Here is a 43,034-nt window from a genome sequence, read left to right on the forward strand (position 1 = left end):
CAAGTCCATCACGTGACCGGCATGTTCGACATCGAGTCGACGCAAGACTTCTAATTGTTGTTCAAGCTCAAGTTCCTCAATGACATCTGCTAAACGCTCGTGATCGAGATAACGAAGCAGCCGTTCTTGCTCGACTGGCTCTAATTCGACATACAGCTTTGCTAAGTCATAGGGATAGACTTCCTCAATCGCTTGTTGTGCTTGTTCACGACGCTCTTTTAACAGCGCGTCTAGCAACAATAACTTCCACTGTTGTTCATTCGACTGACTCACGTTACCACCCCCCACGTTTTCTCCTTCTATATCTTAGCATGAGATGTTCGAAAGCTCCCCCTTTGAATCCAGTTGACATTTGCAGACAAACCCGTTAAAGTTTGCCCTAAGGAAACATTTATAGTTAAGAGAACGATAACTGACTTTGCGCAATCTATTTTTTTTAGTTCTTTTTTTTGCCCTAAGGAAACTTTTTATACCTCTACTAAAATTTGAAAGGAGCATGTACGATGTACGCCATAGAAGTAGAACAATTATCTGTCTCCTATTTTGAGACAACGGCACTTGAAGATGTATCGTTAAACATTTTATCCGGTCAGCTCGTCGGCATCATCGGTCCGAACGGGGCCGGAAAATCGACGTTCATTAAAGCCTTGATGGAGTTGATTCCTGCGCAAGCTAAAAAAATCACCCTGCTCGGACAAACGATTGATGCGACGCGAACTCAAATCGCCTATGTCCCACAACGGAGTGCCATCGATTGGGATTTTCCGATTCGTGTCCTCGATGCCGTACTGATCGGTTGTTATCCGAAGCTCGGGTTGTTCAAACGACCGAACAAACACCACCGCGCTTTTGCGAGTGCTTGTCTCGAACGCGTCGGCATGAGCGAGTTCGCCGACCGCCAAATCGGTGAACTGTCTGGCGGACAGCAACAACGGGTCTTCTTAGCTCGTGCGCTTGCCCAGGAAGCTGAACTTTTATTACTCGACGAACCGTTCGTCGGTGTCGATATCGTCAGTGAACGTGTCATCATCGATCTCCTGCGCACGTTGCGTGACGAAGGGAAAACGATCATCGTCGTCCATCACGATTTGAGTAAGGCAGCGGATTATTTTGACGAATTATTACTCCTTAACAAGACAACAATCGCGTACGGTCGACCGGAAAAGGTCTTGCAAGCAGATACGATTGAAGGGGCTTACGGGAATCCACTTGCCTTCTTGAAGAAAGCGGAGGTCTCCTCATGAATTTCATCGAAGCGATTTTTCAATATGATTTTTTACAAAAAGCACTCATCACGTCCATCATGGTCGGTGTGATTTGCGGCGTGATCGGATGTTTCATCATTTTGCGCGGCATGTCTTTGATGGGCGACGCAATTTCGCACGCCGTCTTACCCGGTGTCGCGATTTCCTACTTGCTCGGAATCAACTTCTTCATCGGAGCGGTCGCGACAGGTCTCTTGACGGCGCTCGGGATTGGATTCGTCAGCCAAAACAGTCGTATCAAGAATGATACGGCAATCGGGATTCTCTTTACGTCCGCCTTCGCGCTCGGGATTATCCTGATTTCATTTTTACGCAGTAGCAGCGACCTGTACCACATCCTGTTCGGTAACGTGCTCGCCGTCCGTCCGAGTGATATGTGGATGACCCTCATCATCGGAATCATCGTCCTCGGCGGCATTTATCTCTTTTACAAGGAGTTACTCGTGACCTCGTTCGATCCGACGATGGCAGCTGCCTACGGTCTTTCGACACGATTCATCCATTATTTATTGATGATGATGTTGACGCTCGTGACGGTCGCTTCTCTGCAGACCGTCGGCATCATTCTCGTCGTCGCGATGCTGATTACGCCTGCTGCGACAGCCTACCTGTTGACGAACCGGCTCTCACGGATGATTTTCCTGTCGGCCAGCTTCGGAACGATTTCCGCCATCATCGGTCTTTACTTGAGCTTCACGTATAATTTATCTTCTGGTGCGTCGATTGTTCTCGTCGCAACCGCATTGTTTGCGCTCGTCTTCATTTTTTCCCCGCGCCACGGCTTGATGCGGAAATGGAAAACATCAACAAAGGAGGTTGCTTCATGAAATTAAAAACGCTCATTCCAATCGTCGGTCTCAGCGCGCTACTCGCTGGATGTTCAAGTGAATCTACAGACAACGATAAACTTCAGGTCGTCACGACCTATTCGATTTTAGAGGACATGGCCCGCGTCGTCGGCGGCGAACACGTCGAGGTTCATAGTATGGTCAAAATCGGAGCAAACCCGCATGAGTATGACCCGCTTCCGACGGATGTTCGAAAAATGGCAGATGCCGATGTCGTCTTTTACAACGGACTCAACCTTGAAGCTGGAGGTTCCTGGTTCAACAAATTACGTTCAAGTACGAACAAAGACGATAAAGATGCTCCTGTCTATGAACTGAGTCAAGGTGTCCCCCCTCAATACCTGACATCTAAAGGGAAAGAGCAGGAAACCGATCCCCATGCGTGGCTCGATCTTCAAAACGGAATTCAGTATGTCGAAAATGTCAAAGACGGTCTCATTAAAGAAGACCCGGAACATAAAGCTGATTATGAAAAAAATGCATCGTCCTATATTCAAGAACTTGAAACACTCGATACGCGAGCAAAAGAACGCTTTGCCCGGATACCGGAAGAACAACGTCATCTGATTACGAGCGAAGGTGCGTTTAAATACTTTAGTGATGCTTACGATTTTAAAGCCGATTACATTTGGGAAATCAATTCAGATAATCAAGGGACGCCGGATCAAGTTCGCCGCATCGTCGACTTGATTAAACAACAAGAGATTCCCGTCCTGTTCGTCGAAACGAGCGTCGATCGTCGGAGCATGGAAACTGTCTCGCGTGAAACCGGCGTCCCGATCGGTGGTACGCTCTACACCGATTCACTCGGTGCCGAAGGAAAAGACGGATCGACCTATTTGACGATGATGGAAGCGAACTTCGATACGATTGAACAACAATTGAAATGAGCTAGTCATCGAATCGTCATCATCCCCCTCTCAAATCGATTAAACGACACGGTATACTGACTGATAGAGGAAATCGATTTGGAGGGAAGTTCATGAAACGACAAGTACGTTGGTTTACACTAACGTTGACGGCAAGTCTAGCGCTCGGCGCTTGTGCCCCAGCGGAACAACAGACAGACAAGCAGATGAGCACAGAACATGCAGAGCACGAGACGCACGGTGCAGGGGATCAACTCGAAAAAACGAGTGCCAAGACGATTGCACCCGCTTTCTTAAAAGAAACCGATGAATCGATCCAAACGATTTATCTTGCTGTCGCCAAGCATCAAGACTTACTTGAAAAAATGCCGTGTTACTGTGGATGCGGCGAAACGGCCGGTCATACGAGTAACTATGACTGTTTCATCGCCGATCAGACAGCAGCAGGTGAAACGACGTGGACGACACACGGCATCACATGCGGGACATGTCTCGATATCGCCGCTCAATCGATCGTCGCCTACCAACAAGGAACACCGATCAAAAAAATCCGCCAAGACATCGATGCAACTTACGCAACTACTGGAGTCGCCCCGACAAAAACACCTGCATTATAATACTCGTTCAAAAAGCCCCTTACTCACACGGATACGTATCTTTACTCGCGTTGTCTGAGATGGGGGCTTTTTAGTTGATGTAGCATTAGCACTCAAAGCGTTAGCGTTTCCTTCTTTCTGTAGACGTTTCATTTCAGCTACACGGTGGAACATTTTGAAGAGATACGTGAAACAGGAAAGGATGACGACAGATGACACAGATGAAAGCCATTGGATTTCACCAACACTTGCCGATTACAGAAGAGAATAGTTTGATTGATCTCGAACTGCCACGACCGGAAGCGACTGGTCATGATGTACTCGTCGAAGTCAAAGCCGTTTCCGTCAATCCGGTCGATACGAAAGTCCGGGCACACGGTCAAGATGAAACGGAACCGAAAGTCATCGGGTATGATGCTGCCGGAATCGTCGTCGAAGTCGGGAGTGACGTCGGACGGTTCGAAGTCGGTGACGAAGTGTATTATGCCGGTGCCATCGATCGTCCGGGATCAAACAGTACGTTCCAACTCGTCGACGAGCGAATTATCGCAAAAAAACCAGCACGGTTGACGTTCGCCGAAGCAGCAGCCTTACCGTTGACGACACTGACGGCATACGAAGCGTTAACTGACCGCCTCCATCTATCGTTTGACGCCAAGTCAAACCTCGACAAGACGATTTTGATCATCGGGGCAGCCGGAGGTGTCGGTTCAATCGCGACGCAACTCGCGAACAAAGCCGGACTGACTGTCATCGGTACGGCTTCGCGCAGTGAAACGATTGACTGGGCGAAAGCACATGGCGCGCACCATACGATCAATCACCATGAGGACTTCCGCCCGCAACTGGAAGCACTCGGCTATTCGTACGTCGACTACATCTTTTGTTTGAATGCGACCGATCAGCATTTTGAAGCGATGGTCGATGTCATTGCACCGCAAGGAAGTATTTGCAGTATCGTCGAGACAGACAAATTGCTGAATTTAAGTGCCTTGCAACAAAAAAGTGCGACGTTCGTCTGGGAGTTCATGTTCACCCGGTCCCTGTTCCAAACGCCTGACATGATGCGCCAACATGATATCTTGACGCAAGTCGCGGCGTGGCTTGATGCAAAAGAACTCGAAACAACCGTCACGAAGACATTGACGGGGCTGAACGCAACGAGCTTAAAAGAAGCCCATCGTCTCGTCGAAAGTGGGAAGACGATTGGGAAGGTCGTCGTCGCAGAAGTATGATATGTCTGCCTCACTCGAGACATCCAAATGAAGTACTACATGTTATCTCAAATGAAATATTATCTGGTTTAAACTCAGGCATACTGTCAATCAGTATGTCTTTTCTAATGTTAATTTCTCACATTGAAGATATTTTAACTTTTCTTCTATATTTTTAAGTCTAAAAAATGTACGATTATGATAAGAAAATATGTACGATAGTTACATCTAATACGCATACATGCTGACGTAAAGGAGTATTTAAAAATTATATGAAAAAATGGTTAAACCAAAAAATAAGCCGGCAAATCATGCTTTCTTTTTACCTGATTTTAATCGTGCTTTCCGTTACTTCAATTGCTGCTTATTTTTATACAAATCAGCAAGTCTCTAATGCCGAACGTAAAATCGACGACATTAGCACCCGGGAAGAACGGGCAACAAAACTGTGGGATACATGGCAATCGCTCCAATATGAGGTGAGAGGTTATGTCGTCTTCGGAGATGATGCCATCATGGATGTGATCGATTCGAAACAAGCATCACTCGAACGGCAGACGACATGGTTTGAACAAAATCGGATTTATGAAGCCGATCAAATTTATGCGACTGACATCCGATCGCTCTATACGTCGTATACGAAATTTGTCATGCCAAGCCTCATCCGTTACGTCCAGGCAAAACAGTCAGGCGTAATCGACGAGACGTTTCTCGAAATGCCGAGTTTAAAAGCGATGATGCCCGATATTCCAACAGATCCTGACCGAAAATTTAAAATGAACGCGGCGGATAGTGAAACGATGCGGAAAAGTGTCAACACGATGGAAACGGTCTTTACGAATTATCGAAACAGCTTGAAGGAAAAGGAAGCAGCCGCAAAAGATCAACTCGTTCAACAAACGAAGTATGCTGGATGGATTTGGTTAATCAATTTGGCGGTCTTGTTCCTCGTCGTGTTGCTCCTCGTCCGTCCTTTCATCGAACGGACGACACGTCAAATTCAACTGCTCAGTAAAGAAAGTAAATTGCTCGCGCAAGGACAACATACGACACCGTTGATTCCGATCGAACGGTCTGATGAGATTGGTGAACTCAGTAAGTCGTTCCACCAAATGGCATCCGCCTTGATTGATAACAAGCATCGCCTGATGTCGACGAACGACAACTTGGAACAAGCACTCAAAATAACACTCCGAAACGAAGCCCTATTGAAAACACGAAATCAATTGACAGAAACACTCGCTTCCCGCGACTCCTTGACGGCCTATCCTGCCGTCATCGAAAAGATGATTGAAATTACAGACTCAACCCAGGGGTCCATCATCTTTAAAGAGGGAACGACTGTGACGAACATCATCTCGCACGCGATGACAGATCAAGAACAGGACACTTTAATCGCGACGATTGAACCATTAATCCGTCAAGCGCGTCGTGACAAGTTGCCGCATAGGTCACAACATGATGAACGCGCCTTAGCTGTTACCCCGGTTCTCGATCCGAGTACGGGTGAAATCATCGCCTATATCTACTTAATGCGTTTAGGTGCCGCCTTTAATAATCAAGAACAAGAAGAACATGCGACCTTTTCACGTCAACTCGCCCTCTCGCTGCTTCGGATGCGAACGTTTGATGAGATCGACCGTGAACGTGAGAAGACATCCCGTCTCCTCAACTCGATTCGAGAATCCGTCGTCTACATCGAACTGGACGGCTCTAATCAATTAATTAACCGGCCGTTGCTTGATCTATTCAACCATTCAATCGAACAAGATTCGGAAGTCGACTGGTTGCTTGATATTGACGAATCAATCGTCAATTTAAAATACCGGGTGGACCAACTGCCTGAGTTCGAGCGTTATTTGCATCAAACCTTTATTGAGCATGAAACCGGTGAAGGCATCCTGTTTTCGATCGATCAAGAAAAACGTTTTATCAAAACCTATTCTGAAAAAATCCATTATGGCGGTCAGTTCCGCGGTATCATGCTCGTTATGCGTGACGTCACGAACGAAGTTGAAATCGATCGCTTAAAAAATGAACTCGTTTCGACGATTTCGCACGAATTGCGGACACCCCTGTCATCGATTTACGGATTTACTGAATTGATGATTGAACGTGAGCTGTCACCGAAGCGGCAAAAGACTTATCTCGAAGCCGTTCATTCGGAGACAAAACGTTTATCTCTACTGATTAACGACTTCTTGGATTTGCAACGAATGGAAGCGGACCGGCAAGAATATGAATTTGAAGCATTCGATTTAGTCGCGTTACTCGAAGATCTTAAGCAATTTCATGGCCTTTCCTCGACAACACACAAGATTACAGTTACACATGATGTAACGCATCTCTCAGTCGAAGCCGATGCGAAAAAAATTCGTCAACTGTTCGGAAACTTAATCAACAATGCCATCAAGTATTCACCGACCGGTGGGACGATCGAGATCGACTTAGCGGTTCGCGATACGCGGTTTTCCGTCGCGATTCGTGACCACGGAATTGGAATCCCAACTTCTGCGATGGGTGAATTGTTCCAAAAATTCTACCGGGTCGATAATTCGGATACACGCAAAATCGGCGGGACCGGACTCGGTCTATCGATTTGTCGCGAAATCGCCCGTGCTCATGACGGAGAAATTCACGTCGAATCCATCGAAGGTGAAGGTTCGACTTTCACCGTCGACTTGCCACTTCAACAATTTCAGGCATAACAAAACGCGCCCTTTCCAAAACGGAGAGGACGCGTTTTTTAATTATCCTTGTTTTAGACGACTTGCGACTTCGACCGTCCGTTTTGCCTGGTGGCGGACTGCCGGTTCAACTGATTCAACCATCTTCCCTTCTTGGTCGACGGTAACGGTCGTTCCATATGGATTTCCGCCTGCTGCGAACAGCACAGGATCCGAATAACCAGGTGCTGCGACAATCGCACCCCAGTGGAACATCGTCGCATAGACGGCGAGGACGGTCGTTTCCTGACCACCGTGCGGGTTTTGTGCGGATGACATCGCACTGACAACTTTATCGACAAGCTTCCCTTGTCCCCAGAGCCCGCCCGTCGTATCAAGGAATTGTTGGAACTGACCCGGGACATGTCCGTACCGCGTCGGCACACTAAAGATGATCGCGTCGGCCCAGTCGAGTAAATCGACGGTTGCCTCTTCGACGTCACGTGTCGCATCCGTATGTTTTTGCCAAAGTGGGTTCGACGCAATCGCTTCTGCCGGTGCTGTCTCTTTGATTTTTGCAAGACGGACTTCCGCACCGGCAGCTTCGCCCGCTTCTTTCGCCCATGTTGCGAGTTGATGATTCGTACCGGTCGAACTGTAGTAAATGACTGCTAATTTCACGTTAGACATGGAATCGCTCCTTTTTTAACGACAGTGACGGACAATGGATGTACACGTTATCTTTTCCCATTTCCGCCAGATAAAAACGCGATTCCCTTGAATTCAAGATTTTATTTAAGTGTTTCTGAATTTCTTAAGCGCAAGAACATTGATCAGATAAAGCACAACGATGTATCCGACAAGGCCTAACAGATAACCCCAAATTTCCTCAAAACCATTTCCATACACCATGATTTCCTTAATCGCACTTGCCCCGTAGAAGATTGGCATTACGTAACTTAAATTACCGAGGTGGTACGGAATCAAGTCGAGCGCAATCAAACCGGAGAAAAAAACTTGTGGGATGATTGTAAACGGAATCAACTGAACAACTTGTAGCGCCGAACTCGCGAACACTGAAATCGTCGCTCCGAATAAAACAGCTGTCGTCGCGAGTAACAATAAGACAAGTAAAACAAGAAAGACGTTACCGTTAGACGCCATTTGTAAGACATAGACCGTGTACAGGACAATCAGGATGGCTTGCATGACGGCAAACACGCTGTACCCCATCGTATACCCCAGGATGACTTCACTCCGCTTGATTGGCGTCATCAACAAACGCTCAAGCGTCCCATCACTCCGTTCCTTGACGAATGCCATCGCAGAAATGACAAAGACCATAAAGAACGAGAACAAGGACAAAAACACATACCCGAGTGAATCAAACGTCGACTGGTCGGTCGAACCATGGACGTAACCCGTTTCTATTGCTGCCGCTGGATTGAGCGAAGTAAGACCCGCTTGAATTTCTTTGACAGCGATTGAAGATTTCGTTGATGGTTCCTGGAGCGTGATGTTCGTCGCTTCCCGGTCAGCACGGAATACCGCATCGACGTCAGGATGACTGGTGAGATAAGTTTTAGCCGAATCTACGTCTTTAGGCAACGCAATCACTTCAAGCTCCTGCTTTTCTAACATTGTCGTGACTTGCGGGGGTGTCACCCCATCGACCGCAACGACGGGGACATAATCCGTATCACCGAGCAGCAGATAGATCAGTGTCAAAATCAGTAACGGCGCAATCAAAATCATCATCACACTCCGCTTATCGTTTAACGTTTGACGGACAACACGTTTCGCTAACTGCATCATCGCGGGTCGCCTCCTTTTTGCTGGTCTGCCGCTAAAATAAACAGTTCTTCGACACGACCCGTCTCTGTTTTCGCAAGTAACTTATCGACCGTATCGTATTCAATCAATGCACCGTTGTAAATCAAGGCAGCCCGGTCACATTCGACGACTTCATCCATGACGTGTGTCGAGACGACGATTGTCGTTCCGTCCTGTTTAATCTGATGGAACTGCCGCCAAATTTCCCGCCGTAAGATGGGGTCGATTCCGACAGTCGGCTCGTCTAAAAACAAAACTTTCGGTTTGTGTAAAATCGAAATCGCTAACGATAACCGTTTTTTCATCCCACCTGAAAAGGCGTGGACCCGTTTGTTCCGATGTGCCGTCAACTCGACAATCTTCAACACCTCCTCAATCCGTTGTTTAAGAACCTGCCGTTCCAACTTATACAGTGAACCAAAAAACTTTAAGTTGTCTTCTGCTGTCAAGTCTTCGTACAAGGCATTGTTTTGCGGCATAAATCCGATATCATTCAGCAGTTTCATGTTCGGCATCAACGTCTCTCCGATATGAACCGTTCCTTTGCTTGGGGCAATCGCGCCGATCATCAAGCGAATTAAGGTCGTTTTCCCTGAACCCGACGGTCCTAACAGACAACAAATTTCACCGGACATAATTGTCAAGTCGACGTGGCGAATCACCTCTAGCTGATCAAACGATTTACTCGTTTCCTTTACTTGAATGTTCATAAAAATCGCTCCTTTTCCGTATCTACCAGTCGAACAAAAAAATAGAGATATTAGACACCGTGTTGTTTATAATCAAAGTATAACGACTCCGTCCGGAAGGCGACAATAAGCAATTAATCGGATTGTGTTGCTTTGACGACACATCCGTTGAATGTGTTGAAAAGGAGTGAGGACATGAGTAAGGAACAACAAGATTTACGGGTGATCCGCACTAAAAAATTGATTAGAGAGGCCATGTTGACCTTGATTGAAAAGCAGGGCTTTGACAGCATCACTGTCAAAGATATCGCGAAACAGGCGGAAATCAACCGGGGGACGTTCTATAGTCATTACGAAGATAAGTATGATTTGATGAATACGTACATCGACGAGATCTTTCAAGAAGTGGAAGAGAAGCTGATCAAGAACCTGCAACGTCTGTTCCATCAGGAAAATCCAACCGGCTTTCCACCGGACGCTTACCGGGTGCTGGTTCCCTTTTCCGAGTTTCTTCAACGCAACCGTGTCATCATGAAGTCACTGTTAGGTCCGACGGGGGACTTGCACTTTCAATCCCGCCTGAAGCAGTTCATGCATGACGCACTCTTTAAGCGGGCATCCAGTTCGTTGTTTCTGAAACAAAAAGCACTTGTTCCAAGCGACTATCTCATTTCTTATATCGCTTCCGCCCACATCGGTGTCATGCAGGAATGGCTCATCCAAGACCGCGATGAATCCCCGGAAGAAATCGCAAAAATCATTTTCACAATCACGACGCAGGGACCACTTCGGGCCGGCGGTTTGATCTAATTCCATCACACAACATGCTGTAGCGCACAATTGGCGGTGTAAAGAAAACGAGAAAAAGGGACGGTCATCTATCAGCGATAGGCCGTCCCTTCTTTCTCGTGTCTTATTCAACTTCAACCAACTACTCCCGGGTGTTCCTTAATTCGACAGAACGGAAGCATTCGGTAATAACCATTTGAACCAACGCCCGTGTCCGTCCGTTTCAGCAATCATCTGTTCATGAAGTGCACCGTCCCGGTACAGGTCGAGGTGTAAATAACGGTCCTGGACGTTATTATACAGGTGATAGACGTCACGCGTCTGTCCGATTTGCTCGACGACATGGAGCAGTTCTTTTTTCAACGCAAGCGGTAACTGATTCGCGACATGGGTGTGGAAAATACACAGAATATGCGCTGTCGGAATCCTTTCGGCACATGGTTTAAGGAGTTGAATCCCGTCCCCTTCAATCAGCTCGAGCGGATGCTCGGCGACGTAACGGGCCGCCTGTTCAAACAGTTCGAGCCGCTCATGGTGCTCCGTCCAAATCAAGGCCTTTAACCATAACCGTTCGTCGTCATCCGTCAAGTCGACGGTGTTTAAGTCAAGTCCGATTCGCTCGGCGATCGGCGGTGCTGTCCGTGCAAGCGGCGGAACATGCTCGCCCTCAATCGTCGACGTCAAGCGAAGACGTGACGCCGGATTTCCGAACGTCTCACCCGTTCCGTAGTCATACGCATACTGGTCGAACAGCAATTGCAGACCGGCACTCGTACCAATCTCAAGTAAGGCGAGCGGACGCTGTTCGGCTTGATGAATCATCCCGAAGACCGGATAGAGATAGGTGCAGCGCCGGACTTCATTCGTTTGGACGAGACGCGTTGTCAGCAACCCAATCAATTCCGGTTCGTAGACTTGACAGAAATCCTGAAAATCTGGGAATGATTCATCGAACGGTGCGGCGTCCGTCGTCACACTCGGATAATACCGGGCTAACGGATGCTCGACTCCTTTTAGTAACAGATAATGGACGGCACCAAACAACAAGTTCGGTACCGGTTGTCCGTCCCGTGCCTGTTGGCATATTGTCAAAATCGCTGTGTCACGCGCGACGTGACGCGATAAGTAATCGTAAAACGGACTTGAGTCCTTACACTCGCGTTCCGCGAACGTCTGAAACCGTACCGCTAATTCTTCATGTCTCATCCATCTTCCCCCTTGTTTCATTCTTTTATTAGAAATTCACCAATTCCTTCCAAAAACCTTTTTTTAAGCAGGGCAAAAAAAACGAGCGATGCACGCTTCCTTAAGAAGAATAACATCACTCGTTTCTACGATTTTAAGCCAGTGGTGTCCACCGTTTTGCTTCGCTGCCATCGGGATAATCGATACCGTCCGGATATGCGATTAATTCAATCAAGCTGCTCCATGGCGTAACACCATAGACGCCACGGTTACGCGGACCGTCCTCGACACCGGCTAACGGATGCGGTGCCGAAAGAAGTGTTCCCCCCGCGTCTTTAAACCGCTGCGTCGCTTCCTGCATGTCATCGACATAAATGGCGAAGTGATGTAGACCGAGGTCAGAAATCCGTGCCGGTTCCTGATCCGTCGGCGTACCGAGCTGGAACAGTTCGAGCGTCGGTCCCTTCGCGATTTGCAGTAATCGCATGTGGATGATTGTTTTCCCGGACGGTAATCCGAGTTGCTGTTCGACTTCCTCCCCTTGCATCGGTTCTTGCTCAGGGCGTTGCACATCATAACAAACCTCCGCGTCAAAGGCCTGCTTGAAAAATGTCGTCGCCTCTTCCATATCGGGTACAGTCATCCCGACATGATCGATTCCTCTCATCATCGTACTCGCTCCTTTCGCATGATTCCGTTTAATTATTCAAAAGCATAGGATACGTCCCATTGTTGGCGTGCCTCATCCATCAAGCTCATCACTTGACGTGAGAGTGGTAACGTCCAGTTTTCTCGTCCGTTCATCACCATCTCATTCATCGCTTCGACTTCATATACGAGGGCTTTACCCGTATCTCCGGCTTCGATCGTCTCGACGGTCCCATCCGCCGTATAGGTGATGGTCGCCTTGTCTGCCCGTGGAAAATCATCGACCGTGATAAAGCCCTTTTCTCCAGCGACGATTCCCCGCTTCGGCATCTTCGCCCGCATCGCCAGTGACACGACGGCCAGCTCCTCTTGATTGTTTTTCATCACGATGCCCGACTGTTCATCGACACCTGTCTTGTATTTTTTAAGTGTCGTATGCAATTCGGTCGGCTGACTCGATAAGAACAAGCGGGTGAACGAGAGTGCATACGTTCCGATATCGAGCATCGCCCCGCCGGCAAGATCCGGATTGAAGAATCGATTCGTCGGATCATCTTCCTTGCTACTACCGAACGTGACATTGACCATGCTGATTTTGCCGATTTTCCCTTGATCAATCACTTCATGGAGCTTTCGATACAGCGGCATATGATAAATCGTCATTGCTTCAGCGAGGATTAAATCTTTTGCCTGCGCAAGCTGAATCACTTCTTGAAGTTGCGTACTGTTCATCGTGATTGCCTTTTCACATAACACATGTTTTCCGGCGTTTAAGGCATCGACGATGTACGAATAGTGGACGCTATGTGGTGTCGCGATATAGACGACATCAATTCGCCCGTCCTGGAACATCGTCTCCGTATCGGCATACACCTGCTCAATCCCGAACTGTTCAGCAAATCGGTTTGTTTTGTCCGTGTTTCTTCCCCACACGCCGAATACCCGTCCGTTCACTTCTTTGATTGCTGCGGCAAATTCCGCTGCGATGCCGCCTGGTCCAACGATTCCCCAATTCACTTGTTCCATCTTCAATCGCTCCCTTATAATCCGTACTCATTCTGCCAACAATTCGTATGCCGTCTCTTCCGTCGTGACGAGGACGTTCAGGTATCCTGCCGTCAACGCTGCCCGGATTGCACTCACTTTCGCTGTCGATTCAGCGACTCCAATCGCATAGTTTGCTTGCTTCAATTGTGCCAAATCAATTGAAATCGTCCGCCCCGTCAGCTCGGTTTCGACGAGTTTCCCTGACGCGTCAAAAAAGTTCGAGCAAATATCTCCGACGACTTGTCCGTCTTGCATCGACCGGTCGAGCCGTTCCCCGTAAAACCCAAGCCAGTTCGGACCGTCATTGATCAATGGCGAACCGATTCCGACGACTGCAACCTGTAATCGACCCCATAAACCTTCGACTTCACGAAAATGTCCTGAATCCGTCAGCGCTGTTTTTAAATCCGATGTCTGGACGATTGCCGGAAAATCGATCAGCTTGGACTGACCGTTTGTTTTTCGTGCCACTTCATAGACAATCGTATTTGCATAATAGCGACTGGCTAGTTTTCCGTCCGGTCCCCCAATTAACGGTACACATGTAATGTCGAGTCCTTTTGTCGGATGCCATGCTTCCGCGACGGCGGCCAACGAGCTGCCCCAAGAAAAGCCAACGACATCCTGTTCATTGATGATTTCGTTCAAATAACTCGCACAGGCCTGTCCCATCGCCATCAATCTATGCGGCTTTGACTCCGCTCGTTTCGTCGGTACGAGAATGACTTCCTTCAAGTTATAGCGTGCTTTTAGTTTTTCTGCGACTGCGACATCACGAAAGGCATCATAGTTGATTCGAATCTGAACGATTCCCTGTTCACGAATTTTTTTCAACATCCGACTGATGCTCGTTCGGTTAACACTTAACTCTTTTGCGATTTCGCTTTGCGTCATATCCTGTTCGTAATACATACGTGCTACTCGGTACAACACGTTTATTTCTTGTAGATCGCTCATTACGCACCCCCTTTTGCACAAATGTACATCACAATGCACGTTTGTGCAAATGTTTTCCAAATTAAAGAAAAACAAATGACACTTAGTTTCTTTTACATCTTCTCTAGGCTTAGCACATCCTGACGTTCCCCAGCCTCGACTTTAGGGTACATACCATTAGACAACGATGATACAGACAAGGAGGTTGGCTTTGATGATCGGATTCGGTTATGCATTTTATTTACTACTAGGCATGCTCAAGTTCTTGCTCTTCAGCTTTTATACGAACACAGAAGTTTCATTTAAGCTCATCCTGTTGAACCTGGCCGGGATGTTGCTGTTATCGAGCTGGACGCTGCTCATCCAGTGGAAGAAACGGCGGTGGATTTGGCTTGGTCTGTTAGTGCTACATAGTTTTCTGTTAGTCTCGGACCTTTGGTATTACCGCTACTTTGACGATTTACTGTCCGTTTCCTTGATGTCGCAAATGTTGCAGATGAGTGATGTCGGCAGTGGTTTTATGGCATTGATTGTTCCGACCGACTTTTTCCTGTTCGCGGATAGCATCATCTTCGGACTCGTTTTAATCTTCTTACGGAAGAAACCGTTTACTGTTGCGAAGCGACAACAACGTCGTTCGGCGGTTGCTGCTTTTCTTGCCGGCATCGTGCTTTTCGCAGCACCACTCACCTATGCCGTCGTCAAACAAGACCAGCGGCTTGACCAGTCGATCTCCGACATGCGTGACTATTACCAGCTCGGGTTTTGGGGATATCACGGCGTCGATCTCGCTCGGGGAATCACGCGAGCAATCAGCTCAGACGAATCGTTAACGGAAGCGGAGCGGCAACGGCTCAAGCAATCCGCACCGGATGAAACGGCTGGTGCTGTCAGCACACCGAACATCATCATGGTCCAGTTGGAATCATTCCAAGGGTCCGTCATCGGACAGACGGTAAATGGGCAAGAACTGACACCACACCTGAATGAACTCAAACAGGAGTCGCTCTACTTCGAGTCGTTTTATCACCAAACGCATGAGGGACGGACGTCGGATGCGGAATTCATTACGAATACGTCGCTGTACCCATTGAAGTCGGGCTCCGTCTACACCCGTTTTCCGGACAATGAGTTCGGCGCCTTACCGCAACTGTTAAAAGACAACGGCTATGACACAGCGGCGATGCATGCCTACGACAAAGGGTTTTGGAATCGGGACAAAGTTTATGACAACCTCGGGTTCAAACACTTTTTCAGCAATAAAGATTATCCGGACAACAAAGAAATCGGAATGGCATTAAATGATCAACAGTTTTTGACGAAATCGATTGAACATATGGAGACGCTACAAGAGCCGTTCTTCTCGTTCCTCGTCGCCTTGACGAGTCATACGCCGTATGAGATTCCAAAAGACGAACGTGAACTCGACTTAACGGGATACGACGATCCGATGCTGAAACGGTATTACCAGACCGTCCATTATGTCGATCAAGGTGTCGGACTGATGATTGACGAATTAAAAGCAAAAAATATGTGGGATGACGCGCTCGTAATCTTTTACGGCGACCACGACAGTGGCTTGACGAACGAAGGCAGCGAGCTCAGGGAAAAAGCCGGAATCGACAACCCGGTCGATCTGTTCGAACTCGACCGCCAAGTTCCGCTGTTCATCAAAAAACCGAAGCAACAGGACGGAAAGATCATCAAAGAAAATGGCGGACAAATCGATATCGCTCCGACGATCGTCGACTTGCTCAACCTCGAATCACCGTACATGATGGGGAACTCACTTTTAGATGACGAACCGAACGTGACGGCGTTCCGTGATGGTTCGTTCCGCTACAAGGATTATTATTATGAAGCGGATTTGACGAAAAAAGCCGGTAACGGCACGTGTTATGACGTCTCGACTACTAAAGAAGTCGACCTTGATTTATGTAAAAAACAAGCGGACGTCCGGAAGGATTTACGCTTGTCGGATGCCATCATCGAGAAGAACGGTTTGGAACAATAGGCGAATCAAAAAATCATTTTTTTCCACGCGCTTTCCTCAGGCGAGACACAAGCCAGTTTTCCTGTCCTCTCTGGACAGGAAAGCGGGTCTTATTTGTCTCTGACAGCGCAAGTCACCTTGCGCTTTTTCCTGTAGGAGTCGCGTGAATCAAATGATTTCTATCAAACGAACAGAGGGAGCCGGATGTTAATTCCGGCTCCCTCTGTTCTGTTCATATGAGTGTGTATGTCATTACCGTTTAAAAAAGTTTATACCAGTACAACGTGATATCAATTTCCGGATTAGCCGACTGTTTCAGCGTATCCACCCCACCAAGAACAAATCCTTCTTTTACGTAAAAACGACAGGCAATCAGATTATCATTTTGTGCTTCAAGCGATAAGCCGATCAACGATTGTTCCTTCGCCCAGGTTTCAGCTGCTTCGAGCAACAAATGACCGACGCCACTTTTCCGAAAACTGCTTCGGACAGCGATATTTTCAATGTAGGCAAAACGATTCCAGTCTTTGAAGAGACGAATCTGTCCAATGCATTCGTTCTCATGAAAAGCTAACAAAACAATTTTTTCACTGCTATCGATATAAGTAGACCAATCCAGTTTGTCATCCGGGAAACGGATTTCTGATGGAGTATCGTATAACTGTTCTTCGTAAGACCAAATGCCGTCACAAAAACGAGGAAGGACTTTACCAATGATAGGGAACGATTCATTTGTGTCGTTGATGATTGTTATAAATTGATCTTTTAAAGGCCGAATCACGATTTTTTTAGATTGATTCATTAATTTCACCCTTCACTATGTATTTTCCAAGTTAATTCTTCAGTTAAATATCGAAAGTTTCTTCTCAATTTAGAGTTAATTTTAATATGACTTACTCAAGTACCCCTTAACCATCGCCACACATTCTTCAACCGAGTAATCACCTTCAATTCTTAATATCGGGCAAGATAATTCATTCATCCACTGCTCATGTAGAACTTTGCTTCTAACTTCTGGACCAGCATGATCATATAGTGAAGCCCACTCCAAAAAAATTTGCGATTGTTCATGCTTATCCCCATCCGGTAATACTTCTTTCCCATATCTTTCGATTTCTCGCTTCTGCAATCTTTCGAGTCTAATTTCCGATGGAACCCACAAGAAAATAACGAGATCGAAATAAGACTTGAAATAATCTCCCCAGTTTACCGTGGCTCCCGATAAAATCCACTGTTCGGATTGTGATAAATCATTCTTCAGCATTTCTATTCTGTCAGGTATAGGTCGTTGTTCGGTAAATTTAGATATCCAAAAGTAATCATCTGTATCAAAAATTTTGTGGGGAAGAACTTCTGCTAAAGCTTTACCCAGTGTTGACGTTCCAGATCCCGAAGCTCCCATGATATGAATTTTATTTTTCATTTTTCTTCTCCTTTATAGATTCTTTGTTTATCCGGTTTCTAATTATATAATTTTCCTGTTCCCAGATTATATTTTAACAAAAAAATTTTAATCTAATCCCCAAAACCATCAGAAGTAGACGCATACAATTCAATTGAAACCCTGATATTTAAAGCAGTTCTCAATAAAATTCTATATTAACGAAACAAAAAAGAGACCCTCTATAAGTTCAGTGAACTTACAAAGGGTCTTCCCAAAAATCAAAAGTAGAATAGCAATCCTTCGATCTAATTCTACCAATCAACGGGTTGAATGCTTATATTTTACATCATTCCGCCCATTCCACCCATGCCGCCCATATCAGGCATTGCAGGAGCAGATCCGGCTGGTTCCGGTTTGTCGGCGATGACGGCTTCTGTCGTCAGGAACATCGCTGAAACAGACGCTGCGTTTTGAAGTGCTGAACGCGTCACTTTCGCCGGGTCGACGATTCCCGCTTCAATCATGTCGACGTACTCGTCTGTCGCGGCGTTGTAGCCCATGCCTTGTGCTTCATGCTTGAGACGTTCGACGATGACTGAACCTTCTTGACCGGCGTTTTCCGCGATTTGACGGAGTGGTGCTTCGAGTGCACGGAGAACGATGTTGACGCCTGTCGCTTCGTCACCTGTTGAGACAGCAAGAATCGATTCGACGGCTTTCGTCACATGGATAAAGGCTGTTCCCCCACCGGCAACGATTCCTTCTTCGACGGCTGCACGTGTCGCATTTAGTGCATCTTCAATCCGGAGTTTGCGTTCTTTCAATTCTGTTTCCGTTGCTGCCCCGACTTTGACGACAGCTACGCCGCCCGCGAGTTTCGCGAGACGCTCTTGCAGTTTTTCACGGTCGAAGTCGCTTGACGTTTCTTCGATTTGCGCACGGATGGCGCCGACACGTGCTTCGATTGAATCACTGTGTCCGTGTCCTTCGACGATTGTCGTGTTGTCTTTTGAGACGACGACTTTCGACGCACGACCGAGTTGCATGATTTGTGTTTCTTTTAAATCAAGACCAAGCTCTTCAGTGATCAACTCTGCGCCTGTGACGATTGAGATGTCTTCGAGCATCGCTTTACGACGGTCACCGAAGCCTGGTGCTTTGACCGCAACCGCGTTGAACGTACCACGGAGTTTGTTGACGACGAGTGTCGCGAGTGCTTCGCCTTCAACATCTTCCGCGATGATCAAGAGCGGTTTGTTTTGTTGGACGACTTGCTCAAGGACCGGCAAGATTTCCTGGATGTTCGAGATTTTTTTATCTGTGACTAAGATGTACGGGTTCTCAAGGACCGCTTCCATCTTATCTGAATCTGTAATCATGTATGGTGATGCATATCCACGGTCGAATTGCATTCCTTCAACAACGTCGAGTTCTGTCGTGAAGCCGCGTGATTCTTCGATTGTGATGACACCATCCTGACCGACACGTTCCATTGCTTCCGCAATCAGTTGACCGACTTCTTCGTCAGCAGCAGAAATCGCCGCAACTTGTGCGATTGCTTCTTTGCCTTCGATTGGTTTTGCGATTTCGTGGAGCTCTTCAACGGCACGACGGACTGCTTTTTCGATTCCTTTACGGATAACCATCGGGTTTGCGCCCGCTGTGACGTTTTTGAGTCCTTCACGGATCATCGCTTGTGCGAGGACTGTCGCTGTTGTCGTACCATCCCCTGCGATTTCGTTCGTTTTCGACGCGACTTCCGCGACGAGTTTCGCACCCATGTTTTCAAAGTGGTCTTCGAGTTCGATTTCTTTTGCGATCGTCACACCATCGTTCGTGATGAGTGGTGAACCGAATTTACGTTCGAGGACGACGTTGCGTCCTTTTGGTCCGATCGTCACTTTGACTGCGTCTGCTAATGCGTCGACACCGCGGAGCATCGCGCGGCGTGCTTCTTCACTGAATAAGATATCTTTTGCCATGACTGAAATCCCCCTTTTATTATTGTGCTACTGCTAAAATATCGCTTTCGCGTAAGATTAAGTATTCATTGCCGTCGACTTTGACTTCTGACCCGGCATACTGTGCGTAGATGACATGGTCGCCGACGTTCACTTCAAGTGGTACACGTACACCCTGCTCTGTCACACGGCCTGTACCGACAGCGATGACTTTACCCTCTTGTGGCTTTTCTTTCGCTGACCCAGGAAGAACGATTCCTCCGAGTGTTGTTTCTTCTTTTTTAACGACTTCGATCACGATGCGATCACCAAGTGGTTTTAACATGCGAAACATCCTCCTTGAAAATGACTGTTTTTTAGCACTCACTTTAATGGAGTGCTAACATATTTTTATCTTAAACGGTTTTCGATTGGAATTCAACCCTGAACCCTTATCCGTTTTCCCGAAATCGCCATCTTTGAACCATCACCATTCGTGCGCCCGGCCAGTTTGTTTGTTACAATCGGGACAGTACCTTCAATACAAAGGAGTTGTGTCCCGACCGATGAAAAATTCCGTCAATCTGCCATTCAACATGGCTGATAAGTGGCAAATCCGTCACGTCATTCCGATTGTGATTTATTTGATCGTCCAGCTTGTTCCAGGTACGTTCAGATACTTCATCCCTGAAAATCAAATTCCGAGTGTCGTCGGCTGGTGGCTTGCGATTGGCTTTACCGTCGCTGTCATCGTCTCGTTCTTCTGTCTTCGTCCTGACTGGCAGAAGTGGAAAGCAGAGGGCAACCAGACGGATCCGATCGACACATTAAAGTGGATCGGGATCGGCATCGTGTTGCTTTACGCCTTACTGATTAGTATCAATCTGCTTGACGCCTGGATGGCTGGCGGGATTGAGAACGTCGCGAAATCACAAAACACCGATCAAATCTTTAAAGCGATGCGTGTCATTCCCTTATTACAGGTGATGGTCGTCTTACTCGGACCGATTATGGAAGAATTTTTATTCCGCCACATCATGTTCGGGAACTTGTCGACAAAACTGAACTTCGTCTTCAGCTTTGTTCTCAGTGGGCTCATCTTCGGTCTTATCCACAATGACAACAAGTTTTTGATTTACGTCGCGATGAGTTTTGTTTTCTCACTCGTCTTCGTCAAAACACGCCGCATCATAGCACCGATTGCGCTTCATGTCTTCAATAACGGAATCGTCGTGCTTGCACTTTACGCCACGACTTAACTTACGAAAGGTAGTGTTTTCATGCGCCAAGGCTCAAACTTCATGGCATTATTTTATGCCCTGTTCGGTATTCTGTTCATGTACCTCGCGTACAGCAACTCGATCGAGGCAGGAACCGTCTTTAACTTTTGGACGATTCTGTTGACGCTGTTCGCAGCGATCGACTTTTACCGTCTTTACTTGATTTTCCGCTTCCGGATGGCCGCGAAGAAGATGATTGAGAAAGAACAAAACAAAAAAAATGATAAAGAATAAGTAACCTGTCCGCCTCTTGACCGATTCAGTTCGTGAAAGGGCGGATTTTTTTGTCTCTTGCTCACTGTATCCTCATGGAAAATCAGGCGAACAGTTTTTTAGACGCACTATCGTCAGCTTGTTCCCGTTTCGAAATAATCGAAGTGACAAAAAAGAGTTACTTCTCGTGACTCCTACGGGAAAAAGCGCAAGACTCCTTGCGCTGTCAGAGGCAAGTAAGACCCTGCTTCTTGTTCGCTAGAATCAAGAAGCAACGGCTTACGCCTCGCCCGAGGAAAGCACGAGAAGAAAAATCTTTTCGCATGCATCTCTTTCATGAATTAACCTTCGTACAAAACATATATTTTACTGACTCATGATCGAAAACCCTCCCATATCTATAGAAACGAAGTCAGAGCACTATCACGTTGAAGAAGACGAGCATGAAGATTAATCCTTAAACAAAAAAACACCTGCTTTAAAGACGACCGACGTCCATGTGACGAGGGGCAATCTTTAAGACAGGTGTTTTTTACTTTTCTTTGACCATTTCTTGAATCAATTCACGGTTCCGTTTTTTGAAAACTTCATTGTGGGATGAGACCATCGCGACTTTGGCAGCATCCGGTTCGATGAACTGCTTCGCCCGGTTGACCGCATTCGCCGCGTCCTGGAATGTCCCCGAAATCAAGTTCACCTTGCCTTCATGCGTCAAAATATCTCCTGCTGCGTACAATCCCGGTACACTTGATTCGCTCGACGCGTTACCGGCGATATAAAAGTCGTCGACTTGTTTGATGTCGAGTTCCGAGTTCGCGAGCAACTCTGCTTCCCGTTCGTAGCCATGGTTGATGATGACTTCATCGACGTCAACGATGTTGGTCACTTCCGTCGCACAATCAATCAATTCGACGGACGCAATCCGGTGGTGATCGTCGCTTGCGATCAACTTATGAATCGTCGTGTTGAGGAGACAGACGGCTGAGCTTCGGACGAGTTGGTCGACTTGTGCCTCGTGACCTGTGAAACAGTCTTTCCGGTATGTGACGTAAACTTTTTTCGCAATCGGTTCGAGCTCGTTCGCCCAGTCGATCGCGGAGTTCCCGCCACCTGAAATCAGGACTGTCTTATCTTTAAACCGCTCAATCGATTTAACGGTATAGTTCAAGTTCGACACTTCGTACCGTTCGGCCCCTTCAATCTTCAGTTTTTGAGGATTGAGTATCCCACCACCGACAGCGACGATGACTGTCTTCGAATAATGAATTTCTCCCGACTCCGCTTCGAGGACGAAGTTTCCGAATACGTCTTTTGCGATCGAAATGATTTTTTCATTCAGGTGCACGGACGGATTAAACGTTAAGCCTTGTTCGACGAGTTGCTCAATCAGCTTCGCTCCGGTAATCGGCGGCTGTCCCCCGACATCCCAAATCATCTTCTCCGGATACACATGAATCTTGCCACCAAGCTCTGCCTGGTATTCAATGATTTTCGTCTTCATTCCGCGTAATCCGCTATAGAAAGTCGAGTATAACCCGGCCGGGCCTCCACCAATTACCGTTACGTCAAACAATTCCTGCTGTTCCATCTCACTCACTCCTCGCTCTCGACTACGACTGATTATCATTCTCATTCCCAATGATAACGTGAACATCTCTTGAAGACAAGAAAAAATGTTGACAGCGTTTTTATGAGACTGGTATGGTTAGGGAGACGATAGTGATAATCATTATCAATGAAAATAGCTTTAAACGAGAAGGAGCCTCTGCGTATGGTACGTCTAGCAACAGAAGAAATCAGTATCGGATACGGAGATCGTACCATCGTCAAAGACTTGACGGTTCAGATTCCGGATCGGCAAATCACGACAATCATCGGTGCGAATGGTTGCGGTAAATCGACCTTATTGAAAGCGATGACCCGAATCATCCCCCATCAGTCTGGTCGTGCCCTGCTTGACGGTCTCGATATTGCGAAGGAAAGTACAAAGCTGCTTGCCCGGAAAATGGCGATCCTGCCTCAGACACCGGAAAGTGCAAGCGGTCTAACGGTCGCAGAGCTCGTCTCATACGGTCGTTTTCCTTATCAAAAAGGATTTGGTCGCTTAACGAAACATGATTACGAGATCATTGACTGGGCGTTAGAGGCAACGGATACGACGGCATTCAAACACCGTCCGGTCGACGCCTTGTCCGGTGGTCAACGGCAACGCGTCTGGATTGCGATGGCGCTGGCGCAGGAGACGGATATCATCTTCCTCGATGAGCCGACGACTTACCTTGATCTCGCCCACCAGCTCGAAGTCCTCGAGCTGCTCGAGCATCTCAACCGGACGGAAGGCCGGACGATCGTCATGGTGTTACATGATTTAAATCAGGCCGCCCGTTTCGCCGACTACATCATCGCGATGAAAGAAGGCGAAGTCGTCAAAGCCGGAACGTGCGAGGAAGTCATTTCGCATGACGTCTTAAAAGAAGTATTTCATATCGATGCCGAAATCGGTCGTGATCCACGGACGAATAAGCCGATGTGTGTCACTTACAACTTAATCAAGGGAGATTAACCACATGAAGAAACTAGTACTCTTACCGATTTTATTACTCTTAGCACTCGTCATCGCCGCCTGCGGCAATACAGATAAAACAGAAGATACGTCTTCCGATACGAAAAAAGAAACGATCACCTATAAATCGGAAGAAGGTGACGTCGAAGTCCCGGCTGATCCGAAACGCGTCGTCGTCCTTGCCGGTTTCGCCGGAAACGTCATGGCACTCGACGTCCCACTCGTCGGTGTCGACTCGTGGTCAAAATCAAATCCGAAGTTTGATTTGAAAGACGTCCAGGAAGTATCAGAAGAAAATGTCGAAAAAGTCATCGAACTCGAGCCGGATCTCATCATCGGCTACAATACAACGAAAAACATCGATAAATTTAAAGAAATCGCTCCAACCGTCACGTACACGTACGGCAAAGTCGACTATTTGACACAACATATCGAAATCGGTAAATTGCTTAATAAAGAACAAGAAGCACGCGATTGGGTCAAAGACTTCCAGACACGCGCAGCGGACGCCGGAACAGAGATTAAAGCAAAAATAGGTGACGATGCGACGGTCTCTGTCATCGAAAGCTTCGATAAACAGCTTTACGTCTTCGGCGACAACTGGGGACGTGGGACAGAAATCCTCTACCAGGAAATGAAATTAAAGATGCCGGAAAAAGTTACGGAAATGGCCTTAAAAGACGGCTATTACGCGCTATCACCGGAAGTCTTACCTGAATATGCAGGGGATTACCTCATCTTCAGTAAGACGGCAGAAGCAGATAACTCGTTTACAGAAACAGACACATACAAAAATATTCCTGCTGTTAAAAACAACCACGTCTTCGAAGTCGATTCGAAAGAATTTTACTTCAATGATCCATTGACGCTCGAACGTCAGCTCGAGTTCTTCAAGAAAAGTTTCCTTGGCGCGTAACAAAAATAAGGAGGGAACCGATTTTTCGGTCCCTCCTTTTTGACTATCTAATGAAAGTGAGACGATAACTATGTCATCCGGTCGATTCCCGTTCGGACTGAAAATCACGTTCGGTTTACTTCTGTTCGTCGTCATGTTCTGGATCTCGATGACGTTCGGTGCCGCCGACACGACGATACGTGAGGTCTGGAACGCTTTGACGTTCGGTCCCTTGAACGATAAAGCAAAAATCATTCAGGAAATCCGGTTACCACGCGAAGTCGCTGCGATGCTGGTCGGGGCTGCACTCGGTGTCTCCGGTGCGATCATGCAGGCGATGACACGTAATCCCCTTGCCGATCCCGGACTGCTTGGGCTGACGGCAGGCGCGAACGCGGCCCTTGCTCTTGCGCTCGTCTTCATCCCGGGTATCAATTACTATGGCATCATGCTCGCGTGTTTCCTTGGAGCAGCAGCCGGTGCCTTACTTGTCTTCGGGATCGGTGCCTCAAAACGTGGCGGGTTTTCACCACTTCGAATCGTCCTCGCCGGTGCCGCGATTTCTGCTTTTTTATACGCAATCGCAGAAGGGATCGGTATTTACTTCAAAATCGCTCAAGACGTTTCGCAATGGACATCCGGCGGGCTGATTGGAACGACCTGGGGGCAACTGCAAATCATCACCCCCGTCATCCTGATTGGCATCGCGATTGCGATGATCTTCTCACGTCAATTAACGATTTTAAGCTTATCAGAAGAAGTCGCACTCGGGCTCGGGCAAAACATCACCCGGATTAAAGGTGTACTCTACGTCGTCGTCATCCTGCTCGCCGGGGCCGCCGTTGCTTTAGTCGGTAACATGGCATTCATCGGCTTGATGATTCCGCACATCGTCCGCGCAATCGTCGGCACCGATTACCGCTTCATCCTCCCGATGACCGCCGTCTTCGGTGCGACGTTCATGTTACTCGCGGACACGATTGGCCGGACACTGTATGCTCCATACGAAACACCGGTCGTTGCGATCGTCTCGATGCTCGGGCTGCCGTTCTTCTTACTCATCGTCCGCAAAGGAGGTCGTGCGTTCTCATGATTGAAACATCGCTCCGCCGCCGTCAGCGGTTGATCTTTATCGTCTTTAGTCTGTTATTGCTCGGAACGATCATCATCAGTATCGGGCTTGGGCCGGCTTCCCTCTCGTACGACCGGCTTCTGCCGACACTGTTCGGTCAAGGATCGTTCAAAGAAGAGTTTGTTTTGTTCTCACTCCGCCTGCCGCGGATTTTAATCACGGTACTCGCCGGCATGGCACTCGCCTTATCCGGTGCGATTCTTCAGGGCATCACCCGCAACGAACTCGCAGATCCCGGCATCATCGGTATCAATACAGGTGCTGGTGTCGCCATCGCCGCCTTCTTCCTTTACTTCCCGGTCGATGTCGGTGCGTTCATCTATGGGTTACCGGTTGCTGCCTTCATCGGGGCATTGATCACAGCGATTGCCATTTATGCCTTATCGTATGACCGTGTCCGTGGCCTGCAACCGATCCGTCTGATTTTGACCGGGGTCGGCTTCTCGATGGCGTTATCCGGCATCATGGTCGTCCTGATTTCATCCGCGCGCCGCGAGAAGGTCGACTTCATCGCCAAATGGCTCGCCGGGAACATCTGGGGAACGGACTGGACGTTCGTCTATGCGTTGTTGCCTTGGCTGCTCATTCTCGTACCGTTTACGTTTTATAAAGCAAACAAACTCAATCTGCTGGCGCTGAATGAACCGGTTGCGATCGGCGTCGGCGTCGCGATTGAAAAGGAGCGCATCCAACTGTTACTCACCGCTGTCGCACTCGCTGCATCCGCCGTTTCTGTAACAGGCGGGATCGCCTTCATCGGTTTGATGGCGCCCCATATCGCGCGCGCCCTCGTCGGTCCTAGGCATCAACTGTTCTTACCGATCGCCGTCTTGATTGGCGGATGGTTACTCGTCCTTGCCGATACGATTGGTCGGAACATCGCTGACCCGCAAGGCATCCCGGCAGGAATCGTCGTTGCGATCATCGGTGCTCCTTACTTCATTTATTTGCTGTCAAAGAAATAACAATCCACGTGTCACCGAAAAAAATGAAAACGAAAGAAGGAGTGGATTTCGAGTCCGCTCCTTCTTTCGTTTAGAAATCAACATTCAAGTCGACTTATTTCTTAATTTTTTTCACTACTAACGTGATTACAGAAACGATAACGACTGTAATCAATGTAAAAAGTATCACTGTGATGATTAGATTCGCCATTCTTCTGACCTCGACTCCTTTTGCAAAAAACAGTTTTTAATATTTGATTCGTTTTTCTTCCCGTTCCGCCCGGATCAATTCCTGTTCCGATAAGTGTGTCGGATCGAGTCGTTTAATCCGTTTATCAACAATCCGGTCCAATGACAGCACCGTTAGGAAAAAGACAAGGAACGGTCCGATGTATTCGGGACGCGCCACGTAGGGCGTGATGAATTGGACCAGAACGATGATCAGTACTTCGAAGGTGCTGATCACAACATAAGGCAATCCGAGATGATCCCAGACCTCAAGCCCGTCAAACCGCTTCTTGAAATACCGGTATTTCAAAAATCGGACGATCCATTGATAGGACAACAAAGGGACTAGCAAAAAGTACTGAAACGATGATTCCGTCAGGTGCCAGTCGTCCGCTAAAAAAAGAAATGTAAACAATACCAGTCCAAACAATGCCGTTTGAATGTAACGTGCCCGTTTTGAAAATCGGATATAATCCATTTTCCGCTCGTGTTGTATGTTATCCATCGTCTTCCTCCCTCTTTTGTGTGTCGTTTACTTACGGTAGCGCTCAATCTCACGCATCGTCACGAAGGCGGGATCCAGTTGTTTCGCCGTCGCATTTAGTTTGGAAACAAACAACGTAATTACCAGCACCCAGATCAGAATCATTGCAAACGCGACACCTGAATACTGCGGGAAGAGATAGCCCGCGTAGAACAACAACACAGGCATAAAATAGCCGATCATTGAAGCCAGACCGACCTTCAAGACGGTCTCTTGATACAATTCAGTCGGTAAGCGTTGTTTTAAAATCCGCAGACGCATGATTTCACGGACGACGCCCCCGAGACAAAGTAACGGAAGTGAAAATAACGTAAACAGTCCCGTTTTCCAAAAATCCGGAATGAACCAACCGATGACTGCGGCCACTAAAACAGGAATCGGAATCAAGTGTTGGATTTTTTTGAGCGGTGGTCCGAGCAGATTTAACCGTGCATTTTTTTCAAGCAATGTATTCATTTAATTTTCGCTCCTACTTTATACATTTTTGTATACTTCCTGATCACTGACAAAATCTGGATCATCGCGCCGAATCTGAGTTTTTAACCACCATTCAGAAACGAAGTAAATCGGAACTAAGATAATAAGAATCAAACTCCACATCTGCCAAAACGACATAATCATCGTCTGTATTAAAAGGATTGTAAAAGTAACACTTAAGACAACGTTTTGGACAAGCCAAAACCGCCAGTATCTCGTTGCCAGCTCTTTACCAATATACGATTCAAGAATTTTTCGTTTTTTTACTTGATAACGAAGATTGGATCCAAGAAAAGCTGCCGGAAACAAAAGTGTTAGTAGAACCGAATCAAAGACGGTCATTAAAATTCCGATACTCATCAGTAATAAGAACGTCCATAACCATTTCGTTCCTAAGATGTCCTTCTCCATATAGGCAAGCGTCAATTCGTGTAACCGTTCGTCCCGTGCCGTACGCATGATGTTCTCTCCTTTAAGCCTGTCATTCTTCCAGGTACTTCACGTGCTTATGCACTTCCTGATCACTGACAAAGTCAGGATCTCCTGACCGCGCTATCTTCTTAAACAACCAGTCGGTCGCAAAATAAAGCGGTGCAAGAATCAGGATGATCCAAAAAGTCATCTTCCATAAGGACAGATCGCTCGTTTCGAGCACGATCATGAGCAACGAGCCGTATAATACGATCTGAATTCCGAGCCACAGCATCGATTGTGTCATGATCTGATCTTTTGAAAGATACCGTTCTAAAATCCTCCGTTTTTCCAACTGGAACGGGAAATCAAAAATCAGATATACAAGCGGTAACAGGCCTAAGTAAAGTGACGAATCCATCGTCTCCGAAAAGATGCCGAGCGTCGCAGCCACTGCCGCCATCACCCAGCCGTTTTTTTGCAGTTGACTCTTATCAATGTAGGCAAGCGTCAATTCGTGTAAACGTTTATCCTGTGCCGTTTGCATCCGTCTTTCCTCCTTCAAACTCTATTTCGCTAGTGTAACGGTGTAATCAAAAAATACCAGCCATGTCACAAGCGAACTGCCACACGTTTCTCTCCGTTGTTCTATACTGTCATATACTTACATTTTACCAGTTATGTTTCAAAAAAAAAGAAACTTCCTTAAAAAAGGAGTTTCTAGGCCGATACTTGGATGATGAGATAGATGACACTATACGCAACAATTGCTAACGGAATCAGTGCGACACCAATCAACCAACCGTTCTTATCCCGGATTCCGAGATACAGAACAAGACAGCCGACGATGAAAGCAATTAACGTCGTAAATGGATTCATAATGCTTCCCCCTCTTGATTACCTATTAAGAAATTTCCCATTCCCTCAAAAGGATAAACACAGAAAACGACTTCAATCGGTTCATCACCCTCATACGTGTCGCAAGCTCTATTTTTATCATCACCGCTATCACAAAAAAACATCACTCGGCAAATGCCAAGTGATGTACATATGGAGACTATCGGGCTCGAACCGACGACCTTTTGGCTGCCAGCCAAACGCTCTCCCAGCTGAGCTAAGCCCCCTCGTATTCTTGTAATCAGTATAAACCATATCGATTCACTTTTTCAATATAAAAATAGCGCTTCCAATTAAAAACCCCTCAGGCGCCGAAACGTCTAAGAGGCTACTGTTACTTATTCAACTCACGCATCAAATCCGCTTGCCGTTCAAGCTCGGCTTGTTGCTCAAGAATCAGTACTTTTTTGTAAGTCCGGGCTGAAATCATGATGCTGATTTCATAAAGAACGAACAACGGTACCGAAATCATCAAATGTGACGTCACATCTGGTGGAGAGATTAAAGCCGCGATGACGAACAGCGCAAAGTACGCGTATTTCCGATTTTTCCGCATGAACAATGGCGTCACGAGTCCAAGACGAGTCAAGAACATCGTCACGACCGGCAGTTGGAACAAAATACCGAACGGAATCGTCAGCCGTATTAAGAAACTGAAATAGTTTTCGACCCCGATGACTTGCTCGATGCCGAGCTCTTGCCCAAGTTCCGTCGATACTTTGAGTAGAAACGGAAGTAACCAAAAATAAGAGAACGCGATTCCGGACAAAAATAAGAAAAACGTGACCGGAATATACGTCAAGGTCGCTTTCTGTTCCTGTTCGAATAAACCGGGTCGGATGAACGCCCATAGCTGGTACATCCAAAATGGTGAAGCCAGGACGACCGCGATGATGAACGCTAAATTCAAGTACAGCATCAAGGGGTCGGCCACATTAAAGGCATTCAGTCCGATGCCGAGCTCTTTCAGGTCCGACTGCAAAAAACGCACGAGCGGCCGGACGAGCGGAAAGGCCGCAGCGAACAAGACAACGACGATGATGAGTGACCAGACGATCCGCTTGCGCAACTCGTCTAGATGCGATGTCACACTCTGTTCTTGATCAATCGCCATAATTTAATCACTTCTCTTTCGATTCATCCTTGTTGTCTTTATCATCGTCCATGATGCCGTGTGTCGCACTCTTGAACTCTTTTAACGTCTGACCGGCAGCACGACCGAGCTCCGGCAATTTTTTCGGTCCGAAGATGATCAACGCGACGGCGCCGATCAAGGCGATGCTTCCTGCTCCCATAAATCCGACGGTTAACGGAATAAGGTTTTCCATTATGATTTCACTCCTTCAGCTGATTGCGAATAATGCTTCATGAAATAAACTAGTGACTGCAACTCGATCGACAAATCGATGTGATGGACCCGAACGTGGGCCGGTACGTTCAACCGCGCCGGTGTAAAGTTTAGGATTCCGGTCACACCATACTCAACTAACTCATCCGCTACTGACTGCGCGAACTGGGATGGGACCGTCAAGATGGCGACATCAACCTTGTTCGCTTCGATTTGCTCTTTCATGTCAGAGACATGATAGATAGGAACGTCTTGCGTCGTTGTTCCGACCTTATTTTCGTCCGCATCAAACGCAATGACTATCCGAGTACTATTATTCTTTAAAAAGTTATAATTTGCAAACGCCGTTCCGAGATGCCCGACCCCGACAAGTGCCACATTCGTGACTTCATCCTGGTTGAGTGTCTTTCGGAAAAACGTCAATAGATGTTGTACGTTGTAACCGTATCCTTTTTTCCCTAACGCCCCAAAGTAGGAAAAATCACGGCGGATCGTCGCTGAGTCGACTTTGACCGCTTCACTGAGCTCTGCTGAAGAGACGCGCAGCTTGCCTGAGTTATAAAGACTCTGAATGAAACGATAATATAACGGCAGTCGTTTCGCCGTCGCTTGTGGTATTTTTGTGTCTGGCCCATTCATACTGCAGTTCCCCCTTCGGCCACGTTCTGACGTGGCACCCAAATCAATGCAAAGAATTCTATTCTCTTTGATTGTAAACCACTTCACATAGACTAACAAATAATATATTCCACGGGACTCCTGCGTTTTTTTCATGATAGACTAAAGGGTGGAAGGATGGATGTTTTTATGATTCTCTTACAAGTGAACCAACTATCAAAATCATTCGGTGTTGAGCCGATTTTAGACAATATTAAACTCGAAGTGCAGGAGCGGGACCGGATTGCGCTCGTCGGACGAAATGGTGCCGGAAAATCGACACTTTTAAAAATCATCGCTGGAGAGCTTAGTCATGACTCTGGTGAGATCATGAAGAGTAAGGAAGTGAAAATCGGTTACCTCGCCCAGGACAGTGGTCTTGAGTCGAATGAAACGATCTGGAACGAGATGTTGACCGTGTTCGAGCACCTGCAAGAGCAGGAACGTTCGCTCCGTCGGATGGAGATCGAGATGGGGATGGACCATATCTTAAATGATGCTGTTGCTTACGACCGTCTGTTAAAAACATACGATCAGGCCCAACATGACTTCTCGGACGCCGGTGGTTACCAGTTCGAAGCCAATATCCGCTCCGTCCTGCACGGGATGCGTTTTTATCCGGACGATTATTCACGCCGGATCCAGACGCTATCCGGTGGACAACGGACGCGACTCGCACTGGCGAAGATGTTGCTTCAGGCACCTGAGCTGTTAATCCTTGACGAGCCGACGAACCACCTCGACATCGATACACTCTCTTGGCTCGAAAGTTACCTGGCCGGTTACCGTGGAGCGGTCTTGATCGTCTCCCATGACCGTTACTTCCTCGACCAGGTCGTCAACGTCGTTTATGAATTGTCACGGAACGTCTGTCGGAAGTTTACCGGCAACTACACAAAATACTTGGAACAAAAAGCAGCACTCTACGAACAAGAGATGAAGCAGTTCGAACAGCAACAGGAAGACATCGCGAAGATGCAAGACTTTATCCAGCGTAACATCGCACGGGCGACGACGACGAAACGCGCACAAAGCGTCCGCAAACGTCTTGAAAAAGTCGACCGGATCGATCGTCCGGATGGGGATGAACGCAGCACCGTCCTGTCGTTCCCAATTGAAAAACAAAGTGGGAACGATGTGTTACAAGTCACGCAACTCGCGGTCGGCTATGAAGAAGCCGTCTCAAAAGGCATCACGTTCCGCTTACAACGTGGCGAATCCCTCGCCCTCGTTGGTCCGAACGGAATCGGAAAATCGACGTTACTGAAAGTCCTCGTCAACCGGATTAAACCGTTATTCGGTGAACATCGTTTCGGGACCGGCGTTTCCGTCGGTTACTACGATCAGGAGCAAGCCGAGCTCAACGACCGCAACCGGGTCATCGATGAAATTTGGAACGAGTGGCCGTTGATGCGGGAACAACAAGTCCGGTCCGTCCTCGGTCAATTCCTGTTCAGCGGTGATGATGTCTTCAAGCTCGTCCATGAATTATCCGGCGGCGAGCGTGGACGCCTCGCCCTCGCGAAGTTAAAATTACGCAAAACGAACGTCCTCATTCTCGATGAGCCGACCAATCACCTCGATCTTGATTCGAAGATGGTGCTTGAGAACGCGCTTGTCGACTATGAAGGCACGCTCCTGTTCGTCTCCCACGACCGTTACTTCATCGATCGTGTTGCGACACGCGTCATCGAGATGAATCCGGACGGTGTGACGGATTATCTCGGCGACTATTCTTACTATATGGAGAAGAAAGCCGAGAAAGAAGAAATCGCCCGCCTCGAAGCAGAGGAAGCGAAAGCCATCAAAGTCGCTGCTTCGAAAAGCATCGACAAAGATGCGCAAAAAGAAGAACGAAAAAAGAAACAACAGCTTGAACAACTCGAACAAGACATCGAACGGCTGGAAACTCGATCAACTGAAATCGAACAACTGCTTTGCGAACCGGAAGTCTTCAACGATATTCCGAAGGCGACGGCGCTGTCGGCAGAACGGGATCAGATTGATACGGACCTCCTCGAACTGATGGAACGATGGGAGAGTTTCCACTAATGCGCTCGAAAAGTTATGTCATCAACCTCGTTCAAGGGTTATTGTCCGGGGTTCTCTATTTCGTTCCGATGTATGCCGACTACGTGTCGGCCTTCATCCGGCCGGATGCCTTTAATGCCGTCGTCCTGTTGTTCATCCTCATCTCGTGCATGATCGGCCTCGTGATTAAGACGTGGAGTGGTCTCTTCATCAGCCTCTTATCCGGATTAATCTGTACGTTGCTGACGACCCAGATGTTCGTTGAACTGAATGACCCGTTAATCATCAGCTATTACGGAGCCGTTTCACCGCTCGTCGCCTTTTTGATTAGTTGTCTCGGGATTTGGGCACTGGCGATTCTCTTTTTTCTACTCGATGGTTTCCAGTACGAAAAACGTCACCATGCAGAGTAACTTCTTCCGTTGTCCGACATAAAAAGGCACGTCCCGCGTTCGGGACGTGCCTTTAGACTGTAGACGGTTTAGAGCGCAATCCGTCTCGAATCGCTTTTAAAGCGAAAAGCAATCGGTCGCGACCCTGCAGCTCTGCTGTAGCGGCGCGGAAGATTGCCGCTTTGAAGACGAGGCGAGACAGGGAAGCGTGAACCGACAGCATCCTCATGTAGAGTTTTCGTGATTTATAAGAGTTTGTCTATACACTGAAGGCACGTCCCGCGTTCGGGACGTGCCTTTTTGCTTCTAAAAAATACTAGTTCTACTCGTCGATCCGCCTTCAGCTCGTCGGTCGGGCAATCGTAAAGATGTCTCCGACTTTCGCATAGTCGTTCCCAGCGAGACGGGCGATCGCTTTTAAACCATCTGGATCAATCCGGAACGACTCGACGAGTTCATCCGCGACGTGATACCGGACGATCTCCCCAATCAAGAGGTTGGCCCCTTCGAGTTCGAGATGATCCGTCAGCTTCAATTCAAAGCGGATCTTCGCTTCTGCGACAGCCGGAACATCAATCAAATCACTATCGACTAATGTCAAATTCGTCCGTTCGAGTTCACTTTCACCATATGCGAGCGGTGCCGCGGTTTCATTGACTGCCTCGACGATTTCTTCACTGACGATATGGATGACGTATTCCTGATTCAGCAAGATGTTTTTTGCGGTATCCTTTTGCCCTTGCTCCGTCTGCTGGACGGCGATGACCAGTTGCGGTGGATTACTTGAAGCGACCGTGAAGAAGGAAAATGGTGCCGCATTGACGACTCCGTCTGCCCCTTTCGTCGTCACGAACGCGATGGGTCGTGGAATGATGCTGCCGATCAACAATTTATAGTTTTCTTTTGGACTTAAGTCTGCTGCATCAAATTTCATAAAAACCGTCCTTTTCGATCACCCGATAAGTGCTGCGAGTGAATAGTCTCCAGCTCCGATCATCGCAACGCCTAAGGCGATGACGATCAGTGCCATGTTGTATTCGTACCCGTTTTGTGTCACCCAGTAACCATTCGTCCCATGCACTTTGACGATTGCGACGATCATCGAACCGATGATCAGGAGGGCTGCAATCCACAGGAATAATCCACCGGCGAATAATAATCCTCCGACCAGTTCCGCGATTCCTGCCATCAGTGCGAGTGTTTTCCCGGGCTTCATCCCGATGGATTCAAACCAACCGCCCGTCCCTGCGATACCATGTCCACCGAACCAGCCAAATAATTTTTGTGTTCCGTGTGCCGCAAATGTTAAGCCGATAATTAAGCGAATCAAAAATAATCCTAAATCCATCATGTCTAAAACTCCTTTTACTTAATGTTTTTTAATTACTATTAGTAACCTATTATTGATACTAAGCCAACGCTTACTAAAAGTAAATAGATTTGTTTTCGTTATTTTTATTACTATAAGTAAAATAATTCGTATTTTAGCGTTAAAGTGGGTATACTACATATATAAGAAAGGATGAGCGCTGATGGAGAATACACTAATTCCGACGGCCCTTTGTCCGAAAGTCGAACATGCCTTTGAAATATTGGGCAAGAAGTGGACGGGCTTGATTTTACGTCATCTCTTGACGAAGACCTGTCGTTTCAATGAAATTCAAGATGCGATTCCGGAGCTGTCTGGTCGTATGTTAACGGAGCGCATGAAGGAACTTGAGGCGGAAGGTATCGTCGCCCGGACCGTCATTCCGGAACGTCCGATAAAAATTCAATACAGTTTGACTGACAAAGGTCGTCAACTTGAGCCTGTGATTCGTTCGATCGAAGAATGGGCAGAGTTACAAGATTGACTGAGAAGAAGACATCCATGCTATGCATGTGGTGTCTTTTTTTATTCTTTTTTGCATTGAGAATCATTTTCATTTAGAATGAAATCGTGCCCTACCATGAAAGGATGTGTCATGTCATGAAAATCATGATCGGTTTCGTCAGCATGTCTGGCAACACGGAAGACATCATGCACTTACTGAAATCAGAACTCGAGCAAAACGGTTGCCTTGTGCAGACGGAAGAACTCGATCAACTATATCCAAGCGACTTAGCACAGTATGACGCCGTCCTGCTTGGCTCTTACACGTGGGGCGACGGTGATCTCCCATATGAAGCGGAAGACTTCGTCGACGAGCTCGCTGCCAGTTCAATCGTCATTCCGGCCGCTGCCTTTGGTTCCGGTGACCGCGATTATCCGAAATATTGTGCGGCCGTCGATTTGCTTGAACAAGCTCTGACGTCAGCTGGTGCACAAGTCGTCTTACCCGGCCTAAAGATTGAATTTGAGCCGGATACTGCCGATAAACAACAGGCTTGCCAGTCATTTGCACAAGAATTTTTCAAGCACGTCGAACGGCTTGTCATGAACTAACGCTTTAACAAAGAACGCATTCAAGAAGCAATCGCTATACAGAAAAGAGGGCTCTTCGGATATCGGAAGAGTCCCGTGATGTAATGCTTAACCAAGATTCTTTTTCGCTTTCCAGCGTTTTTGAAGATACCACGGCACGATCGTCAAAATTAAAAAGACGATGATTGCACCGATGATGATCCGTGGGTCTTTCGAAACGATGCTGCTCCCTAAAAAGTTATAGGCAAACGTTCCGGGAATGATTCCGATCAACGTAGCTAAGAAAAACGGCAACAGCCGGACTTTCGAGAGTCCAGCTGCGTAACTAATCAAGTCAAAATTAAAAATCGGTAACAGACGGAAGATTAAGACATAGATGAACCCATTCTTCTCGAGCTGTTGCTGGATTTGATCGACTTTTCCGGCACTGTTCTTAATAACTCCTTTGCCGAGCTTTTTCGCGACTAAAAAAGCGACGACTGCTCCAAGTGTTGCACCAATGACGGTATAGACCGTTCCCATCAAGGCACCGAAGGCCAGTCCCCCTGTAATCGATAAGACGGAGGCCGGAAAGAAGATCAACGGACGTACGGTATAGAGGACGATATACAAAATCGGTGCCCACATTCCGAACGATAGAATCCATTCCTTGATTTCTGTCGGACTAATGTTCAAATACGATCGACTGAACCAAATCAGTCCGATGACGATTGATATTATACTTACAATCTTTAAGATTTTTCGTTGTTGTGACATCATATCCCCCCATTTCTTCACGACAAGCCCTTTTCAGTCGTTTCCCCCTTTTCTTACATATCACGCCTGACTGGACAGGTTTCGTCTGCCGACGATGTTGGGAACTACTAAAAGAGACCACGGAAAGTAGAAAGGTGATAACTATGACACAATCAATAAAAGCACTCGTCTTTGATGTCTATGGTACATTATTTGACGTTCATGCTGTTAAAGTCAAAGCAGAAGAACTCTATCCGGAGCATGGTGCAGACATCAGCCAAGTCTGGCGCCAAAAGCAACTCGAATATTCCTTTTTACGTCAACTGAATGGACAGTACGTCCCGTTCAGTCAAGTGACGCGTGATGCACTCCGATATGCTCTCTTACAACTGAAGTTACATGTGACGGAAGAAAATATCGCCGCCTTGATGGAGGCGTATCTCGAGCTGTCGCATTATGAAGAAGTCGAGGCTGTCTTACACGAGATGAGTGGTAAACAACTTGCTGTTTTTTCAAACGGCTCCCACGATATGCTTGATCCGTTAATCGAACAATCCGGACTCGAATCACTGTTTGACCACATCATCAGCGTCGACGACATCAAACAATATAAACCGACGCCTGCTGCTTACATGCATGCATTAAACACACTTGGTCTGAAACGTGAAGAAGTTTTGTTCATGTCCTCGAACGGTTGGGACATCACCGGAGCGAAGAGCTTTGGGTTCCGGACGGCCTGGATCAACCGGTCCGGCTTACCTGTCGAAGAACTAAACCTCGACCCCGACAGCATCTATGACGACTTGAATGGTTTGCTCGAATGGAAATGAAGTTAACTAAAAAAGACAGCCAATACTCCTCCGTTACATCGAGGAAGATCGGCTGTTTTTTAGTAATTCGCAAGACGCGAATATCCTTTTTTGAAGAGATCTAGCTTTAGCCCACCGTCTTTTTCGATGAAGAAAAGGTACTCTTTTTGATCTGTATCTTTATAAAAGACTTTAAAGAGCGTCAGTGTGCGTTTCTTATCATTCTCGACTGCGACTACTTCGTGCTTCGAGATGACTTCTGCCTGTACTTGCTCCGCATCAAGACGGTCGACCATTGGCTGGAAGGATTCCTTTTCCGCATCGGTCGCCGGTTTACCCGGTGCGATCGTGAAGTAATCATCACTCGCCTTATTCGTTAATCCGTACTTCCGGTCGACGAGAACGACATTCTTTAATTGACCATTTACCGTCTTGTCAAACGCATACAGCTTCTCGATCCGCGTTTGCTCTCCTTCGGCACGACCGATTTCGTACAATGGTTCTAGTTTCGTATTCGTTTCGACTGCTTTCTTATCCGGGACAAGTTCCTCTTTGTAAGCGACTTGATAGGCATCGACGATTTCGCGAATCTGTAGTCCGATCGCAACGACGACGAGTATACCAAGTACGACGATAATGACTTTTTTCATGTTGGTTCCCCCATGTCTCTCGTATTCCTTACTTTAAATCTAGCCCAGGTTCTGCATTCATGGCAAGTGTCGATTGGCGCTGCGCCCGATAGGGATGAATCGCGGCGGCTCCAATCATCGCTGCGTTGTCACCGCATAAGTGCATCGGTGGGATGACGAGGGTGATCCCTTCACGCTGACAAGCTTCCGTCAATCCGTGGCGTAACCCTTTGTTGGCCGCGACACCACCTGCGAGTAAAAGTTGTTTTCCACCCTTCTCTTTGACGGCACGAATCGCTTTAGCGACGAGCACTTCGACGACACTCGCTTGAAAACTTGCTGCCAAGTCTTCCGGAATGATCACTTCACCCCGTTGCTCTGCATTATGCACCGCATTGATGACAGACGATTTTAAGCCGCTGAAGCTAAAATCGTATGAATCTTTTTCGAGCCAAATCCGCGGGAAGTGGAATGTGTCTTGTCCTGTTTGTGCCAATTGATCAATCCGCGGTCCGCCGGGATACGGCAACTTCAATGTCCGCGCGACTTTGTCGTATGCTTCGCCTGCTGCGTCATCACGTGTTTCACCAATCACTTCATACACACCGTCTTCCGGCATATAAATCAATTCCGTGTGGCCGCCTGAAGCAATCAGGCAGACGAGCGGAAATTCGAGTTCCTGGACGAGTCGGTTCGCATAGATGTGTCCCGCGATATGATGGACACCGAGCAATGGTTTACCGTGCGCGAAAGCGAGTGCCTTCGCTGCACTGACCCCAACGAGAAGTGCACCGACAAGACCGGGACCTTCTGTTACGGCAATCGCATCGATGTCGTCAATCGTTGCGTTCGCTTCCGTCAAAGCATCATCGATGACATAGGTGATCCGCTCGACATGATGGCGTGACGCGACTTCCGGGACGACACCACCAAACCGTTTATGACTCTCGATTTGAGACGAGACGACGTTCGATAAGACGTCCGTTCCTCCTCGGACGACGGCAGCTGCCGTCTCATCACAGCTTGATTCAATAGCAAGTATCAATGGTTGTGTCATGTCTCGTCTCCTTCTAGTTCCAACCAATAGATGGCTGCATCTTCATTGTTGTCTTGATAGTAACGTTTGCGTGTTCCGGCATATAAAAAACCGAGTTTTTCATACAAAGTGCGTGCCGGTGTATTCGAGACGCGGACTTCAAGCGTCATTGCCCGCAGACCAAGTTCCCGCGCAACTTCAATCAATTCCTCCAGCAATCCTTCACCAAGTCCGAGCCCACGTGCCGTACGTTTCACAGCGACGTTCGTGATATGCCCTTCATCCGCGATATGCCAAAGTCCAGCAAAGCCAATGATTTCGTCCGTTTCTGCGACAAGGTAATAGGCATTCGGATTTTGCGTCATTTCCGCGATGAAGGCTGTGAGCGTCCAAGGTGTCGCAAAGGATTCCAGTTCGACCGCATGCACACCGGGTGCATCGGCGACTGTCATTTTACGAATACGCGCGTCAGTCATGACGTTGCGCCTCAATCCACTTCGCTTCTGCCTCGGCAAGGCGTAAATAGCGTGGTTCAAATGCATGCACGTCCACCGGGACACGTGTCGCGCCTAGTAAAGCCAATACGCCTGCCCGTGGTGTCCGAAACGCAGGCGCCACGATTTCAAACGGTGCAAGTGCTTCAACGAATTTTTCCGTATCACCTGTCATCAACGTATCTGTCGGTAACGTCGCAACAAAGTCAGCGACTGTCGTGTGTTGTTCGTCGCCAACGCGCTTGCCGTCTTCATACATACCGACAAAGCCTGTTCCGCGTCTGGCATCCTGGATTGCGACGACTCGTCCCGTCCGTCCAGTCGAAGCTGCCATCAGTTCGAGTGTCGAGACCGCTACCAGTTCGATACCAAGTGTATAGGCAAGTGTTTTGGCTGTTGTCGCTCCGATTCGAAGCCCCGTATACGAACCGGGACCATCCGCGATGACGATGCGTGTTAACTCTTTTGGTGACCAGTTTGCTTCTTGCATCAATCGTTCGAGTAACGGCATTAACTTCGTGGCATGGTTCAAGGACGTCACATACGATGCTTCAGCAAGGATGGCTGTTCCATCCGATAAAGCGACAGAAAGTTGTTTCGTTGATGTATCGATCGCTACGATTTTCATAAGCTTAATCCCTCACATATCTTAATGTATGCCTCACCAATCGGTTCTAGACGGAAACGTCGTGCATCGTCTCCTGTCCGTTCGATTGTAATGACGAGTCGTTCCGGAGGCAAGACGTCTGCAATCAACTCTGACCACTCAACGACTGCCACTCCGTCGCCGTTCAAGTATTCTTCAAGACCGATATCGTCACCAGATCCTTCTAAACGATAGACATCCATATGATATAACGGGAGTCGTCCACTGTAGACCTTCATGATTGTAAAGGTCGGACTGTTGACGTTACGCGTCACACCAAGTCCTTTTGCGAAACCTTGCGTGAACGCCGTTTTCCCCGCTCCCAGATCTCCATCCAACGTAATGACCATTCCAGCAAAGGCCTGGTGCCCAAGTGTCATTGCGAGAGCCGTCGTCTCTTCTAGATTTGCCATTTCAAGTTCTATCATCCTGCGTCCCTCCTCTTATCCTCTTTCTCTATTGTATCTATTGTACCGAATAAAAAAGGCAAAAAAAAATACGAAACGCTGAACGTTTCGTAGTAAAGTTGAAGTTAAGTTTAAAATTGGTTGCGGGGGCTGGATTTGAACCAACGACCTTTGGGTTATGAGCCCAACGAGCTACCAGACTGCTCCACCCCGCGACGATAAACGTTTCGGATTTGAATTATTTAAAAATTGGTTGCGGGGGCTGGATTTGAACCAACGACCTTTGGGTTATGAGCCCAACGAGCTACCAGACTGCTCCACCCCGCGATGATATAACGTTTCGACAGATATTAATATAACATGTCGTTTCGTAAATTACAAGGAATTCGTTAATTTTATTTAAATATTTTCTTGAAATAACTCAGAAAATGCTTTTTTTGCTTTTAATTAAGCAGCTGTCAGCTTGATTCGGCATGTAGACAACATAGTAATGGGAGAATGAACACTTTTACTTTTTTCCTTCCTATCGACTTTATCCTAGCAGACAATAAGTAGCGAATTGCCTGTCTGTTAAAGAGAAAAAAGACCGACCTGCAAGATGCAGATCGGTCTTTTTCAATTGCCTGGCAACGTCCTATCCTCACAGGGGGAAGCCCCCAACTACTTTCGGCGTTCAAGTGCTTAACTTCCGTGTTCGGCATGGGAACGGGTGTGACCACTTGGCTATCGTCACCAGACGACGGGCTCGCGCCCTCAAAACTGAAGTCATCAACAATCATCTGCTAGAACAAGGCCTCGACCGATTAGTATCACTCAGCTCCGCATGTCACCATGCTTCCACCCGTGACCTATCTACCTCATCGTCTCTGAGGGGTCTTTCTTGATTACTCAAAGGGAAATCTCATCTTGGAGGGGGCTTCATGCTTAGATGCTTTCAGCATTTATCCCGTCCGCACGTAGCTACCCAGCGATGCTCCTGGCGGAACAACTGGTACACCAGCGGTGCGTCCATCCCGGTCCTCTCGTACTAAGGACAGCTCTCCTCAAATTTCCTGCGCCCACGACGGATAGGGACCGAACTGTCTCACGACGTTCTGAACCCAGCTCGCGTACCGCTTTAATGGGCGAACAGCCCAACCCTTGGGACCTACTCCAGCCCCAGGATGCGATGAGCCGACATCGAGGTGCCAAACCTCCCCGTCGATGTGGACTCTTGGGGGAGATCAGCCTGTTATCCCCAGGGTAGCTTTTATCCGTTGAGCGATGGCCCTTCCATGCGGAACCACCGGATCACTAAGCCCGACTTTCGTCCCTGCTCGACTTGTAGGTCTCGCAGTCAAGCTCCCTTCTGCCTTTGCGCTCTACGAATGATTTCCAACCATTCTGAGGGAACCTTTGGGCGCCTCCGTTACTGTTTAGGAGGCGACCGCCCCAGTCAAACTACCCGCCTGACACGGTCCTCCAGCCGGATTACGGCTGCGAGTTAGAGACTCTATGCATGAAGGGCGGTATCCCAAGGGTGACTCCTCCGAAGCTGGCGCTCCGGTCTCGACGTCTCCCGCCTATCCTGTACATCATGCACAAAGCCTCAATATCAGGCTGTAGTAAAGCTCCATGGGGTCTTTCCGTCCTGTCGCGGGTAACCTGCATCTTCACAGGTACTATGATTTCACCGGGTCTCTCGTTGAGACAGTGCCCAAATCGTTACGCCTTTCGTGCGGGTCGGAACTTACCCGACAAGGAATTTCGCTACCTTAGGACCGTTATAGTTACGGCCGCCGTTTACTGGGGCTTCGGTTCAAAGCTTCGCTTGCGCTAACCCATCCCCTTAACCTTCCAGCACCGGGCAGGCGTCAGCCCCTATACGTCATCTTGCGATTTAGCAGAGACCTGTGTTTTTGCTAAACAGTCGTTTGGGCCTATTCACTGCGGCTCTACTCATGTAGAGCGTCCCTTCTCC

Annotated in this window: 48 protein-coding genes, 3 tRNA genes and 2 rRNA genes (2 of these 53 cut by a window edge); 19 read left to right on the plus strand and 34 right to left on the minus strand. The window is 47.7% G+C overall.

The annotated features are described in order from the left end of the window. On the minus strand, positions 1-273 hold the start of the coding sequence (gene mgtE, locus P403_RS0106365; RefSeq protein ID WP_029331833.1) for a magnesium transporter. 1,080 nt of this gene lie to the left of the window's left edge; the window shows 273 of its 1,353 coding nt (coding positions 1-273); its start codon is at positions 271-273; its stop codon lies beyond the left edge, outside the window. A gap of 230 nt (positions 274-503) precedes the next feature. On the opposite strand from mgtE, the gene P403_RS0106370 reads away from it, so the two are divergent. The 6 genes from P403_RS0106370 to P403_RS0106395 all read left to right on the plus strand — a co-directional run bounded on the left by P403_RS0106370 (position 504) and on the right by P403_RS0106395 (position 7,500). After that, entirely contained in the window at positions 504-1,244 is a 741-nt protein-coding gene (locus P403_RS0106370; RefSeq protein ID WP_029331834.1) for a metal ABC transporter ATP-binding protein, read from the plus strand. Beyond that, complete coding sequence (locus tag P403_RS0106375) at positions 1,241-2,092, plus strand: metal ABC transporter permease (RefSeq protein ID WP_029331835.1); 852 nt, start codon at positions 1,241-1,243, stop codon at positions 2,090-2,092. The genes P403_RS0106370 and P403_RS0106375 overlap by 4 nt, the downstream gene beginning before the upstream one ends. Further along, positions 2,089-3,003, plus strand: coding sequence for a metal ABC transporter substrate-binding protein (locus P403_RS0106380; protein ID WP_029331836.1), 915 nt, complete (start codon positions 2,089-2,091; stop codon positions 3,001-3,003). Before P403_RS0106375 ends, P403_RS0106380 begins: the two co-directional genes overlap by 4 nt. A gap of 92 nt (positions 3,004-3,095) precedes the next feature. Continuing rightward, positions 3,096-3,599: a PCYCGC motif-containing (lipo)protein gene (locus tag P403_RS0106385; RefSeq protein ID WP_029331838.1), complete on the plus strand. Its 504-nt coding sequence runs from the start codon at positions 3,096-3,098 to the stop codon at positions 3,597-3,599. Between the two features lie 191 nt (positions 3,600-3,790). Next, the gene (locus tag P403_RS0106390) at positions 3,791-4,813 is read left to right on the plus strand and encodes a zinc-binding alcohol dehydrogenase family protein (RefSeq protein ID WP_029331839.1); all 1,023 of its coding nucleotides are present in this window, start codon (positions 3,791-3,793) and stop codon (positions 4,811-4,813) included. Positions 4,814-5,064: 251 nt separating this feature from the next. Further along, the gene (locus P403_RS0106395; protein ID WP_029331841.1) at positions 5,065-7,500 is read left to right on the plus strand and encodes a HAMP domain-containing sensor histidine kinase; all 2,436 of its coding nucleotides are present in this window, start codon (positions 5,065-5,067) and stop codon (positions 7,498-7,500) included. Positions 7,501-7,542: 42 nt separating this feature from the next. Here P403_RS0106395 and wrbA read toward each other — a convergent pair whose 3' ends face one another. The 3 genes from wrbA to P403_RS0106410 all read right to left on the minus strand — a co-directional run bounded on the left by wrbA (position 7,543) and on the right by P403_RS0106410 (position 10,001). Further along, positions 7,543-8,148, minus strand: a complete 606-nt coding sequence (gene wrbA / locus P403_RS0106400) for an NAD(P)H:quinone oxidoreductase (protein WP_029331843.1) — start codon at positions 8,146-8,148, stop codon at positions 7,543-7,545. A 105-nt stretch (positions 8,149-8,253) separates the two neighbouring features. Next, the gene (locus P403_RS0106405; protein WP_029331844.1) at positions 8,254-9,273 is read right to left on the minus strand and encodes an ABC transporter permease; all 1,020 of its coding nucleotides are present in this window, start codon (positions 9,271-9,273) and stop codon (positions 8,254-8,256) included. Continuing rightward, a complete protein-coding gene (locus P403_RS0106410) occupies positions 9,270-10,001 on the minus strand; it encodes an ABC transporter ATP-binding protein (protein WP_029331845.1) in 732 nt (243 codons plus the stop codon). Before P403_RS0106410 ends, P403_RS0106405 begins: the two co-directional genes overlap by 4 nt. A 174-nt stretch (positions 10,002-10,175) precedes the next feature. Here P403_RS0106410 and P403_RS0106415 point away from each other — a divergent pair, with 174 nt between their 5' ends. Next, positions 10,176-10,790 (plus strand): TetR/AcrR family transcriptional regulator, encoded by a 615-nt coding sequence (locus P403_RS0106415; protein ID WP_029331846.1) that lies wholly within the window; start codon positions 10,176-10,178, stop codon positions 10,788-10,790. Positions 10,791-10,928: 138 nt separating this feature from the next. On the opposite strand, the gene P403_RS0106420 is transcribed toward P403_RS0106415, so the two are convergent. The 4 genes from P403_RS0106420 to P403_RS0106435 all read right to left on the minus strand — a co-directional run bounded on the left by P403_RS0106420 (position 10,929) and on the right by P403_RS0106435 (position 14,606). After that, a complete protein-coding gene (locus P403_RS0106420; protein ID WP_029331847.1) occupies positions 10,929-11,975 on the minus strand; it encodes a DUF2332 domain-containing protein in 1,047 nt (348 codons plus the stop codon). 133 nt (positions 11,976-12,108) lie between these two features. Then, positions 12,109-12,624 (minus strand): VOC family protein, encoded by a 516-nt coding sequence (locus tag P403_RS0106425; RefSeq protein ID WP_029331848.1) that lies wholly within the window; start codon positions 12,622-12,624, stop codon positions 12,109-12,111. 32 nt (positions 12,625-12,656) lie between these two features. Beyond that, positions 12,657-13,628 (minus strand): Gfo/Idh/MocA family protein, encoded by a 972-nt coding sequence (locus tag P403_RS0106430; protein WP_029331849.1) that lies wholly within the window; start codon positions 13,626-13,628, stop codon positions 12,657-12,659. A gap of 27 nt (positions 13,629-13,655) precedes the next feature. Then, positions 13,656-14,606: a sugar-binding transcriptional regulator gene (locus P403_RS0106435; RefSeq protein WP_029331854.1), complete on the minus strand. Its 951-nt coding sequence runs from the start codon at positions 14,604-14,606 to the stop codon at positions 13,656-13,658. 193 nt (positions 14,607-14,799) lie between these two features. Between P403_RS0106435 and P403_RS0106440 the strand changes: the two genes are divergently transcribed. Further along, positions 14,800-16,599 carry an LTA synthase family protein gene (locus P403_RS0106440; RefSeq protein WP_029331855.1) on the plus strand — a complete coding sequence of 600 codons (1,800 nt, stop codon included), beginning with the start codon at positions 14,800-14,802 and terminating at the stop codon, positions 16,597-16,599. A gap of 238 nt (positions 16,600-16,837) precedes the next feature. On the opposite strand, the gene P403_RS0106445 is transcribed toward P403_RS0106440, so the two are convergent. The 4 genes from P403_RS0106445 to groES all read right to left on the minus strand — a co-directional run bounded on the left by P403_RS0106445 (position 16,838) and on the right by groES (position 20,248). Further along, complete coding sequence (locus P403_RS0106445) at positions 16,838-17,380, minus strand: GNAT family N-acetyltransferase (RefSeq protein WP_029331856.1); 543 nt, start codon at positions 17,378-17,380, stop codon at positions 16,838-16,840. 81 nt (positions 17,381-17,461) lie between these two features. Then, positions 17,462-18,001 carry an ATP-binding protein gene (locus P403_RS0106450; protein WP_029331858.1) on the minus strand — a complete coding sequence of 180 codons (540 nt, stop codon included), beginning with the start codon at positions 17,999-18,001 and terminating at the stop codon, positions 17,462-17,464. Positions 18,002-18,303: 302 nt separating this feature from the next. Continuing rightward, positions 18,304-19,944, minus strand: a complete 1,641-nt coding sequence (gene groL, locus P403_RS0106455) for a chaperonin GroEL (RefSeq protein WP_029331859.1) — start codon at positions 19,942-19,944, stop codon at positions 18,304-18,306. 19 nt (positions 19,945-19,963) lie between these two features. Further along, entirely contained in the window at positions 19,964-20,248 is a 285-nt protein-coding gene (gene groES, locus P403_RS0106460) for a co-chaperone GroES (protein WP_029331860.1), read from the minus strand. A gap of 220 nt (positions 20,249-20,468) precedes the next feature. Here groES and P403_RS0106465 point away from each other — a divergent pair, with 220 nt between their 5' ends. Beyond that, positions 20,469-21,161: a CPBP family intramembrane glutamic endopeptidase gene (locus P403_RS0106465; RefSeq protein ID WP_029331861.1), complete on the plus strand. Its 693-nt coding sequence runs from the start codon at positions 20,469-20,471 to the stop codon at positions 21,159-21,161. 21 nt (positions 21,162-21,182) lie between these two features. Further along, entirely contained in the window at positions 21,183-21,416 is a 234-nt protein-coding gene (locus tag P403_RS0106470) for a DUF4305 domain-containing protein (protein ID WP_029331862.1), read from the plus strand. A gap of 511 nt (positions 21,417-21,927) precedes the next feature. Here the strand turns inward: P403_RS0106470 and P403_RS0106475 are convergent. Next, positions 21,928-22,983, minus strand: coding sequence for an NAD(P)/FAD-dependent oxidoreductase (locus P403_RS0106475; RefSeq protein WP_029331863.1), 1,056 nt, complete (start codon positions 22,981-22,983; stop codon positions 21,928-21,930). 183 nt (positions 22,984-23,166) lie between these two features. Here P403_RS0106475 and P403_RS0106480 point away from each other — a divergent pair, with 183 nt between their 5' ends. From P403_RS0106480 to P403_RS0106495, 4 genes are all read left to right on the plus strand, one after another. After that, positions 23,167-23,958: an ABC transporter ATP-binding protein gene (locus P403_RS0106480; protein WP_029331864.1), complete on the plus strand. Its 792-nt coding sequence runs from the start codon at positions 23,167-23,169 to the stop codon at positions 23,956-23,958. A 4-nt stretch (positions 23,959-23,962) separates the two neighbouring features. Further along, positions 23,963-24,874 (plus strand): iron-hydroxamate ABC transporter substrate-binding protein, encoded by a 912-nt coding sequence (locus P403_RS0106485; RefSeq protein ID WP_029331865.1) that lies wholly within the window; start codon positions 23,963-23,965, stop codon positions 24,872-24,874. A gap of 70 nt (positions 24,875-24,944) precedes the next feature. Further along, positions 24,945-25,946, plus strand: a complete 1,002-nt coding sequence (locus P403_RS0106490) for a FecCD family ABC transporter permease (RefSeq protein WP_029331866.1) — start codon at positions 24,945-24,947, stop codon at positions 25,944-25,946. Further along, positions 25,943-26,950, plus strand: coding sequence for a FecCD family ABC transporter permease (locus P403_RS0106495; protein ID WP_029331868.1), 1,008 nt, complete (start codon positions 25,943-25,945; stop codon positions 26,948-26,950). The genes P403_RS0106490 and P403_RS0106495 overlap by 4 nt, the downstream gene beginning before the upstream one ends. 226 nt (positions 26,951-27,176) lie before the next feature. On the opposite strand, the gene P403_RS0106500 is transcribed toward P403_RS0106495, so the two are convergent. From P403_RS0106500 to P403_RS0106540, 9 genes are all read right to left on the minus strand, one after another. Then, complete coding sequence (locus P403_RS0106500) at positions 27,177-27,662, minus strand: hypothetical protein (protein WP_029331870.1); 486 nt, start codon at positions 27,660-27,662, stop codon at positions 27,177-27,179. A 27-nt stretch (positions 27,663-27,689) separates the two neighbouring features. Next, the gene (locus P403_RS0106505; protein WP_029331871.1) at positions 27,690-28,157 is read right to left on the minus strand and encodes a hypothetical protein; all 468 of its coding nucleotides are present in this window, start codon (positions 28,155-28,157) and stop codon (positions 27,690-27,692) included. 18 nt (positions 28,158-28,175) lie between these two features. Beyond that, entirely contained in the window at positions 28,176-28,637 is a 462-nt protein-coding gene (locus P403_RS0106510; protein WP_029331872.1) for a hypothetical protein, read from the minus strand. 22 nt (positions 28,638-28,659) lie between these two features. Then, positions 28,660-29,136, minus strand: coding sequence for a hypothetical protein (locus P403_RS0106515; protein ID WP_029331874.1), 477 nt, complete (start codon positions 29,134-29,136; stop codon positions 28,660-28,662). Positions 29,137-29,309: 173 nt separating this feature from the next. Next, positions 29,310-29,468, minus strand: a complete 159-nt coding sequence (locus tag P403_RS16655; protein WP_034801002.1) for a hypothetical protein — start codon at positions 29,466-29,468, stop codon at positions 29,310-29,312. Positions 29,469-29,640: 172 nt separating this feature from the next. Continuing rightward, a tRNA-Ala gene (locus P403_RS0106525) sits at positions 29,641-29,713 on the minus strand. Positions 29,714-29,820: 107 nt separating this feature from the next. Further along, positions 29,821-30,600 carry a twin-arginine translocase subunit TatC gene (gene tatC / locus P403_RS0106530; RefSeq protein WP_029331875.1) on the minus strand — a complete coding sequence of 260 codons (780 nt, stop codon included), beginning with the start codon at positions 30,598-30,600 and terminating at the stop codon, positions 29,821-29,823. A gap of 7 nt (positions 30,601-30,607) precedes the next feature. Then, the gene (locus P403_RS0106535; RefSeq protein ID WP_029331876.1) at positions 30,608-30,814 is read right to left on the minus strand and encodes a twin-arginine translocase TatA/TatE family subunit; all 207 of its coding nucleotides are present in this window, start codon (positions 30,812-30,814) and stop codon (positions 30,608-30,610) included. Continuing rightward, positions 30,814-31,473 carry a redox-sensing transcriptional repressor Rex gene (locus tag P403_RS0106540; RefSeq protein ID WP_029331878.1) on the minus strand — a complete coding sequence of 220 codons (660 nt, stop codon included), beginning with the start codon at positions 31,471-31,473 and terminating at the stop codon, positions 30,814-30,816. Before P403_RS0106540 ends, P403_RS0106535 begins: the two co-directional genes overlap by 1 nt. Before the next feature lie 168 nt (positions 31,474-31,641). On the opposite strand from P403_RS0106540, the gene P403_RS0106545 reads away from it, so the two are divergent. Together P403_RS0106545 and P403_RS0106550 are read left to right on the plus strand one after the other, a co-directional pair. Further along, on the plus strand, positions 31,642-33,543 hold the full coding sequence (locus tag P403_RS0106545) for an ABC-F family ATP-binding cassette domain-containing protein (RefSeq protein ID WP_029331880.1): 1,902 nt from the start codon (positions 31,642-31,644) through the stop codon (positions 33,541-33,543). Then, a complete protein-coding gene (locus P403_RS0106550; protein ID WP_029331882.1) occupies positions 33,543-33,935 on the plus strand; it encodes a hypothetical protein in 393 nt (130 codons plus the stop codon). The genes P403_RS0106545 and P403_RS0106550 overlap by 1 nt, the downstream gene beginning before the upstream one ends. A 319-nt stretch (positions 33,936-34,254) precedes the next feature. Here the strand turns inward: P403_RS0106550 and P403_RS0106555 are convergent, their stop codons facing one another. Then, a complete protein-coding gene (locus P403_RS0106555; protein ID WP_029331884.1) occupies positions 34,255-34,848 on the minus strand; it encodes a flavin reductase family protein in 594 nt (197 codons plus the stop codon). An 18-nt stretch (positions 34,849-34,866) separates the two neighbouring features. After that, the gene (locus P403_RS0106560) at positions 34,867-35,265 is read right to left on the minus strand and encodes a DoxX family protein (RefSeq protein WP_029331885.1); all 399 of its coding nucleotides are present in this window, start codon (positions 35,263-35,265) and stop codon (positions 34,867-34,869) included. Positions 35,266-35,446: 181 nt separating this feature from the next. Here P403_RS0106560 and P403_RS0106565 point away from each other — a divergent pair, with 181 nt between their 5' ends. Both P403_RS0106565 and P403_RS0106570 read left to right on the plus strand, forming a co-directional pair. Next, positions 35,447-35,767, plus strand: a complete 321-nt coding sequence (locus P403_RS0106565; RefSeq protein ID WP_029331888.1) for a winged helix-turn-helix transcriptional regulator — start codon at positions 35,447-35,449, stop codon at positions 35,765-35,767. Positions 35,768-35,883: 116 nt separating this feature from the next. Continuing rightward, entirely contained in the window at positions 35,884-36,339 is a 456-nt protein-coding gene (locus P403_RS0106570) for a flavodoxin domain-containing protein (RefSeq protein WP_034801008.1), read from the plus strand. 87 nt (positions 36,340-36,426) lie between these two features. On the opposite strand, the gene P403_RS0106575 is transcribed toward P403_RS0106570, so the two are convergent. After that, positions 36,427-37,074, minus strand: coding sequence for a TVP38/TMEM64 family protein (locus P403_RS0106575; protein ID WP_029331890.1), 648 nt, complete (start codon positions 37,072-37,074; stop codon positions 36,427-36,429). Positions 37,075-37,217: 143 nt separating this feature from the next. Between P403_RS0106575 and P403_RS0106580 the strand changes: the two genes are divergently transcribed. Next, positions 37,218-37,883, plus strand: a complete 666-nt coding sequence (locus P403_RS0106580) for a haloacid dehalogenase type II (protein ID WP_029331891.1) — start codon at positions 37,218-37,220, stop codon at positions 37,881-37,883. A gap of 59 nt (positions 37,884-37,942) precedes the next feature. On the opposite strand, the gene P403_RS0106585 is transcribed toward P403_RS0106580, so the two are convergent. The 9 genes from P403_RS0106585 to P403_RS0106625 all read right to left on the minus strand — a co-directional run. Beyond that, positions 37,943-38,512: a hypothetical protein gene (locus P403_RS0106585; RefSeq protein WP_029331892.1), complete on the minus strand. Its 570-nt coding sequence runs from the start codon at positions 38,510-38,512 to the stop codon at positions 37,943-37,945. A gap of 28 nt (positions 38,513-38,540) precedes the next feature. Next, on the minus strand, positions 38,541-39,548 hold the full coding sequence (tsaD, locus tag P403_RS0106590; RefSeq protein WP_029331898.1) for a tRNA (adenosine(37)-N6)-threonylcarbamoyltransferase complex transferase subunit TsaD: 1,008 nt from the start codon (positions 39,546-39,548) through the stop codon (positions 38,541-38,543). After that, the gene (rimI, locus tag P403_RS0106595; protein WP_029331901.1) at positions 39,545-40,003 is read right to left on the minus strand and encodes a ribosomal protein S18-alanine N-acetyltransferase; all 459 of its coding nucleotides are present in this window, start codon (positions 40,001-40,003) and stop codon (positions 39,545-39,547) included. The genes tsaD and rimI overlap by 4 nt, the downstream gene beginning before the upstream one ends. Further along, positions 39,996-40,649, minus strand: coding sequence for a tRNA (adenosine(37)-N6)-threonylcarbamoyltransferase complex dimerization subunit type 1 TsaB (gene tsaB / locus P403_RS0106600; RefSeq protein ID WP_029331903.1), 654 nt, complete (start codon positions 40,647-40,649; stop codon positions 39,996-39,998). The genes rimI and tsaB overlap by 8 nt, the downstream gene beginning before the upstream one ends. Further along, complete coding sequence (tsaE, locus tag P403_RS0106605) at positions 40,646-41,095, minus strand: tRNA (adenosine(37)-N6)-threonylcarbamoyltransferase complex ATPase subunit type 1 TsaE (RefSeq protein ID WP_029331908.1); 450 nt, start codon at positions 41,093-41,095, stop codon at positions 40,646-40,648. Before tsaE ends, tsaB begins: the two co-directional genes overlap by 4 nt. A 117-nt stretch (positions 41,096-41,212) precedes the next feature. Continuing rightward, positions 41,213-41,289: transfer RNA gene (locus tag P403_RS0106610), tRNA-Met, on the minus strand. 35 nt (positions 41,290-41,324) lie between these two features. Then, positions 41,325-41,401 (minus strand) — tRNA-Met (locus P403_RS0106615). 294 nt (positions 41,402-41,695) lie between these two features. Beyond that, positions 41,696-41,811, minus strand: a 5S ribosomal RNA gene (gene rrf, locus P403_RS0106620). A gap of 46 nt (positions 41,812-41,857) precedes the next feature. Beyond that, a 23S ribosomal RNA gene (locus P403_RS0106625) occupies positions 41,858-43,034 on the minus strand (it continues 1,738 nt past the right edge of the window).

This window comes from Exiguobacterium oxidotolerans JCM 12280, assembly GCF_000702625.1.
GTDB classification, from domain to species: domain Bacteria; phylum Bacillota; class Bacilli; order Exiguobacteriales; family Exiguobacteriaceae; genus Exiguobacterium_A; species Exiguobacterium_A oxidotolerans.

What these genes read in the sequence shown, in the direction of transcription:
- P403_RS0106370 (WP_029331834.1), top strand. Translation starts at nt 504, where the DNA reads ATGTACGCCATAGAAGTAGAACAATTATCTGTCTCCTATTTTGAGACA.
- P403_RS0106375 (WP_029331835.1), top strand. Translation starts at nt 1,241, where the DNA reads ATGAATTTCATCGAAGCGATTTTTCAATATGATTTTTTACAAAAAGCA.
- P403_RS0106380 (WP_029331836.1), top strand. Translation starts at nt 2,089, where the DNA reads ATGAAATTAAAAACGCTCATTCCAATCGTCGGTCTCAGCGCGCTACTC.
- P403_RS0106385 (WP_029331838.1), top strand. Translation starts at nt 3,096, where the DNA reads ATGAAACGACAAGTACGTTGGTTTACACTAACGTTGACGGCAAGTCTA.
- P403_RS0106390 (WP_029331839.1), top strand. Translation starts at nt 3,791, where the DNA reads ATGACACAGATGAAAGCCATTGGATTTCACCAACACTTGCCGATTACA.
- P403_RS0106395 (WP_029331841.1), top strand. Translation starts at nt 5,065, where the DNA reads ATGAAAAAATGGTTAAACCAAAAAATAAGCCGGCAAATCATGCTTTCT.
- wrbA (WP_029331843.1), bottom strand. Translation starts at nt 8,148, where the DNA reads ATGTCTAACGTGAAATTAGCAGTCATTTACTACAGTTCGACCGGTACG.
- P403_RS0106405 (WP_029331844.1), bottom strand. Translation starts at nt 9,273, where the DNA reads ATGATGCAGTTAGCGAAACGTGTTGTCCGTCAAACGTTAAACGATAAG.
- P403_RS0106410 (WP_029331845.1), bottom strand. Translation starts at nt 10,001, where the DNA reads ATGAACATTCAAGTAAAGGAAACGAGTAAATCGTTTGATCAGCTAGAG.
- P403_RS0106415 (WP_029331846.1), top strand. Translation starts at nt 10,176, where the DNA reads ATGAGTAAGGAACAACAAGATTTACGGGTGATCCGCACTAAAAAATTG.
- P403_RS0106420 (WP_029331847.1), bottom strand. Translation starts at nt 11,975, where the DNA reads ATGAGACATGAAGAATTAGCGGTACGGTTTCAGACGTTCGCGGAACGC.
- P403_RS0106425 (WP_029331848.1), bottom strand. Translation starts at nt 12,624, where the DNA reads ATGATGAGAGGAATCGATCATGTCGGGATGACTGTACCCGATATGGAA.
- P403_RS0106430 (WP_029331849.1), bottom strand. Translation starts at nt 13,628, where the DNA reads ATGGAACAAGTGAATTGGGGAATCGTTGGACCAGGCGGCATCGCAGCG.
- P403_RS0106435 (WP_029331854.1), bottom strand. Translation starts at nt 14,606, where the DNA reads ATGAGCGATCTACAAGAAATAAACGTGTTGTACCGAGTAGCACGTATG.
- P403_RS0106440 (WP_029331855.1), top strand. Translation starts at nt 14,800, where the DNA reads ATGATCGGATTCGGTTATGCATTTTATTTACTACTAGGCATGCTCAAG.
- P403_RS0106445 (WP_029331856.1), bottom strand. Translation starts at nt 17,380, where the DNA reads ATGAATCAATCTAAAAAAATCGTGATTCGGCCTTTAAAAGATCAATTT.
- P403_RS0106450 (WP_029331858.1), bottom strand. Translation starts at nt 18,001, where the DNA reads ATGAAAAATAAAATTCATATCATGGGAGCTTCGGGATCTGGAACGTCA.
- groL (WP_029331859.1), bottom strand. Translation starts at nt 19,944, where the DNA reads ATGGCAAAAGATATCTTATTCAGTGAAGAAGCACGCCGCGCGATGCTC.
- groES (WP_029331860.1), bottom strand. Translation starts at nt 20,248, where the DNA reads ATGTTAAAACCACTTGGTGATCGCATCGTGATCGAAGTCGTTAAAAAA.
- P403_RS0106465 (WP_029331861.1), top strand. Translation starts at nt 20,469, where the DNA reads ATGAAAAATTCCGTCAATCTGCCATTCAACATGGCTGATAAGTGGCAA.
- P403_RS0106470 (WP_029331862.1), top strand. Translation starts at nt 21,183, where the DNA reads ATGCGCCAAGGCTCAAACTTCATGGCATTATTTTATGCCCTGTTCGGT.
- P403_RS0106475 (WP_029331863.1), bottom strand. Translation starts at nt 22,983, where the DNA reads ATGGAACAGCAGGAATTGTTTGACGTAACGGTAATTGGTGGAGGCCCG.
- P403_RS0106480 (WP_029331864.1), top strand. Translation starts at nt 23,167, where the DNA reads ATGGTACGTCTAGCAACAGAAGAAATCAGTATCGGATACGGAGATCGT.
- P403_RS0106485 (WP_029331865.1), top strand. Translation starts at nt 23,963, where the DNA reads ATGAAGAAACTAGTACTCTTACCGATTTTATTACTCTTAGCACTCGTC.
- P403_RS0106490 (WP_029331866.1), top strand. Translation starts at nt 24,945, where the DNA reads ATGTCATCCGGTCGATTCCCGTTCGGACTGAAAATCACGTTCGGTTTA.
- P403_RS0106495 (WP_029331868.1), top strand. Translation starts at nt 25,943, where the DNA reads ATGATTGAAACATCGCTCCGCCGCCGTCAGCGGTTGATCTTTATCGTC.
- P403_RS0106500 (WP_029331870.1), bottom strand. Translation starts at nt 27,662, where the DNA reads ATGGATAACATACAACACGAGCGGAAAATGGATTATATCCGATTTTCA.
- P403_RS0106505 (WP_029331871.1), bottom strand. Translation starts at nt 28,157, where the DNA reads ATGAATACATTGCTTGAAAAAAATGCACGGTTAAATCTGCTCGGACCA.
- P403_RS0106510 (WP_029331872.1), bottom strand. Translation starts at nt 28,637, where the DNA reads ATGCGTACGGCACGGGACGAACGGTTACACGAATTGACGCTTGCCTAT.
- P403_RS0106515 (WP_029331874.1), bottom strand. Translation starts at nt 29,136, where the DNA reads ATGCAAACGGCACAGGATAAACGTTTACACGAATTGACGCTTGCCTAC.
- P403_RS16655 (WP_034801002.1), bottom strand. Translation starts at nt 29,468, where the DNA reads ATGAATCCATTTACGACGTTAATTGCTTTCATCGTCGGCTGTCTTGTT.
- tatC (WP_029331875.1), bottom strand. Translation starts at nt 30,600, where the DNA reads ATGGCGATTGATCAAGAACAGAGTGTGACATCGCATCTAGACGAGTTG.
- P403_RS0106535 (WP_029331876.1), bottom strand. Translation starts at nt 30,814, where the DNA reads ATGGAAAACCTTATTCCGTTAACCGTCGGATTTATGGGAGCAGGAAGC.
- P403_RS0106540 (WP_029331878.1), bottom strand. Translation starts at nt 31,473, where the DNA reads ATGAATGGGCCAGACACAAAAATACCACAAGCGACGGCGAAACGACTG.
- P403_RS0106545 (WP_029331880.1), top strand. Translation starts at nt 31,642, where the DNA reads ATGATTCTCTTACAAGTGAACCAACTATCAAAATCATTCGGTGTTGAG.
- P403_RS0106550 (WP_029331882.1), top strand. Translation starts at nt 33,543, where the DNA reads ATGCGCTCGAAAAGTTATGTCATCAACCTCGTTCAAGGGTTATTGTCC.
- P403_RS0106555 (WP_029331884.1), bottom strand. Translation starts at nt 34,848, where the DNA reads ATGAAATTTGATGCAGCAGACTTAAGTCCAAAAGAAAACTATAAATTG.
- P403_RS0106560 (WP_029331885.1), bottom strand. Translation starts at nt 35,265, where the DNA reads ATGATGGATTTAGGATTATTTTTGATTCGCTTAATTATCGGCTTAACA.
- P403_RS0106565 (WP_029331888.1), top strand. Translation starts at nt 35,447, where the DNA reads ATGGAGAATACACTAATTCCGACGGCCCTTTGTCCGAAAGTCGAACAT.
- P403_RS0106570 (WP_034801008.1), top strand. Translation starts at nt 35,884, where the DNA reads ATGAAAATCATGATCGGTTTCGTCAGCATGTCTGGCAACACGGAAGAC.
- P403_RS0106575 (WP_029331890.1), bottom strand. Translation starts at nt 37,074, where the DNA reads ATGTCACAACAACGAAAAATCTTAAAGATTGTAAGTATAATATCAATC.
- P403_RS0106580 (WP_029331891.1), top strand. Translation starts at nt 37,218, where the DNA reads ATGACACAATCAATAAAAGCACTCGTCTTTGATGTCTATGGTACATTA.
- P403_RS0106585 (WP_029331892.1), bottom strand. Translation starts at nt 38,512, where the DNA reads ATGAAAAAAGTCATTATCGTCGTACTTGGTATACTCGTCGTCGTTGCG.
- tsaD (WP_029331898.1), bottom strand. Translation starts at nt 39,548, where the DNA reads ATGACACAACCATTGATACTTGCTATTGAATCAAGCTGTGATGAGACG.
- rimI (WP_029331901.1), bottom strand. Translation starts at nt 40,003, where the DNA reads ATGACTGACGCGCGTATTCGTAAAATGACAGTCGCCGATGCACCCGGT.
- tsaB (WP_029331903.1), bottom strand. Translation starts at nt 40,649, where the DNA reads ATGAAAATCGTAGCGATCGATACATCAACGAAACAACTTTCTGTCGCT.
- tsaE (WP_029331908.1), bottom strand. Translation starts at nt 41,095, where the DNA reads ATGATAGAACTTGAAATGGCAAATCTAGAAGAGACGACGGCTCTCGCA.